Source organism: Escherichia sp. E10V5, from assembly GCF_004212315.1.
GTDB lineage: Bacteria > Pseudomonadota > Gammaproteobacteria > Enterobacterales > Enterobacteriaceae > Escherichia.
This window is the reverse complement of record NZ_RHJM01000034.1, coordinates 1-57,671: the sequence shown is the minus strand read 5'-3', so window position 1 is coordinate 57,671 and position 57,671 is coordinate 1. Positions and strand designations below refer to the sequence as shown.

The following is a 57,671-nucleotide window of genomic DNA, read 5'->3' as shown; positions in this document are numbered from 1 at the left end:
AAAGGACTGGAGCATGGCAAGTTCGGGCACATCATCGACACGTAAGCGCTTTACCGGCGCAGAATTTATCGTTCATTTCCTGGAACAGCAGGGTATTAAGATTGTGACGGGGATTCCGGGCGGTTCGATTCTCCCTGTTTACGACGCCTTAAGCCAAAGCACGCAAATCCGCCATATTCTGGCCCGTCATGAACAGGGCGCTGGCTTTATCGCCCAGGGAATGGCGCGCACCAACGGTAAACCGGCGGTTTGTATGGCCTGTAGCGGGCCGGGTGCGACTAACCTGGTGACCGCCATTGCCGATGCGCGGCTGGACTCCATTCCGCTGATTTGCATCACCGGCCAGGTTCCCGCCTCGATGATCGGCACCGACGCCTTCCAGGAAGTGGACACCTACGGCATATCTATCCCCATCACCAAACACAACTATCTGGTCAGGCATATCGAAGAACTCCCGCAGGTCATGAGCGATGCCTTCCGCATTGCGCAATCAGGCCGCCCTGGCCCGGTGTGGATAGACATTCCTAAGGATGTGCAAACGGCGGTTTTTGAAATTGAAGAACAGCCCGCGGCGGCAGAAAAAGCCGCCGCGCCCGCCTTTAGCGAAGAAAGTATTCGTGACGCTGCGGCAATGATTAACGCCGCCAAACGCCCGGTGCTTTATCTGGGGGGCGGTGTCATTAACGCGCCCGCGCGGGTGCGTGAACTGGCTGAGAAAGCGCAGCTGCCCACCACCATGACCTTAATGGCGCTGGGCATGTTGCCAAAAGCACATCCGCTGTCGCTGGGCATGCTGGGGATGCACGGCGTGCGCAGCACCAACTATATCTTGCAGGAGGCGGACCTGCTGATTGTTCTCGGTGCGCGTTTTGATGACCGGGCAATTGGCAAAACGGAAGAGTTCTGCCCGAACGCCAAAATTATTCATGTGGATATCGACCGCGCGGAGCTGGGTAAAGTTAAGCAACCGCACGTGGCGATTCAGGCGGATGTTGATGATGTGCTGGCGCAGCTGATCCCGCAGGTGGAAGCCCAGCCGCGTGCAGAGTGGCACCAGTTGGTGGCGGATTTACAGCGCGAGTTCCCGTGTCCTATCCCGAAAGCGTGCGATCCATTAACACATTACGGGCTGATTAATGCCGTTGCCGCCTGTGTCGATGACAACGCGATTATCACCACCGACGTGGGTCAGCATCAGATGTGGACGGCGCAGGCTTATCCGCTCAATCGACCACGTCAGTGGCTGACTTCTGGTGGGCTGGGAACGATGGGCTTCGGTTTACCCGCAGCGATAGGTGCGGCGCTGGCTAACCCAGATCGCAAAGTGTTGTGTTTCTCCGGCGACGGTAGCCTGATGATGAATATTCAGGAGATGGCGACCGCCAGTGAAAACCAGCTGGATGTCAAAATCATCCTGATGAATAACGAAGCACTGGGACTGGTGCATCAGCAACAGAGTCTGTTCTACACGCAGGGCGTTTTTGCGGCCACCTATCCGGGAAAAATCAATTTTATGCAAATCGCTGCCGGGTTCGGCCTCGAAACCTGTGATTTGAATAATGAAACCGATCCGCTGGCGGCATTACAGGAAATTATCAATCGCCCTGGTCCGGCGCTGATCCACGTACGCATTGATGCTGAAGAAAAAGTGTACCCAATGGTGCCGCCAGGCGCGGCAAATACTGAAATGGTGGGGGAATAAGCCATGCAAAACACAACTCATGACAACGTGATTCTGGAACTCACCGTTCGCAACCATCCCGGAGTAATGACCCACGTTTGTGGGCTTTTTGCCCGTCGTGCTTTTAACGTCGAAGGCATTCTTTGTCTGCCGATTCAGAACAGCGACAAAAGCCACATCTGGCTACTGGTCAATGACGATCAGCGACTGGAACAAATGATAAGCCAGATAGACAAACTGGAGGATGTGGTGAAAGTGCAGCGTAATCAGTCCGACCCGACAATGTTTAACAAGATAGCCGTATTTTTTCAGTAACCGCTCAAGGCTTGAACAGTGGCGCGCTTATCGTTAAGGTAAGCGCGTTTTTTTACCCGCCAGGACAAGACCATGATAACCGTTGCTCTTATAGACGATCACCTTATCGTCCGCTCCGGCTTTGCGCAGCTGCTGGGGCTGGAACCTGATTTGCAGGTAGTTGCCGAGTTTGGTTCCGGGCGTGAGGCGCTGACTGGCTTACCGGGGCGCGGTGTGCAGGTGTGTATTTGCGATATCTCCATGCCCGATATCTCCGGTCTGGAGCTGCTAAGCCAGTTACCGAAAGGTATGGCGACAATTATGCTCTCCGTTCACGACAGTCCGGCGCTGGTTGAACAGGCGCTTAACGCGGGGGCGCGCGGCTTTCTCTCTAAACGCTGTAGCCCGGACGAGCTGATCGCTGCCGTGCATACGGTTGCAACTGGCGGCTGTTATCTGACGCCGGATATCGCGATTAAACTGGCATCGGGCCGTCAGGACCCGCTAACCAAACGCGAACGCCAGGTGGCAGAAAAACTGGCGCAAGGGATGGCGGTGAAAGAGATTGCCGCCGAACTGGGGTTGTCGCCAAAAACTGTGCATGTACATCGTGCCAATCTGATGGAAAAACTGGGCGTCAGCAACGACGTTGAACTGGCGCGGCGCATGTTTGATGGCTGGTGATGAAGACATTTTTCTCCCGCTTGAATACTGTAGTTTCCTGCTTTTTTATCTTCTCTGCCGCATGGTTTTGCCTGTGGAGTATCAGCCTGCACCTGGTTGAACGACCGGATCTGGCGGTATTGCTGTTTCCGTTCGGTCTGCGACTGGGGCTGATGTTGCAATGCCCGCGCAGATACTGGCTGGTGCTGATGGGCGCAGAATGGCTGCTGATTTACTGGCTGACGCAGGCGGTTGGGTTAACGCATGATCCGTTATTGATGATCGGTAGTTTGCTGACGTTACTTCCTGTGGCGTTGATTTCCCGTTATCGCCACCAGCGCGACTGGCGCACGTTGCTGTTACAGGGCGCGGCACTGACGGCGGCGGCGTTATTACAGTCATCACCCTGGCTTTGGCATGGGTACGGAAACGAGCCCTGGAACGCCCTACTGATGACCTTAACCGGCGGCCTGACGCTGGCCCCCATTTGCCTGGTGTTCTGGCACTATCTGGCGAATAACACCTGGCTGCCGCTGGGGCCATCGCTGGTTTCCCAGCCGATCAACTGGCGTGGGCGGCATCTGGTCTGGTATTTGCTGTTGTTTGTTATCAGCCTGTGGTTGCAACTGGGGCTGCCGAACGAACTTTCGCGCTTTACCCCGTTTTGTCTGGCGCTGCCGATTATCGCCCTGGCCTGGCACTATGGCTGGCAAGGGGCGCTGATTGCGACGCTGATGAACGCCATCGCGCTGATCGCCAGTCAGACCTGGCGCGATCATCCGGTCGATTTATTGCTTTCGCTGCTGGTGCAAAGCCTCACTGGCCTGTTACTGGGCGCAGGCATCCAGCGGCTGCGTGAACTTAACCAGTCGCTGCAAAAGGAACTGGCGCGTAATCAACATCTTGCCGAGCGGTTGCTTGAAACCGAAGAGAGTGTGCGTCGCGACGTAGCGCGTGAACTGCACGATGATATCGGCCAGACCATCACTGCCATTCGTACTCAGGCTGGCATTGTCCAGCGGCTGGCGGCGGATAACGCCAGTGTGAAACAGAGCGGACAGCTCATCGAACAACTGTCGCTGGGCGTTTACGACGCGGTTCGCCGCTTGTTAGGGCGGTTACGTCCGCGCCAGTTGGATGATCTGACCCTGGAGCAGGCCATCCGTTCATTGATGCGGGAAATGGAGCTGGAAGGGCGCGGCATTGTCAGTCATCTCGAATGGCGGATAGATGAATCAGCGCTAAGTGAGAACCAGCGCGTAACCCTATTTCGTATCTGTCAGGAGGGGCTGAACAACATTGTGAAACATGCAGATGCCAGTGCGGTTATCCTGCAAGGCTGGCAGCAGGATGAGCGTTTAATGCTGGTGATTGAAGACGATGGTAGTGGTTTGCCGCCAGGTTCCGGACAGCAAGGTTTTGGCCTCACAGGAATGCGCGAGCGCGTAACGGCGCTGGGCGGCACCTTGACCATCTCCTGCCTGCACGGCACGCGTGTCAGTGTCTCGCTACCTCAACGTTATGTTTAAGGCTTGATGATGTTGCCGTTTCTGAAAGCACCTGCCGACGCACCGCTGATCAGCGATAAAAGTGAAATTGATGCTCGCTACCGCTACTGGCGTCGGCATATTTTGCTGACCATCTGGCTGGGCTATGCGCTGTTTTACTTCACGCGTAAAAGTTTTAACGCCGCCGTACCAGAAATCCTTGCCAACGGCGTGCTCAGCCGTAGCGATATCGGCCTGTTAGCAACGCTGTTTTACATTACCTACGGCGTATCGAAATTTGTCTCCGGCATTGTCAGTGACCGCTCTAATGCCCGCTATTTTATGGGGATTGGGCTTATCGCCACGGGCATCATCAACATTCTGTTTGGCTTCTCCACCTCGTTGTGGGCGTTTGCCGTGCTGTGGGTGCTGAACGCCTTTTTCCAGGGCTGGGGTTCGCCGGTTTGTGCGCGTCTGTTGACTGCCTGGTATTCTCGTACCGAGCGCGGCGGTTGGTGGGCGCTATGGAATACGGCGCATAACGTCGGCGGTGCGCTCATTCCCATTGTGATGGCAGCGAGCGCGCTGCATTACGGCTGGCGTGCCGGGATGATGATTGCCGGTTGTATGGCGATAGTCGTGGGGATTTTTCTTTGTTGGCGGCTGCGCGATCGCCCGCAGGCGTTAGGTTTACCGGCGGTCGGAGAATGGCGGCACGATGCGCTGGAAATCGCCCAACAACAAGAAGGGGCGGGGCTGACGCGTAAAGAGATCCTCACCAAATATGTGTTGTTGAATCCGTATATCTGGCTGCTTTCGTTCTGTTATGTGCTGGTCTATGTGGTTCGTGCGGCGATCAACGACTGGGGCAACCTGTATATGTCCGAGACGCTGGGCGTCGATCTGGTCACGGCGAATACAGCAGTAACGATGTTTGAACTGGGCGGGTTTATCGGTGCGCTGGTAGCCGGTTGGGGCTCGGACAAACTGTTTAACGGCAACCGTGGGCCGATGAATTTGATTTTTGCTGCGGGGATTTTGCTCTCCGTTGGCTCGCTGTGGTTGATGCCATTTGCCAGCTACGTGATGCAGGCAACCTGCTTCTTCACCATTGGTTTTTTTGTCTTTGGCCCGCAGATGTTAATTGGTATGGCGGCGGCAGAGTGTTCTCACAAAGAGGCGGCAGGTGCGGCGACGGGGTTTGTCGGCTTGTTTGCTTATCTGGGGGCGTCGCTTGCCGGTTGGCCGCTGGCGAAAGTGCTGGATACCTGGCACTGGAGTGGTTTTTTCGTGGTTATCGCCATTGCTGCCGGGGTTTCGGCACTGTTGTTACTGCCCTTTTTGAACGCCCAGGCACCACGCGAAGCGTGATGCATCTCACTTTTCTACCTCATATCCGGCAAAACTAAGAAATTTTCCTGGTTTTGCCTGGACGCTATCTCAAGCCTGATTTGCTGCAGGTTTTTACAATGCCATCATTCGTTAATTCTTTCCCAAAATAATTCAAGTTGCAGGAACGCGAGCAGCTAAGGCACCTGCGGCCTGAAGTATGAAGGGAAATCAGGAGTAACCCATGCTGGCTTTCTTAAACCAGGTTCGCAAGCCGACCCTGGATCTTCCGCTCGAAGTGCGGCGTAAAATGTGGTTCAAACCGTTCATGCAATCCTATCTGGTGGTCTTTATTGGCTACCTGACGATGTACCTGATTCGCAAGAACTTCAACATCGCACAGAACGACATGATCTCGACCTACGGGTTGAGCATGACGCAGCTGGGGATGATCGGCCTGGGCTTCTCCATCACTTACGGCGTGGGTAAAACGCTGGTTTCCTACTACGCCGACGGCAAAAATACCAAACAATTCCTGCCGTTCATGCTGATCTTGTCCGCTATTTGTATGCTGGGCTTCAGCGCCAGCATGGGCAGCGGCTCGGTTAGCCTGTTCCTGATGATTGCCTTCTACGCCTTAAGCGGTTTTTTCCAGAGCACTGGCGGTTCATGCAGTTACTCCACGATTACCAAATGGACGCCGCGTCGTAAGCGCGGGACCTTCCTCGGTTTCTGGAACATTTCCCACAACCTCGGCGGCGCGGGGGCGGCGGGTGTGGCGCTATTCGGCGCAAATTACCTGTTCGACGGTCACGTGATCGGCATGTTTATCTTCCCGTCGATTATCGCGTTGATTGTCGGTTTTATCGGTCTGCGTTACGGCAGCGACTCCCCTGAAGCGTATGGTCTTGGCAAAGCTGAAGAACTATTCGGTGAAGAGATCAGCGAAGAGGACAAAGAGACGGAATCCACCGACATGACCAAGTGGCAGATCTTTGTTGAATATGTTTTGAAAAACAAAGTGATCTGGCTGCTGTGCTTCGCCAACATCTTCCTGTACGTGGTACGCATTGGTATCGACCAGTGGTCAACCGTGTATGCTTTTCAGGAACTGAAACTTTCTAAATCGGTGGCGATTCAGGGCTTTACGCTATTTGAAGCCGGTGCTCTGGTTGGCACGCTGCTGTGGGGCTGGCTCTCTGACCTGGCGAATGGGCGCCGTGGCCTGGTGGCGTGTATTGCACTCGCGCTGATTATCGCCACGCTGGGTGTGTATCAACACGCCAGCAACCAATATATCTATCTGGCTTCTCTTTTTGCATTAGGTTTCCTGGTATTTGGTCCGCAACTGTTGATTGGCGTAGCGGCTGTTGGCTTCGTACCGAAAAAAGCGATCGGTGCTGCCGATGGGATTAAAGGCACTTTCGCCTACCTGATTGGTGACAGCTTTGCCAAATTAGGTCTGGGAATGATTGCCGATGGTACGCCAGTGTTCGGCCTCACCGGCTGGGCAGGCACCTTCGCCGCACTGGATATCGCCGCTATTGGCTGTATCTGCCTGATGGCGATAGTCGCGGTGATGGAAGAACGAAAAATCCGCCGCGAGAAAAAAATTCAGCAGTTGACAGTGGCATAAACGTAACTGGTGACTTTTGCCCGGCATGACGCCGGGCTTTTTTTTATTATTCCGTGACTTCCAGTGTGGTGAAGGCAAACTTCTCGCCATCAAACAGCCCCTGACTGGTCAGTTTCAATGCGGGGATCACCGGCAGGGAAAGAAACGCCATCTGAATAAACGGTTCATCCGGTAACGGGCCACATTCACGGGCGGCGACTTTTAACGCGTCAATTTGCTCCGCCAGTGACTGCGCCGTGTCGGTGCTCATCAGCCCGGCAATGGGCAACGGCAGATGACTCTGTACCTGGCCGTTACGGACCACGCACAGCCCGCCGCCATCCTGAATCACCTGGTTGACCGCCAGCGCCATCTCTTCTGCGCTACGACCGATCACCACAATATTATGGCTGTCATGGCTGACTGTCGCCGCCAGCGCGCCTTCATTCAGGCCAAAGCCGCCGAGCAAACCACAGGCCGGAGCCAGACGTTGCCCGTAACGCTCAAGTACGGCAATAAAGCACACATCATCGCGATCAAAACCATTTTCGCTGTAGACGCTGGAGCGGGAGTGCGTGATCAGTTCGTTATGGATGACATCAATGACGCGATAGCGTTTTCCGGGGGTAAATTGCAGGGCAAAGTCGCTGGCGGAAACTGGCTGGCGGGCAATGGTATTGCCATATGGCGGGGCGGATTGTGCCAGTCTCGCCGACTCTTCTGCCTGCAAGGTTTGTGCGTCAATCGGTTCGCCTTTCACCAGTACCTGTTGCACAGTGACTTTACGGGCGTCACTTAACAGGACAATGTCGGCCTGCTTGCCGGGAGCCAGTAAACCGAGATGATTCAGACCAAAATGGCGCGCCGTCGACCAGCTGGCTACGCGATATGCCACATGCAACGGCACATTGTGTTGTTCAATCAGGCGGCGAATTAAGGCGTCGATATGCCCTTCGTGAGCGATTTCCCACGGGTTACGGTCATCAGTACAAAGCATGCATTGTGGGCTGTTAAATTCGTTGATCAACGGAGCCAGCGCGTTGAGATTGCGGGCAGCGGACCCTTCGCGGATCATCAACGACATGCCGAGTTGTAATTTTCGGCGTCCTTCTTCCAGCTGATAACTTTCGTGGCAGTTTTCAATACCCGCGGCAATATAGGCGTTAAGTTCTTTACCGCTTAGACCGGGGCAGTGACCATCCAGAGTCAGATGGCGAAAGGCGTCCAGTTTATCGAGCAGCGCATTTTGTCCGCTAATTACGCCAGGATAGTCCATCATTTCGGCCAGACCAGTAACCTGCGGATGGTCGCGCCAGGCGAGCATCTGTTCGAGCGTAAAACTGGCACCATTAACATCGCAGCCTTCCAGAGCGGGTACGCAAGAGCTGACCTGCAAATATTGGTTTTGCTTTGCCTGTTCGGCACAGCGGGCAAACCAGGAGAATCCGGCTTCGCCCATCACGTTGACGATTTCATGAGGGTCGCAAATTACAGTTGTGAGGCCGCGTGGCAGGGTAGCGGTTTCAAAAGTGACCGGCGTCATCATGCTGGATTCAATATGCAGGTGAGCATCAATAAACCCCGGCACCGCCGTTGCGCCGCGGGCATCAATCCGCCGCAAAGCCTGAGCGTCGGCATATTCTTCTCCAACACCGGCAATGTAACGTCCTTTAATCACAATCGGGCCGGGAATTTCTCCGCCATTGATCAGATCCAGAATAACGACATTATCAATAATATAATCGGCAACAGCGTCGCCACGGGAAACAGCCAGCAAATCCTGGTATTCAGCTCGACTAATGTGATGAAATTTATGGTTAATAGGATTATTCATATTTTTCTCATTTTGATTTTATCAATTTGATTATTATTTATCATAAAGAAACATCGCGTGATTATTAAAGAATATCCATTAATGTGCAATTGAAATGTGATAATTATCACTGAACCGTTGTTGTCATTTGTTTTACAAAAGCAAAGGATTAAATCTCCTCCAATGGACAAAAAAATGAATAATGACAATACCGATTACGTGAGTAATGAATCAGGGACGCTTTCTCGATTATTTAAACTGCCACAACATGGGACTACCGTCCGCACAGAATTGATTGCGGGGATGACCACTTTTTTAACTATGGTGTACATCGTTTTTGTTAACCCACAAATACTCGGTGCGGCACAAATGGACCCGAAAGTGGTGTTTGTCACCACTTGTTTGGTTGCCGGCATCGGTAGTATTGCGATGGGGATATTTGCTAACTTGCCCGTGGCGCTGGCGCCGGCAATGGGGCTGAACGCCTTCTTTGCGTTCGTGGTTGTAGGGGCGATGGGCATCTCCTGGCAGACCGGAATGGGGGCGATATTCTGGGGGGCAATAGGGCTATTTTTGCTGACTCTTTTTCGTATCCGTTACTGGATGATCTCTAACATTCCGTTAAGTTTACGTATTGGTATCACCAGTGGTATCGGGCTATTTATTGCCTTAATGGGATTAAAAAATACCGGTGTTATTGTCGCCAATAAAGACACGCTGGTGATGATTGGTGATTTAAGTTCCCACGGCGTGTTGTTAGGTATTTTAGGGTTTTTTATTATAACCGTGTTGTCATCGCGTAATTTTCATGCGGCGGTGTTGGTTTCTATCGTCGTTACTTCCTGTTGTGGATTATTTTTCGGAGATGTTCATTTCAGCGGAATCTATTCTATTCCACCTGATATTAGCGGTGTTATTGGCGAGGTTGATTTGAGCGGGGCATTATCGCTTGAGCTTGCCGGTATCATTTTCTCCTTTATGTTGATCAACCTATTTGATTCATCAGGAACATTAATTGGTGTAACTGATAAAGCTGGCTTAATAGATAGTAACGGTAAATTCCCTAACATGAATAAGGCGCTATATGTTGATAGCGTGAGTTCGGTGGCTGGCGCGTTTATCGGAACTTCCTCTGTTACCGCCTATATTGAAAGTACTTCTGGCGTGGCGGTCGGCGGTCGCACAGGGCTGACTGCGGTTGTTGTTGGCGTTATGTTCCTGCTGGTTATGTTCTTCTCACCGCTGGTGGCGATGGTTCCACCTTACGCCACCGCCGGGGCCTTAATCTTCGTTGGCGTATTGATGACATCGAGCCTGGCACGCGTTAACTGGGATGATTTTACCGAATCGGTACCCGCATTTATCACCACAGTGATGATGCCCTTTACGTTCTCGATCACTGAAGGGATTGCGCTTGGCTTTATGTCGTACTGCATCATGAAAGTGTGTACGGGTCGCTGGCGCGATCTGAATCTGTGTGTGGTGGTTGTAGCGGCATTGTTTGCGCTGAAAATCATCCTGGTGGATTAGTATCTGATAAGCGTTTCCAGATATCATGAGTGCCGGTTACGCAGGAGAACTCATGATCTGGATAATGCTCGCTACGCTGGTGGTGGTGTTTGTGGTTGGTTTTCGGGTGCTGACATCCGGGGCCAGAAAAGCGATTCGCCGCCTCAGCGATCGGCTGAATATTGATGTTGTACCCGTTGAGTCAATGGTCGATCAAATGGGAAAGTCAGCCGGTGACGAATTTTTACGTTATCTGCATCGCCCGGATGAGTCGCACCTGCAAAATGCCGCGCAGGTGTTGCTTATCTGGCAGGTTGTCATTGTCGATGGCAGCGAACAGAACCTGCTGCAATGGCATCGGATTTTACAAAAAGCCCGCCTTGCCGCGCCGATTACCGATGCTCAGGTCAGGCTGGCACTGGGTTTTCTGCGCGAAATAGAGCCTGAAATGCAGGAGATTAATGCATTCCAGATGCGCTACAACGCGTTTTTTCAGCCTGCTGAGGGCGTTTACTGGCTGCATTAAAACCGCTTTGCCTGATGCGACGCTGGCGCGTCTTATCAGGCCTACAGACCGAGTACGGATAAGGCGTTCACGCCGCATCCGCTATCGGATCTGACAGTAGACGGACGCATTCTCTACGTTCTATTTACAGCAGCACCTCTAGCCCGTGTTTTTGCACAATACTAAGTAGTTTTAATGACATGCCGCTGGGGCGTTTAGCGCCACTTTCCCATTTTTGTACAGTTGAAACGCTGGTATTGAGATAGTGAGCGAAGACGGGTTGACTCACTTTTAATTTTTCCCGTAGTGCTTTTATCTCAACAGGTTGTAAGTCTGGTACGCTGGTCAGGCAGGCTTTGTCAAAAGTACGCATTGTTTCTGCAGAAATGGCATCAACGCTGGACAATCCAGCAGCCGCGCTGTGAATGGCCTCAAATGCAGGGCTTTTGAATTTAGTTTTTGCAGTCATAGCAGATCTCTGTCAGTTCTTTACTGTTAATCATTGCTGTCAGTTGGGCTTTCGTCAGGAAGGCATAATGCTTTGCGAGTTCACGAAATCCAGACAGTTCCTGACTATTGATGTTCGACATATCCTGTTTTGCATATCAAAACGTGTAAAACCAATTGCTACCCCTTTCGCCAGAATAATTGCACGCTCACGATTTTGGTGAAGGCGCTTTTTAAAAACGCCACCACCAAGTGCATCAGCTTTACCTTGCTCTGTTTCTAAAATGGCCCGGCACAACTCTTCATCTGTTATTGCATGAGACCTGGCTTCCCTTGCAAACCATTTGGTTTTAAACACGCGCATATCGTTGAGGTCCTGTTATTAAAGTATATCACTAAGTGCAATACTTTATCCCTTGTTCCCAACCCAATCGCGAAAATGCATATCACCTTGCCCTATGATTTTTATTTCTTCGAGCAGCCTCGAATTTTTCCCACAACACTGTAAAAGTTGCAAAAACGTTAAATGCATCACACATTTCAATGTTAAACTGATCGGCTTTTCCCCTGAAACATGCCACGGGTAACACCATGAGTGAATTTATTGCAGAAAACCGCGGCGCGGACGCCATTACCCGACCGAACTGGTCAGCCGTTTTCTCGGTGGCGTTTTGCGTCGCCTGTCTGATTATCGTTGAGTTTTTGCCCGTCAGCTTGTTGACGCCGATGGCGCACGATTTAGGCATTTCGGAAGGGGTTGCCGGGCAATCGGTGACCGTAACCGCTTTTGTGGCGATGTTTGCCAGTTTGTTTATTACCCAGACTATTCAGGCCACTGACCGCCGCTACGTTGTCATTCTGTTCGCTGTTTTGCTGACGCTTTCCTGCTTACTGGTTTCCTTTGCCAACTCATTCAGTCTGCTGTTAATCGGTCGCGCCTGTCTGGGGCTGGCACTGGGTGGATTCTGGGCGATGTCGGCGTCGCTGACCATGCGCCTGGTACCGCCTCGTACGGTGCCGAAGGCGCTGTCGGTGATCTTCGGCGCGGTGTCCATTGCGCTGGTAATTGCCGCGCCATTGGGCAGTTTTTTAGGCGAGCTTATCGGTTGGCGCAATGTCTTTAATGCGGCGGCGGTGATGGGCGTGCTGTGTATTATCTGGATTATCAAATCATTGCCTTCGCTGCCTGGCGAACCGTCACATCAGAAACAAAATACCTTTCGCCTGTTGCAGCGTCCGGGGGTGATGGCCGGGATGATCGCCATCTTTATGTCCTTTGCCGGGCAGTTTGCTTTTTTCACTTATATTCGCCCAGTGTATATGAATCTGGCGGGATTCGGCGTTGATGGCTTAACGCTGGTGCTGTTGAGTTTTGGTATCGCCAGTTTTGTTGGGACATCGCTTTCGTCGTTCATTCTCAAACGTTCGGTGAAACTGGCCTTAGCGGGCGCACCGTTTGTGCTCGCCCTGAGCGCGCTGGTACTGACGCTGTGGGGAAGCGATAAAATTGTTGCTACCGGTGTGGCGATTATCTGGGGGCTGACCTTTGCTTTAATTCCCGTTGGCTGGTCAACGTGGATCACTCGCTCATTGGCCGATCAGGCAGAAAAGGCTGGGTCTATTCAGGTGGCCGTTATTCAGCTTGCCAATACCTGCGGTGCGGCAATCGGCGGTTATGCGTTGGATAACATTGGTCTGACTTCGCCGCTGATGTTGTCCGGCACATTGATGTTACTGACTGCATTGTTGGTTACGGCAAAGGTGAAAATGAAGAAATCCTGATATCAGGTAAAGAAGCGTTGGTCAGTGGTTGTTGCCGTACTTACATATCCGGGCATTCTACCTTACCCAACGCTTCCCAATAATTGCTCTGATTATTACGTTCCATCGCCACGATGGCCTCGCGTATGTGTTGTTTATTGTTTTCATCTGACAACATTAACTTTTCCCACGCTTCATCTGACAACGATGCCTTCGGGGTGCAAATTTTCCGCAAATCCTCTAATACCGTATTTTTCTCTTTTGCGGACTGCAGTGAGCTAAAAGGCGACTCGGCGTATACGATGCCTGGCATAGCGAAAAAAGTGAAAATAAGCAGTAGCGTCGTTGGTTTCATGGATTCAACCTTTTACAAATGTGTATCGAATGAAGCATAAGTGTAGTTTGCTTTTATCGCTCTCATCATGCTGTACGAAACGCGCTTACGCGGTCAGTAAGAAGTGCCAGACCTTATATTCCACTTTTATTCCTTTTTATTCTTATCGATAGCGTTTCGTTTTTTAAACCGCAGCGACCTTACCGCTATAGTCAGGTAATCATTAATAAAAGGATAAAAAAATGAAACTGACAACACATCATCTACGGACAGGGGCAGCATTATTTCTGGCGGGGATCCTGCTGGCAGGCTGCGACCAGCAAAACAGCGATGCAAAACACATTAAAGTTGGCGTCATTAACGGTGCCGAACAGGATGTGGCAGAAGTCGCTAAAAAAGTGGCCAAAGAGAAGTATGGTCTTGAAGTTGAATTGGTTGGATTTAGTGGTTCGTTGTTGCCGAACGATGCAACTAATCAGGGTGAACTGGATGCCAATGTCTTCCAGCATCGTCCTTTCCTTGAACAGGATAATCAGGCGCATGGTTACAAACTGGTGGCGGTAGGAAATACCTTTGTCTTCCCCATGGCTGGCTATTCGAAAAAAATTAAAACAGTCGATCAGCTAAAAGAAGGAGCGACTGTAGCGATTCCGAATGATCCGACCAATCTGGGGCGTGCGCTGTTACTGTTGCAAAAAGAGAAACTTATTACCTTAAAAGAGGGGAAAGGTTTACTGCCAACGGCGTTGGATATTACTGAGAATCCACGCCATTTGCAGATAATGGAGCTGGAAGGGGCACAGTTGCCACGTGTACTGGACGACCCGAAAGTGGATGTAGCGATTATCAGCACCACTTACATCCAGCAAACAGGACTTTCTCCGGTTAACGACAGCGTATTTATTGAAGATAAAAATTCACCATATGTGAACATTCTGGTGGCGCGGGAAGATAATAAGGATGCAGAAAACGTGAAGGAGTTTCTGCAATCTTATCAGTCACCAGAAGTTGCTAAAGCGGCAGAAACCCTCTTTAACGGTGGCGCGGTGCCTGGCTGGTAATGATCAACCGTACCGCGCCGGACGATTACATTTTTCTGGCGCGGCGGCGGGAATCCATTGAAATCAAAATCACCGATGACAGAATCAGTAGCGTTCCCAGCCAATCTGGTAATGTGAAGGTGATCCCCAGCAACAGCAAAGAGAGCAGCGCGCTACTTAATGGTTCTGCGCAACTCAAAATACTGGCTTTCGGCCCGCCAATTAACTGTGCACCTTTCAGATACAGACTAAAGGTCAGCGAAGTTCCAATTACCACCAGATAGAAAAAAGCCAGGATCAGGCTGCCATTAACCACAAAATTTGTTCCTTGCCCGGCATAAAAGGGCAGCAGGACCATCCCACCAATGAGCATACTCCAGCCGACGACGGGCAGCGTGCCGTAACGGGCAATGAGCGTTGAGGGGTATGTCGTATAGAATGCGGCAGCAAAGGCTGAAGCAACTCCCCAGAACAGCGCAGCAGGAGAGATCGACAACGATGTTGGATTACCGTGGGTGACCAGCAAAAATGTGCCTATCAGGGAGGTCAAAATCGCGGTAAATACCAGAATACCGGGGCGCGATTTTCGTACCAGTGAGAACCAGGCCACAATAATCGTTGGTGATAAAAATTGCAGCACCGTTGCTGTAGCTGCATTTGATTTTTCAATCGTCAGTAAGAAAGTTAGCTGGACGGTCAGAGCGCCAACAATGGAAAAAATAAGCAGGCTGTTGGCATCTTTATGATTCTTAATGATTGAGAAGACTTTATCGCCGTGGACAAAAGAGAGCGTCAGCAGAATAAATCCGGCAAATATCAGCCGCGTCATGGTCAGAAACTGCGATGACATCTGACTTTGTTCCATGATGTATTGCGCGCAAACGCCTGAACTTCCCCATAATACGGCGGCAATCAGAACGTTCATCATCCCCTTTCTGGTGGAACCCATTTTTCCCTCTGCATACTGTTTTGTCGTTTATGTATGCAGGCATGATAGCAAAAATGGTGAGAATGACCCCTTCAGGTAAACCATTCATTTGATGGGGCGAGCATTTATGAAACGAGTGAAATACTTGTTAAACCGTCAGGTTATGACGTTATCATTTTGTTCTGACAGCGTGCTACTGTTCGCTTTTTAAACGCGAAGAATGTTATGCAAATCCATAAAGTAGTAACCCCCGAGTTTGTGAAGAAGTTTGCCTGCGTCGGCCCCAACTGCCTGATTTCCTGCTGTCAGGGATGGAAGATACACATCGACAAGAAAACCCATCATACTTACCTCAACGAACAACACCCGAAAATTGCCCAGTTGGCGAAAGAGAATTTATTACGGGTGCGAAATGGTAAAAGCCGCTATTCGATAATCAAACTGGACGCGCAGGGTCAGTGTCCGTTTCTCGATGAAAATAAACTCTGCCTGGTCCATCGCGATCTGGGAGAAAAAGCACTTTCAGAAACCTGTTCTACTTATCCACGTAGCAAAAAACACTACGCGGATACAACTCGCCATTCGATGGTGCTCTCATGTCCAGAAGTAGCCCGACTGGTATTGTTTGATGCCGACAGCATGTTAGTGCACGAACAGGATGATCTGTTGGCGAAGGCGAAAAACACCTGCACCGCCAGCCAGCCGGTTAATCAGATCCACCAGATTGTGCATCTCTTTGCCTGGCACCTTCTACAGGCGCCATCGTTGAACGTTGAAGAAAACCTAATGGCGCTGGCACAGTTTATGGTTTATCTGCAGCGCATTGAGTTCGATCTGCACAACCATTTTGCGCAGGCTGAACAGTACCATCAGGAGCTATTAAGCGAGCTGGCGGCAGGTATTAGCCTGATGAGTCAATCAACGCCTACGGAGTCGGTGGGATTGAAGGTGCGTGCGCTGACGGTATTGGGGTCGCTTGTCGCGAATAAGAGCAGCAGGGATCGTATTATTACTGACTTGCATCGTAAGATGGCGGTGTATTTAGACGTGGCAAACAGCCCGGATAAGCAGGCTCTGGCTGATAAGTTTGCTGTCCTGAATAAACAGTGGCAGCAGCTTTGCCAGGATTCTATCCTTAGCGCCCCGCATGTATTGCGCAATTTACTGACCTACAAAATTTACCACTGCCATTTTCCGGATGCTGATTTCTCAACGGTCATGCGCCAGGTTTACCGTTTAATTCTCGACTATTTCTATATTAAGCATTTGTTGAGTCTGACATCGCTGGAAGCAACTCTGGATGAGGCAACGGTACTGAAAATTGTGGCGAGCCTTGCCGAGTCAACCTTGCATTCGTCAACGATAAACCAGCGAATGAATGAAGCGATCGACATGATCAATGCCGGGGACGATCTCTCCTGCCTGCTGTTGATTCGTTAAATTCGCCTGTCGGGGACTGGGTTAAGCGTTTGTCTGGCATGTCGCTTCCGCTGTAATAAATATTAAGAACAACTTCGGTAAAGCAGGTTGAATCATGAACAGAAGAAATTATCTGCTTTAAACGGTATTACAAGGGATTGGTGAACGTCAGAAGAGGCATTTTGGCGGAGATCACAGGAGTCGTATTTGATGGTTAACTGTATTGTTATAAATGGATTTTATCCTACTGATTTTTCTAGATGCCCCCTGTTATGCCCCCAAATGATTTTGCTTGTGGAGAAGGAGGGATCCTGTGCCACTTTGAGATTCCTGTCCCTATAGTAAAGCAGCAATATTCCGTCTACTGAACTTGTAAGTTAGCCTTACAGGTTGTGAGGGGGCTGCTGCAATGATTATGTCAGAAATTAAGCTATCTTGTAGGCAGCATTTCTGGATAGTGTTTTGCAATAATATCATTCAGTCCGTCAACCAGCTTTGGTTTCCTGAGCGTGATGTGCGCACGACCTTTCTTATGCTATTACGTATAACCAGAACGTTGCTGATACAGATAGAACCGATGATTTCTGCATGCCAGGTTAACACCACTGGATGGTGAAGGGGACGTATATCTTTCCATATGTTGCAGTGGGAAGCATTCAGCCAAACGAATAACGTTTTTTCCGTGGACGTCATTATTGCGGTTTCAGCTCAGGAATGATTTCATCTGTCGTAATGTTGATAAATGTAGTAGGTATGTTAAAAGCATACATAACAGGTTATGTCTCAGATAAGATGCAGCCATCCGTGGCCTGCTCCTGTCTGTCAGATATTCACCGTACTCAGAAAGTGTACTTCACACCCAGCATGGCTGAGGTGTCGCTGTACCCCTTGTCACCAGCCTGAACACCCACATTACCCCACAGATTCAGACGGTCATTTATCTGCCCTTCAACACCGGCTTTCACTTCCCCGATATTGCGGGCACCGTCCTGATGTACCGTCACGCCGTTCATGCGGGTACCAAATTCACGGGTGTTGTGCAGCCAGTTCACCTCTACGAACGGACGGAACTCACGGGATTTACCGTCGTCCATTCTGTTGTGTCCTTTAATCCAGGTTTTCACACCCAGACGGGTACGGACGTTACCGTCACCGGTGTTCTCAACACGGGTACCGTTGCTTTCACGGTGTTCATCTGCTTTTACACCCATCCAGACAACCTGTGCCTGAGGCTGAACATACCATTCATTCAGGCTGCCATGGCTGCCGCTGAACTCACCCGCTTTCCAGGTATAACCGGCCTCCAGTGAAGCCGTCAGACCTTTTGATTTCCAGGACTCGCCCGGCAATCCATCGCCTTTCACACGGTTGTCAAACCAGCCGTACTGTGCCCACGTATCCAGATAAGCCCCATTATGTGTTTCATCATTGGCAAACCAAGTGGCATACAGACCTGTGCTGTATCCGTTCACACTGCCTTTTGAGCGGTATCCGGTGCGCACAGAGTCCGTATTGTTATGCTCGTTACCGTAACCGGCCATAACACCAAGGTGCCAGCGGTCAGTTTCTCCCCAGCCCCATTGTGCAATGTCTCCCCCCAGTTGAACAACATAACGGTTACCCTGTGTTTTCAGCTGGCCTGTACCATCATGCCAGCGGTTATGTCCCCCTTCGTGGCGCATCCACATGCTGGTATTTTTCGTCTCACCGGTCATGACATCGGTGTACTGCATCGGCCCCAGACGTTCATGAAGACGGGTCACGAACATGGTGTTTACTGCAGCCATATTGGCCGTATAGGAACCGGCTTCCGGACGAAGATCATTATCATAACCACCCGGTGCAGGTTCAGGTCTGGTGTCCGGGTCAGGCGTCGGTGTTGGTTCCGGCGTATTTTTACCGCTGGTCAGATACCAGTTACCACTGTTGCTTCCCTGACCACGCCCCAGCGTGTAGTCATAAGCACCGGCAGCTATACGGTTGCTCTGGATAAACTCTCCGTTTGATTGACCATCAACATGGATAATCTCAATACCATTAAGTGTCTGTGCACCAACGCCTCCGATATCTTTTACAGTGACAAAGGTTTTACCATCTGTATTCCCTTTAACAATTAATTTATCTACTGATGAGTCATCATCGCCGAGAATGCCTGAAAAATAGATGTGACCATTCTTACTGGTATAATCACCATTTATTGTTAGCGTGTTTTGGGCGTTTTGCCCCAGGTATACAGAACCATTGTTGCTAAGTTGAGCAATATCTGAATTACCTGCCATCTTCCAGATACTGTTCTCGTCTAAATTAACAGTACCACCATTTGATGCGCTTCCCGTCCAGCGTGAATTCTCTAAAGAAAGGTTGGCAGAGCTCTTTTCATCTGCTCTGATATCGCCATTAAATGAAACATTCTTGGTTGTAACGGAAATGTTTCCACCGGAGCCAGTATTATTACTGGCTGACAAAATGAAAGTACCGCTGTTGATGATTTGACTGCCGTCTAATGTGGCAACAATAGTACCCCCGGATGCACTAAAGTTGGCTCCTTTTTCACTAATTATTACCCCATCTTTCTGGCTGAATTCAGCTTTACCATTGTCGGTCGCAACTACTGAATCTGCACCGTTGCCCGATGTGTGTACAGATATGTTTTCACCCTGAATAACTGTATTACTATCACTTGCCCACAACCCATGAGAGTAATCACCACTTGTTGTAATCGAGCTTCCGGAACCAAGCGTGATTTTTCCACCATCATTTGCTACCACACCATATGACCTGCTTCCACCAGTGGTAATCTGAGCTGTACTGGCATTTACAGTAGCATTATTTTGTGCATTTATACCGTATGCATAATTACCAATGGTGTTAATGGCAACCTTTTCAACGTCAATATGGGCGGTTTTTCCATGCCCCCATATGGCAATTGAATCGTCACCCGATGTATAGATCGTTGATGATCCTGTTAGAACTGCATGTGAGTCAGGGGATGAATCAGAAGGAGAGATGGCTGCAACGTATATCCCTTTCGCAGCATAGCCAGTGGTTTGGATTGAAACACTATCACCAGTTAATGTTCCACCGTTATTTCCGGTGATTTGGATTGCGTCAGCTTGCTCTCCCTTAGTTTCAATGGAAGCGCCTGTTCCAAGATTTATATGTCCATTATTCAAAGAAGATACTGCATGGGCCTGGTTGCCGGAAGTAACAATCTGAAGCCCTTTTGAGGCAGTGATTGTAGAATTCACTCCATCTGAACGTAATCCATAGGCATTTTTACCAGATGTAGTGATTTTTGTATCCGTTAGCTCAACTGAAGCACCAGATGATGTAAATACGCCAAAAGCCCCTGAACCTTCAGTTTTAATTTGGGTGTTATTTACAGAAACAGAGCCTTTGTTTTCGGCTGAGATACCGCGAGCTCCCCACAGAAACGCATTGCTGTTCTCTCCTTGAGTTGTAATGATTGAATTATTAATTGAGAACTGACTATTTTCACCAGAAATAACAACGCCTCTGGCATTATCACCAGAGGTTACAATATTGCCCCCTTCGATTAAGCCGTTTGAGTTTTCAATATTGATACCAGTAGCATTTTTACCGCTTGTTGCAATAGATGCACCATTATTAATGGTCAGGGATGAGTTATTTGAAACGGAGATGGCAAACGCATTTTTTCCAGCTGTAGATAGTTTAACATTCCCTTCAGTAGTTAATTTCCCTGAGTTTTGAACGGATACGGCATATCCATTTTTGCCAATTTTTACTCCTGTATCAATATCTATATCAGATGTCTCGATTTGTTCTTTTCCATCAAGGTCGATTTTCTCAGAAGAGGTCGAGGCATAAGCATTTGATAATAAAGCGCCAATTATGGTTGATAAAAGCGTTAAACGGGAGGGGGAACTTCCGAAGTGTTTCTTGTTTTTCTTTTTGTAAACAGAAGGTAACATAGATAACCTCAGTAATTATAACTGGCTGGATGTGTAAATATAAAAATAGTTTACTACGTTAGTAGATGTTTATAAGCGTTGTTATATACTGGACAGTATTAAACGCCGGGATAATACTGTGTTTTGTTAAAAAATACAAATTTCAGTAAATGTAATAATGTTTGGGTGAGTATTTTTAGAAATGGCGTATTGATATTCAGTATGCGTCCTATGTTGTGAATAGTTATTCGCTGCGCAAAACTGGTTTGCGAGCTATTTATTTCTGGCTGTGTTATTTTTTTGTTGCTCGTGTTGATGCTTGGTTTTTCTTTTGTTAATAATGCTTCCGCGAAGACATTCTTCGCATACTGGTGCTTGTTTTGTCTTTCGGTATCTCCATGTTTTCTTATTCAGGTGTTAAAGACACTAATGTTTTAACTTTTAATATAAATAGTGAAAAGGTTGTGGGGGCTTATAGGTTTGAGATGTTTGTTTTATGTGGTCATTTTAATTGTTTTTGTTTGTTTTGAAATGCCTGGTAAGGATGAACCGGTCATTCCGAATGATATGGCGGGTAATAACTGCGCCAGTATCCCGGTTTCATGCTCTGTTTAATAGTGCTTTTATTTATAATTTTTTGTTAGCGCTAAGGTTTTAGTTAGTTGTCAGTCGTTTTTTCCTGTAATGCGGGGATTTATTCGGTCTCAATATGTCTGATACTGGTAGAGCAAATAACATCAATATACCCGGAATCCACTTCCGGGCAGGAGACATTTATATCTGGCATAATGGTTTTCCTTTTTGTTTATAAACGAAAATGCCAGCCGTGTTCAGGCTGGCGTCAGGGGAATGAAGTGCGGTGAGTGAGACTCACCGGCTCTTGTGCAGAAGTTGCATATGGCGCAGGGTACGGACATCCTGTCGCGCCTGCTTAATACAGGGTAACAGTGTAACTGAATCCGTTTTATTCTCGTCGTTGTCGAAAATAATTCCGGACTCGCAGTCGATATTGTCCTGCAGCCACGCAATGAGGATATCCAGCGCTGTTTCAGTGGTTAATGGCATCACGCTCTGTATCACTGTATTGTCTTCCGGCAACTGATGAGGGCTGGCAGAAGTCGCCGGTGTTTCGGTAGCGTCACGTTCATCCACCACGCGGAGTGAATAACCGTTTTCAGCGACTTTGTTAATCAGTTCAGCGAGCTCAATACCATCGACGTCAACGACGATTCGCCCCATGTTCAGTGCCTGTACGTTAACGCTGTCGGCTTCCAGCGTCAGGGCCAGTTTCATCGTTTCGCCTCCGGATGCTTACCCAGGGTAATGTTATTTACCGTTCTGTAATTGTCGCGGGTCATCAGGTCGGTCGCCCGACGAGCCAGGAGGATATCGATACTGTTTATTAACTGAGAGTGGGTACAGGCGCTGAATCCCGGCTGGTCGGTACGTACCAGCGCGTATTTTTCAACGAGAAAGTTCACCGCATCACACAGTGAAATGCCAGCTTCAATATGCTGCTCAATCACACGTTCATCAGCGAACTGTGTGTCATTCAGCGTGAGGCCGTAGTGCTGGTCCAGCAGTCGGGTGAGCAGTGTCTGCCAGATGGTTACGGGAGACGGGCAGCTCGATGCCTCCCGTATGTGTGTGTCGGGTAATGTTTTCATACTGAAGATTTTCCTGATATGCAGAGATGAAAAATGGGAAAGTGGCGTGATGAAAGCACTTGGCCGGAGCAGAGGGTTATCCTGGTGGTTTACGTTTTCGTTTCGGGCGTCGGATAAACAGCCATATAAACGTAACCACAGGAGCCCAGGGTATCGGCTTCGCAGGTCAGTCCTTTCGCATACAACGTGACGGTATGCTGATAGCGGGGGCTGAGTTCACCACTGGTGAGCATGAGCTCCAGTTGTTTCATCAGCAGCGGAAAGGTCTGGTCCAGGTGGTACGAATCCGCATCGCTGAACCGGCCTCTGATACCGGCGCGGTCTGCAAGGTAATGCAACCGGTTACCCTCCTGCACCAGACGTGCCCCGAAACAGGGCGTCACGGTGCAGGGCAGCCCCCACCAGAGGCGGTTGTTGTTATCGGGATGAGTTGTCTCATGGTGCGTGTCTGACACGATAAAATCCTCACAGAAAATCGGTTAAGAATGGTCCGGTGGTGGCGATAATTCTGCTCATCAGAATGCCCTGACTCAGTTCAGGGTGACGCTCATCAGTCGGACATACGGGCCAAAACTGTCCTTACGGCGTTCAGCAAACACGGCCAGCACACCGGGAATATCCTGCACTTCACGACCGGTATAGGTCTCAGCACTGCCGTGCCAGCGGTATTTACCGGTACAGAACGGAAAAAGACGGGATGCAGGATGCTGTTGGTGAATACGCATGGCTTCACCACGGGTGATAATTTTCATGATGGGATACCTCTGAAGACAGAAGATAAAAGTGAAAACAAGTGTGATGTGGTTGTGATGGTGACGGGTTAAAGCAGACCGTGTTCCGCAAAGGAGAAAACCTGGCTGCCACCGATTATCAGATGGTCCGGCACCCGGATATCCACCAGGGCCAGTGCCTGTACCAGACGTTCCGTAATAAGGCGGTCAGCCTTACTGGGTGTGACTTCACCTGACGGATGATTGTGCGCCAGCACCACGGCAGCGGCATTGTGGTACAGGGCGCGTTTAATCACCTCCCGGGGATGAACTTCCGTGCGGTTGATGGTGCCGGTGAAGAGGGTTTCACCGGCAATCAGCTGATTCTGGTTGTTCAGATACAGCACCCGGAACTCTTCACGCTCCAGTCCCGCCATGTTCAGAATCAGCCATTCCCGTGCCGCACGGGTGGAGGTGAAGGCCACGCCGGGTTCATGAAGATGGCGGTCCAGGGTTTTCAGGGCCCGCTGAATGAGGCTGCGCTCACCGGGCGTCATCTCTCCGGGCAGAAAGGAAAGCTGTTGCATTGTTCCGGCCCCTTTCAGTCAATGATGCGCATAATGGCGTTGCATTCCGGATGCTGCAGGGCGTAGTCCCGCAGACGGTAATAATGAACCGTCATGGCATAACACTCCGTACGACAGGCATGATGACTGTACGTCATCAGACAGGCGGCAATGCCGGCGGCTTCCGGGCTCATTTCAGCGCGGTTACCGTTCATGGCATTGAGCAGTACCCAGTTTTCGTCATCATCGTCATCCGGTTCGGGCGCCATAAATGCGCCACCGTTGTTCAGGGTGTACAGATTCCAGATACCACCGCAGTAGTCTTCACACAGACGGTCCATCCAGCCGAAGATACGGGGCTCCAGGGTCACCCACTGTGGGATGAGGCCAAAATGCTGCGGCCAGAAGCTGATACGTTGTTCATCAGGGACGAGGCTGGCAACCAGCCGAGGCTGGTTATTCCCTGATGCAGCGGTTACGGAAACAGAAGGTGTGATGGAGTTATGCGAAAAGGTTGTCATGAGATTATTCCTTATAAAAAGTAAATGAATGGAAGAATGCCCGGGGGAAGGGACAGACGTGAGTCAGGGCTGCACTTTCAGGGAAACGGCATCAGCGCATGCTCTCCAGCAGTGTTTCTGCCATCACCCACAATGCCCGGTTGAGCTTAATGTCGGTATCGATGCTGTGAATGGCCCGGGTATGGATACGTTTTCCTCTGGCACTGCGACCGGAAATCCCACCTTTCAGCATATTCTCCTGGATGGTCTGATAAGCACTCCACAGGTCCTTGCCGTAATCCTCCCTGCGTCGCGGTGTCAGAATGTCAGCGGTGGTGACCGGCTGATGCTCATCACCATAACGGTAAGTCAGGGCTGCCTGTGCCAGCGCCTGACGTGCCTGCGGCGGCAGAATCAGCGACTGCATGGCATCACGCTTTTCCTCAATCCGGTCAAAAACGCCCACTACTTCGTAAGCCCCTTCAATAACTTTCTCCACCACGTCTCCCCGGTGTGGAACACGCACTTCCCCCAGAGACTGACCACAGACGCAGCCGTTCTGGCAGACGAAGCGGAAGTAACCCGGCAGCATCTGGTAACTGGAGGTACCGTCATGAGAGTTGAGCAGAATAATTTCAGGCACATGCTGTCCGTTTATCTCTCCGGCCCGCCGCAGACGCAGCATGTGTTTGGTGTATCCCCGGCGGCCCGGATCACGTACGCGGGTCTGGCAGGCGAAGAATGGCTGAAAGCCTTCCCGCTGCAGGCTTTCCAGCACGGTGATGGTGGGAATGTACGCATACCGTTCGCTGCGGGAGGTATGCCGGTCTTCACCGAAAATACTCGGTACATGGTGCATCAGTTCTTCGTGTGTCAGCGGACGGTCACGGCGTATCTGGTTCGCATAACCAAAACGACTGGCTAATCGCATAATTGCTCCTTGTGAATGATCAATCGCTATAAATGAAAAAGCCGCGTCTCCCGGAGAAGACGCGGCCTGATGGGTGAAATGAATGACGTTTATTGTCTGAGAAGCCCTTCACTGGCGAGCCACACATTAAGTTGTTTGCCGGCATCGGGCTCAAAATTCCAGCAGCGCCAGCGTAGCTGACCTTCAGCATTGCGGATAACCAGCCGGAAATGCGTTCCCTGGTCATCTTCAATAAGCACATTGCGGTAAGCTGTTGTGACAGCCACCGCCTGTTCGCGTGAGAAAGGGCCTCCGGGCAATAAATGTGATGTACAGCCCGGCATATCTGTTGCTCCCTGAAAGTAAAAGGCCCCGGTCATTATGACCGGGGCCTGAAGGGGAGTGACCTGATTATCAGAAGGTCACATTCAGCGTGGCCTGACCGTTATAGCCTTCAGCGCTGCTGCCGCTGACGCTGTGGGCATAACCGGCCTGTACCCCCAGGGTGATATTTCCCCGGATGCGGGCTTCCAGTCCGGCCTGCAGGTCCAGTGATGTGCCATTCTGTGAGGGTGAGAACGTCATGTTACTGCCGGCTGCAGCTGTCCCCATGCTCATGCCGCCCCGGGAGCTGAAAGTGCGGATAACAGAAGGCTGTACCCACCAGTTCACAGGCAGTTCACTCACACTGTGTTTTGCACTGTCGTGCAGAGTGTCACGGGATGAGGTGCCTTCACCAAAGGTCATATCGTTGTGGCTGCCCAGATGGAAACCGGCACGCACATGTTGTGCACTGCCATGCCCGAACTTCACATAACCGGCGTTATCCTGGCCGTCATCCAGGGAGAGCCCCTGCCAGGTGTACTGCAGTTGTGGCTCCAGCATCAGATTGTCAGTGATACTGAAGGGCAGACCGGTTTCCAGTGAGCCCAGCCAGCCCCAGCCCCGGGCGCGGAAGTCGTTATTGTCCGATGACGCTTTCATGCTGTGGCGGGTTCCCTGTGCCACAATGTCAGCCCACAGGCCGGAAGACGTGTGTACCAGATTCAGATACCCGCCCAGACTGCCGGCATCATCCCGCACCGTGCCGACGCGGGAGCCACCATCATCCTTAACATCAACGGAAGAATGGCCTGCAGCACCATATACCCCTGTCGTCAGAGACATACCGGCAACCTCTGTTCTGAGCAAGTCACTCTCCAGACGGACGAAGCCATAGCTGCCGCTGCTTTCCGGCGTGGCCCCACGGGCAATACCACCGTTGTTATCGTGACCAAGATGACCGCCCTGAATGCTGAGGCGGACGCTGTTATTTTCACCATTTGCACCGGTCTGATGGCTGCGGGAGCCTGCCAGTATCCGGTCATAGTCCATTGCCTGTGTCAGCATGGAGGCATACAGGGGGACTTCAGCACGATAAGCATTTTCACTGCGCAGGTACCAGTCTTCATCGCTGTCACGGTTCAGGGTATAGTTAAAGGCGCCGGCCTGAAGCGGACGACTCAGGGCAAACGCACCTTCTTCTGTGGTGGCACCATTCTGTGCATCCACAACCCGGATACCCTGTCCGGTGGTTGCCACCCCGAGGTTGCTGTTTTCGACATTTGTGAACGCAAGCCAGGTTTTGCCGGTTGCCTGACCACCATTAATTACCAGCTGGTCTGAGGCATTACTGCCATCAAGGCGAACACGCATATTGATGGTGCCGCCCTGACCGGTGAGATTCGTGGTGGTCAGTTTATGGAACGTTACCGGGGAGTTGCTTTCTGCAACAGCACGACTCAGCACTGCATCCGGTGTCGTCTGATTATCAAAGCGAATCTCCCCTGCGTTAACAATATCGCCGGCACTGACCACATCACCATTCAGTACCATACTGGCGCCTTTACTGAGTTGTGTTCTGCCACTCAGACTTCCCCCGGCAGCCAGCGTCAGTGTTCCATGATGTCCGACAGTGGTGTTGCTGGCCTGTCCCCCGGCATTGACCGTAAAGCTGCCGCCATTTTCCAGCAGCAGTCCACTGGCCTGACCGGATATGCCATCAATACTGAACTTACCGCTGGCATTGGTCCCCTCAACAGTGGCACCACTGTCTGCAATCAGGGCACCACCAGATGTCATGGTGACACCTGTCGCCTTACCACCGGCAGACACTGCCAGGGTACCGCCGTCATCCACCAGGGTTTTCCAGGCTGAATGGCCCTCCAGTACATCCAGGCGACCACCGGACTCCAGAACAACACCGTCAGCCTTACCGTTTTCCACCGCGAAATTGCCCAGACGGTTGCTACCGGTGACGGTTGCCGCCGTACTGGTGACCAGTGCGCCCCCCTGCTTCAGGGTGACATTCGTGGCTGTACCACCGGCGTTCACCTGCAGTTTGCCTTTCTGGTTAACGGTGGTGAAATCCGCCAGACCACCTTCCTTGACAATCTGCCAGCCGTCACTGTTCACAACAGTGTCAGACGCTGTACCGCCGTTGTGTACATACTGATTACCACCATTCAGCGTGGTATCCAGCGCGTGGCCATGTACAGTCTGGTCGCCGCCGGCATAAACCACCGTGGTATTTGCCACTCCGGTGGCTACCACAATCTGACGACCATTTTTATTGATGGTGGTACGTACAGCATTTCCGCGAACAAACTGCCCGGTATCACCATTTTCAGCATCTGGTCCCCCTTCCGCGCCGGTATTCACAATTGTGTCGGTTGCCATTGCGCCGGATTTGACGGCCTGCCAGCCCTTCTCATTAATGACGGTACCAGTTGCAATTCCGCCTTCATGTACCCACTGCTCACCGCCGTTCAGAGTGGTGTTCACTGCCAGCCCCTGAAGGCTCTGTCCGCCTCCGGCACTGATAACCGTATCTGAAACGCTTCCTCCGGCATTCACCCTCTGTAGACCACCATCGGTGACAGTAGTGTTGTTGGCGATACCGCCATTTTGTATCCATTGCCCGCCTGTATTGGCCTCGTTATCCGGCCCATACTCCAGCCCGGTACTGATGGTCATTTCGTTGGTCGTACCGAAGACAATCTGGTTGTCATGATTTGCCAGTGTTCCGCCGCTCACGGTTTCTCCCGCCTGTACAACTGTGTCAGCAGCCAGTGCCGGGACTGACGTGACAGCAGCAAAAGACAGAGCAACCGCCACACCGGCGCGTTTTCCCCGTGAGCGGGCCAGTTCGGAAGCCACCACCAGGGTGCCCGTAATGTGATTCCATACCAGCCTGTAGCTGGTGTTCAGATGTCGTTTCATCAGCTTTTCCTTACAGAGGATGAATAAAAAAGCCGGTACCCACAAAAGTGGATACCGGCAGGTACAAAACAGCATGGTCAGATAAAGTGGTTTTTCCTGGACATAAATGTTTCCCCTCTCTCATCCGCCAGAGAAGTATCAGTCCGTTGTGTGCAATTCCGTTCTGCATGATGAAGAGATTCAACTGCCTTTTCGCAGGCTATTAACCACTATAAACGATCGATGATAACGATCGATACCTGTTTTATCGATCGTTTTATTCTATTAACAGCAGGGCGATCACGCAAGAGAAAGAGGAGGGGGGAGAGGCGTTTGTGTCATGTTTTCAGTTGGTTAACTTCATGTAATCATGCATTTACACCTGAACAGACTGTTCAGAAGAAAATCCAGTTCCATACAGCGCGGGCAACAGAAACCACCGTGTCACGGACGGCACGCAGAACCGTGCGTGCAACAGAGGCAATACAGACGCTCTCCGCCGTGTCAAATATCCGGTCCACCGCACCGGTGAACTGTTCACGGGCCTGAGAGCGGACAGATTCCGTGCGCAGCTCGTCCTGCAGGCGGGTCATCAGGGGACTGGCGGCATGGTCAGGAAGCGCTGTCATGAGCGCACTGACCAGCGTATCTAGTTCCCAGCCGGTGCGGGCCGATACGGCAACAACCGGATGTACGGGCCGGAACAGACGGAATACCGCCTCCGTTTTTTCGCGAATATTCTGTGCCTGTGCGGGAGAAGGCTGAATACCGGCCATATCCCATTCATGGCAGGGCTCCGTTTTGTCGGCCTGCGTCACCACAAACAGTACCCGCTGATGTCCCCGGTGCAGTATGTGTCGCCAGAAATACTCATCCACAGACAGGGCACGGTCATCGGCTTTAATCAGCCACAATACCAGGTCCAGTTCAGGCAGAATGTCACGGTACAGGGCTTCGTACTCTGCATCCCTGTTCCGGTTCTCGCCCACCCCGGGCAGGTCAGTGATAACCATGCTGTGACCGTGGCCACTCAGACGGAAACGCTGCATTTCCCGGGTACCGGCGTGAACATCGCTGACCGGGGTGACCTCTCCCTGAAACAGCGCATTACAGAGTGAGGATTTACCGGCCCCGCTTTTACCCATAATGCCAATCACGGGTTCGTGGTGAGTGAGTTTACGCAGATGTTCCAGGATGTGACGGGAAAGCGAATAAGGCAGGGAAGAAAGTGGTTTTTCAATCGCCTCAATGGCATCAGACGGATTCATACATGTATTCCCGGTGAAAAAAGACAAAACCCCGCACACCGGAAAGGAGGCGGGGGACTCACAACGATAATATCTGTCTGAAATTATTTTGAATCGATTTGATCATTGTTCAACGGCAGGCTGACTATCCCGTAAAAGGGAAAAATCATTCATCTGACAGCCTGATTATCAGGTGTGTTCATGTTTACTGATGTGAGTATTTTTCAGCATTTTGCGGAGGTTATACATGGTTGTCTGAGAGAGTTAATGAAAATTGCGTTTATAATGATTTTACTTCTGTTGTGTATTTTCATCGGAGGAGTGCGCGCAATAATACCCATTAATGCCGGGTTGTTCAGTACATCCCTTCATGGTAATACGTAACTGTTAAATGTATTTATTATTTCGCTTCTCAGGATGAGATATTTACCCTGTGTCCGTTTTTTTCTTGTGGTGATGATGCATGAAGGATATTCAGTGATGTATGATGTCCTGTTAAATATTTTGATGAATATTTTGTGTTGGTGCAGATAATGCCTGTTGATGTTTTATTGTCTGCGTGAGTGTTTTATAATGCAATAATTGTTTTTATTTCTGGTCTTGAAATGTCATCGTGTGTTTGCGCCTTATTAAGGCAGGATGCTGATGTGAAAAATTGAAGGTGTGTTTTTATTTTTGTCAAAAAAACTGTTATGATTCATTTTTATCACTGTCTGGCGATAATGCGGGGATGTCCATGGAAAACAGGTTATGTTTTATCTGTATTGGTATGTGTGTCATTTTTTTATTTCTCTGAGTGTGTTAGGTGTAAATATTTTTCGTTTTTTATAAGGATGGATTTATATATATTCATAGAGTACCGTATACAGGGGGAATATCTGTCGTCTTCTTTATTTTATTATCCTTCAGGGCGGTTGTTGCTTCCTTAAGGTGTTATTCTGGTTTTTTTGTTTATGGTGTTCCCTGGCAGGAAACAGATATCCGCAACACCCGAAACGATGCTTTTTCGTATGCGCTTTGTTATGTGAATTTTAATCAGCAAGTGTGATCCGGGGGGAACCAGACGGAGCAATGGGGGCGCACAGATTCATTTTCCCTTCCCGTGGCGGCAAAACACGCTCTGGTTATAATTTAATCAAAAATCAATAAAAATTTTAGCTGATATTGAACTGGCTGCTATTTTTGCTATTAATAGCAAAAATAGCAGCGTTTTCATGTTTTGCCTGTTTTGTGAGGTTATTATGTTACTCTTTCAGCCTGTTGATGAATTCCCTCTGCGCTCACTTCCTCCACTTATTCGTGATGCCGTTATTGAAGCCCAGCAAATCACACAGGCTCCCATGGGCCTTGTGGCATCGTCTGCATTGGGTGCGGTTTCGCTTGTCTGTCAGCATCAGATTGATGTCTGCAGGTTGAATAATCTGCGGGGGCCGGTTTCTCTTTTCTTACTGACGCTTGCAGAGTCCGGAGAACGAAAAACCGCAGTGGACAAGTTATTAATGGAGCCCCTGTACCAGCAGGAGATATTGTTATATTCCAGATACCAAAATGAACTGAATACCTGGAAAAACAAGGAAGAGCTTTTAAAGGTTCAAAAAAAAGCATTGTTGTCAAAACTGAACAAAGAGCTCCGCAAGGGGGCTGATGAGTCAGAAACCCTCAGGCAACTGGAGGCACTTCAGAAAAGCTGTGCGGAAAAACCTGTAAGGTATAAATTCATTTTTAATGATGCTACGACTGCAGCAATTAAGGAGCAGCTTTGTGGTGAATGGCGTTCGGTTGGCATTATGTCAGATGAAGCCGGTATGATATTTGATGGGTATACTTTGTCTGAGCTGCCTTTTATTAACAAAATGTGGGATGGCTCAGTATTGTCTGTGGACAGAAAGAATGAACCCGAGTTTTTGATTGAAAATGCCAGAATGACGTTATCCCTCATGGTGCAACCAGGTCTTTTTGACCGATATATGGAGCGAAAAGGTTCTGTTGCCAGAGACAGTGGTTTTCTTGCACGCTGTCTTATCAGTAAACCGGCAACCACTCAGGGGACACGTTTTATTAACGGGGCAGTGACCCCGGGGGAATCATTAACAGCTTTTCATGAAAGATTAATGGAAATAGCCAGGGACAGCATTGATAAAACAAGTAAGGATGAACGGTATTGCCTGCATTTTTCTCCTGAAGCGCAAAAAATATTTATTGAGCACTATAATGCACTGGAGCGGGATTTATCCCCCTCCGGGCCGTTAAGTGCATTTCGGGGACATGTTTCAAAAAAAACAGAAAACATTGCGAGAATTGCAGCGTTATTTCAGTATTTTAGCCATGGTGAAGGGAAAGTAACTGCTGATATCATGACGTCTGCTATAGAAATAAGCTCGTGGTATACAGATGAATATAAAAAATTATTTGCGCTACCTGATGAATCTGAACTGCAGCGGCAGGACGCGCAGGAGTTGCTTGACTGGCTCATTGAGGAATGCCGTGGAGAATGCCCACCTCGTGTCAAAAAAAATTATATTCTCCAGTGTGGCCCAGGGCGTTTCAGAAACAGAAAAAAACTGAACGCACTGTTGAACATTCTTGCGTCTCAGTTAAAGCTTTCTATTGAGAGAGAAGGTAAAACAACCTATGTCCTGCTTTCCGAGGTAAACAATATCACGTTGTCTGAGTTGAAGGCGTGTTACGATCAGGGCTATCACAGTCACAAACTGAGAGAATGGAAAGAGCAACTCTTTCGGCCATAATGTCTCGTATTGCTGAGATTGATTATTCAGTGATTGTATCGCGGTATGTCCGTCACCACTTGCTTCTGTATGATGGTGACGGAGGAAAAGAGAATGCGCGGAGCCCCGGGAGCGTTATGAATCAACAGGCGTATAACAGGTACTCGTCAATCATCAGTTCAAGCTCGCGCTTTTCCCGTTTGCGCGACACAGCCCAGCTTTCAAGCTCTGCGTGTGACTTATACTTTAACTCGTCAGTCCAGGGTTGCATGGAGCCAGCACACATCAGATCATACCAGCACAGCCATATCAGCGTGTGGTAGAGATCACGATCGTCGAAACGCCGGAGCAGGCTGTTCAGCCTGTTTGCCAGGCGTTTTTCACCCAGACGATGTAGTTCACTGAGTAAAACGCCGCCCAGGTTAAAATGTGTAAGCAGCATGATTTCATGAGTCTGAATGCTGGTCATTAACCCTTCCTGAATGGCAGGAAGAAACGGTGGCGTTCCCGGGTTGACCACCTGATAGAGTCCCTGTGGTGCCACTGAGATGATGGCACCTTTTTCCGGCAGAAAAAAGCGGGCCAGGGTCAGGCGGTGATAGCCATGAAGATGCGGAGAACCCATTCCATGAGCGACGATAAGCCGGGTCACATTTGTCATCCATTTCTGATGCTGGATGAGCAGCAGGTCACACCGGTTTTCAAGTTTTTGCATAATATTCTCTCCTTTAGCGCGCAGCAGAATGCCTCCGGAGGCCGGATAATGCATTCGCTGCGGTTGAACGGATAACGGTCAGGAATTACGGGCGGGACTGTGCAATACGCGCCTGCAGCCAGGCTTCCACTTCACTTTTCAGCCAGCGGGAACTGCGGCCCAGTTTGATGGGAGCCGGAAAGGCTCCGTCCTTGATGAGCTTGTAAAACCACTTATCGGTTAAGCCGGTCAGTTGAGTGATAAATGCCATGTCGACCATCTGGTCATCCATCAGCGAAACGGGGGTATTCATGAAAATGTTCCTCCGGATGTTGTTAATCTCACCCGGCGTTGGTGATGAAAACGACGCACCACCTTCACCGGCATAACAACCAGGGAGAAACGTAAAAAATTAGTAGGGGAATGTTCCCGCCGGGAGATTAACCGGGGGGCATGATGCTGAGCGTATCCGTAATACACGGTGGCTGTTGTGAAAGGATGTTTTTTGCACGTACGCACGATAAAGAAGGGATGACTTTCGAGAGGATGAGGGGAAAAGCAAACGTTCTGATAATTGCAGAGTTGTTTTCAAAGGCGGTTACGGTGCGTCAGCCCGTGCCCGGTGGGCAGGCGACAGGTATCACCGATGGGATAAGGCTGTCTGATTGGTATTATAAATATAAGAAGTGATAAGAGATCTGTGCAAGAAGAGAGTTGAGCAGTGTAAGTATTAGAACTCAAATACATGAACGCTGATATGTAAAATCAATCAGCAGTGAAAGCTTGTAGTACAGGCTCTGAGTTATATTTCCTGATGTCCCTGTATATAAAACATGAACTGAGCGTATTAATAATCCCGTCTGAGCAACGTATCTGCTCTGGTGAGTGAGAGTCTGAGAAATGCCTCTCCCTTATACCGCTCTCAACCAGAAAGGCTTCCGGGGTTATTGCGATGCGTCCGGATAACCGGAAGTCGCATTAATGCAATATTACTGAGAGGCTGCAATGGAGTCACTCGCTTGGGTAAGGGCACCTGCGAGCTGTATACTGACGGCATCCCTGCGGAGCTGGAAGCCTTCAACTCTGCGGTTGATCACCGACTGGCGGAGCTGACCATGAACAAACTTTACGATCGCGTTCCGGCTTCCGTCTGGAAATATGTTACCTGAGCGTTCGGTAATCACAGCTGTACCGCGCCGGGTGTTATTTGCTCTGTGATTCTTTCTGGCTCTTCTCAGGTTGTTAAAAGCTGAATATGTTCCTGTTGTCGGGAACCAGGATAATACTGGGAACGTTAAACGATAAAGTCGCAATGAATAATTCGACATCAAAGGGGAATGGTATCTGGCGGGGGAGGATTCAGACGTTCCGGGGGAGCCTGTTCACTGGTGTCAGCGACTTATGGCATGTTGTCTGACGCTGTTGCTGGTTCCGGAACACGTATTTGCCAGAAATCACTGTTCGGGTAATTGCCGCCATCGTTACCGCAGCTCATACACGATGACAACAGCAATAACCAGCCAGTACCAGCAGGCCATCAGTACAGAGAGCAGGCGATCCGTGTGCGGTAATCGCTGAATGGGTCAACGGCTCCACAGTACGGGCAATGCTGTATCATGAACGCCTGCTTCACCATCGTTCCGCTCCGTCTTTTTTCGTATCACTTCAGCAGCATCACCAGTCGGAACGAAAGAACCGTATAACGGTACCTGTGGCTGATGCTGATGATACTGGCTGTACTGGTCAGGGCATTTCGTCAGTAGTTCTGGCGGTGGATTTGTATGTCACTTTAAAGGCGCTGCGCATTTTTTACGGTGTGGTTATTCCGTATGAACGAAATCATACGGAGACAGTAAACCATGGCCCACACTTATAACCCCTTCTGGCAGCAACGGATCCATGAGACGGTGCTGCACGCGCTTCATACCCATCCCCGTCTGATGGCATTGCGGGTTGACCTGCGTCTCCCGGATGTACCGGCAGCAACTGACGCAGCTGTGATATCCCGCTTCATCAATGCCCTGAAAGCCAGAATTGATGCTTACCAGAAACGTAAGCACCGTGAAGGTAAACGCGTACATGCCACAAGGCTGCATTATGTCTGGTCCCGGGAGTTTGGGGAGTGTAAAGGTAAAAAACATTATCACCTGATGCTGTTACTTAACCGTGATACCTGGTGTGGTGCGGGCGATTACCGCGATCCGGGGTCACTGGCCGGGATGATTAAACAGGCGTGGTGCAGTGCCCTGGGGGTGGATGCCGGATGCTATGCCACACTGGCGAATTTTCCTGCCAGGCCAGTGGTGTGGCTGGAGCGTGGCGATGATGCCAGTCTCCAGGATGCACTGGATCGTGCTGCTTATCTCGCGAAAGAGTACAGCAAAGTGAACGGCACCGGTGAGCGCAATTTTGGCTGTAGCCGGGGTTGAGTACGACTGGCGCACCAGTATCTCCAGTAAAACCAAAAGTATGGGCTGTTGCTTGGCTGCAACGATAAATTTTTTCTCCCACTGGCTGTTTTTTACGCCAGAGTTCCATTGTGTGACAACCACTGTGCTGTAACAACAACCAGCCTGCTTTACCCAACCCCCTGTCCAGATTTTAACTGAGCCGCCATTCACACTCTGACCACGCTGCCCGTACCGGGACGGATGACGTCTGCGTGTCGTCTGGTGGTTGAGGAGTATGACTATGTACGCAAAATCCTTTATTGCATTCGATGGCAACGGACGTCTGACCGGAGGCCGTACCGCACAGGCTGCGCCATACGATCGTTACACCTGCCACCTGTGTGGCAGTTCACTCAGATACCATCCGCAATACAACACTGAACGTCCCTGGTTTGAACACACTGACGAAGGGCTGACAGAGCACGCGCAGCAATGTCCTTACGTACAACCGGAGCGCAGAGAAGTACTGTTGATTAATCGTTTACAACAATGGGTACCGGATGCTTTACCCGTAGTGCGTAAAGCCAGCTGGCACTGCAGACAATGCCAGCACGATTATTATGGGGAATGCTATTGTACACACTGTCATACAGGGAGTTTCAGTGAGGAGGCAGTGGCAGGATGAACGGTCTAAAAACGGGGCTGGGGATCACGACGGGTGATCACATTATCAGTGCTACCTCAGCCCTTAGCAGAAATATCAGGTATTGTTTCTGCCTTTCCTGTCGTGGTCGGTTGATTTTGCGGACAGATGCTCAGGGGGCGTGGTTTGAACACGATTTACATGCCCTGACCGCACAGCAGAAGGCGGTCTGCGTGGTGTTGAATCAGGAAAAGTCCCACCCTTACATTGAGGTAATGGCGATAAAAACATCGCCATTACCTGTCGTGCTGATATGGCATTGTGTGATGTGCGGGCAGCCTTTTCATGGGAAGAAGTTCTGTGAAGCCTGTGGTACGGGAATTTATTGCCGAGCGGTATGTACAAAGTATGTTTACAGGTACCAGCCAGATTTGCTCCGGGACCTGGAGTGAGGAGGACGCAACATAATGACTTTATCATGATAGGAACGCTTATGCCGGATCCGTGCGGTCCGGCGTTTTGTTCCGCAAACGGTGGATCACTGGCTGCGTCTGCTGGCGATCTGTTTTACGCACCACTCAGACAGGAGAGACATCGACGAACATCATCACCTGTGGGCAAATGTTTTGTGTATTTAACGAAGTTACGCAGAATGACCATAGCTACTGGTTATGGCTGCAATTGTTCGGTGATGACCGGGTGAATCATTTGTGCTTCCGTTGATTTTTATGGACTGATGGCATTTTGTCAGCTGAATATTTATACGGAATTATCTTCAGTATGCTTACACGAATTGACTATCTTTTTTTCGGTGGTTGTTTATCTGGACATCGCAGCTAATGAGGCCGAAGAGGTCAGCAGTCAGAAAAATGCGGCGTTGTCATAGGATACTGCATCAGTAATCTGTATCTGAGAGTCGTATAAAAAGACACCCGATTCTGCAACATTTCAGATAACGCCGTAAAGTAACAATATAAGTTTTTGTTTGTTAAATCATGGTTATATGCCAGAAGGGAAGTGAGTTGATTTTATGCTTAATAAATGCATATTTTTTTATTAATACTTTTCCGTTTCCCTTGCTACCTCCCATAAAGTACGGGCACCACGACGAAGAGGTGTACGCCTTATTTTTCCCTCTTTTTCAAGACACATAAGGTAATGGCGGGCCTGATAAGCACTCATTTCAAAACGCGAGGCAATATCAGTCGTTCTGCATGGTGTCTTTATTTTCTGAACAAAATCCAGTATCTGCTTTTTCTTCATCTTCTGTTAACATCCTTAGCTGTAATCCCTTTTATTATACATCCTTACTTACGTTGAATCCCATTGCCATCCTTTCTCCTTTTAACCACATGAAAATAAATAGTATTAGTGATGGTTGTGCTCTGTTTTGACTGTTTGTCGCTTTATTGAGTGGTTAATGATTGGGCATATTTTTGTTTCTGTATTTTTAATTTCCCTGTTTAATATTTTTTATTGTCATAAATTCATGTTTTTTATGAAAATGGGGATCTGTTTTTTGATGAATATCTAAATAAGAACAAAAAAACTGTCCGGGAGGCAATATTGGTGTTTACAAAAACAACGATCTTTTTATCTATTTTTTGTTTTGTTTTTGGTTTTTTATCCTAATTTATCGGGGTTTTAACAGAGTTTTGTGCTATTAAATTGTTTTTGTTTGGTTATAAAGATCGTTAAATTAGTGTTTTTCGCTATAAAACACCGTGATAGTCTTCTCCGCAGAAAACAGGACGGCAGCAGTGTGAATACATTTTTGTTATCCGGATTTATGTCGTCTTTTGTCTGGTTATATTTCTGGAAAGATATAAATGAACAGCAGTGACCTGTATCTGAGCAAGAAGCACGGGCGTACTTTGTCGCCCGGAAAAATGTCAGAGAGCCAGTTCTGGTTATTAGCTGAAATATCTCCGGTTCACAGTGAAAAGGTTCTTAATGCGCTGAGGGATTTTCTGGTTCTGGGTTATACCCGAAGGGAGGCCTGTGAACGACATGAGGTTTCTCAGGGATATTTCTCTGGTGCTCTCGGGCGTATTCAGCGTACCCATCAGGCGGTAAACAGGCTGGTTCCTTTTTATATATCAGAAGCCGGTATTCCATATACGGGATAACAGTTGCATGAAAAATTTATCGCTTTCAGTACTTCTGCTTCTGGCAGGGGGCGGGGTTTCTCACGCCGCTGTTCAGAAAACCGTATTCAGTGCTGACGTGGTGGCTTCGGCCTGTCATGTGGTGGTGGATGCGGACAGCACCGGCAACAGTGGTCGGCTGACATTCGGGACTTACCGCAAGTCCACGGGGGCGTCTGTGCCTCCGCGTGACTTTACTGTGCGTCTGTATGAGTCCGGTGCCACGGTTCAGGGCTGCTCAGCCTTTCAGGCAGGGCAGGTCGCCGCCTTGGATTTTGGTAACCCGGGACAGCTGGATGCAAGGGGCGTGGTCACCCGCGGTGCCGGTGATGGTATTCGCGTGGATGTGCGGGCGGTGGATACACAGGCTGATTATCGCGGACGTCTGACTCAGGACAGTCATTCGGTGAATTATCCGGTGGAGTTTGCTGCTAAAGGACAGTTTCGTTTTCGTGCGCAGCCGGTGTTTCCGGCGAACGTGAAGGCGGGGGAATACACGGGTGCACTGACCTTTGTGGTCACGTATCAGTAATGGAGAAAAGGGTTGTGTGTGCAGGAAAGAAGGCAGTCGCAGAGCCGGTTTCGTCCGTGTTTTTCCGTCGGGCCGCACTTGCGCTTGCCGTATCAGCTGCTTTTGCCAGTGCCACAGGTATTGCAGGTGAAAAACTGGATATGTCCTTTATCCAGGGGGGGGGCGGGGTTAATCCGGAAGTCTGGGCAGCCCTGAACGGCAGTTATGCGCCAGGGCGTTATCTGGTTGACCTGTCCCTGAACGGGAAGGAGGCCGGGAAACAGATACTGGATGTGACGCCACAGGACAGTAATGAACTGTGTCTGACAGAGGCATGGCTGACGAAGGCCGGGATTTACGTCAGTGCAGATTACTTTCGTGAGGGATATGACGCCACACGACAGTGCTATGTGCTGACAAAAGCGCCGTCAGTGAAGGTGGATTTTGATGTTTCCACCCAGAGTCTGGCGCTGTCCATTCCCCAGAAGGGGCTTGTGAAGATGCCTGAGAACGTGGACTGGGATTACGGGACCAGTGCATTTCGCGTGAACTATAACGCGAACGCCAACACCGGTCGCAATAACACCTCGGCCTTTGGTTCTGCGGACCTGAAAGCCAATATCGGGCACTGGGTGGTGAGCTCTTCTGCCACGGCCAGCGGCGGTGACAGCGGGGATAACTCCACCACGATAAACATGTTCACGGCCACCCGGGCCATCCGTGCACTGAGTGCGGACCTGGCGGTCGGGAAAACATCCACCGGGGACAGTCTGCTGGGCAGTACGGGAACGTACGGAGTGTCGCTGAGCCGGAACAACAGCATGAAGCCGGGCAATCTGGGGTATACCCCGGTGTTCAGCGGCATTGCGAACGGGCCGTCGAGGGTGACACTGATGCAGAACGGGCGGTTGCTGTATTCAGAGATGGTACCGGCAGGGCCGTTTTCCATCACGGATGTGCCGCTGTACACCAGTGGTGATGTAACCATGAAGGTGACCGGAGAGGACGGGCGTGAGCAGGTACAGAACTTCCCGTTGTCGGTGATGGCCGGGCAGTTAAGTCCGGGGCAACACGAGTTCAGTGTGGCAGCCGGTTTGCCTGACGACGACAGTGATATGGAAGGTGCCGTGTTTGCGGCGTCATACGGTTACGGTCTGGATGGACTGACGCTGCGAGCTGGCGGGGTGTTTAACCAGGACTGGCAGGGTGCCAGCGCCGGTGTGGTTGCCGGTCTGAGTTACCTGGGTGCGGTATCTGCTGACGGGGCTTATGCCACGGCGAAATACCGTGACGGCGGCCACAGTGGGAATAAGGTGCAGTTGTCCTGGAGTAAACAACTGGAGACGACGAGGACCGGGCTGCGGGTGAGCTGGTCACGGCAGAGTGAGGAATATGAGGACATGTCCTCCTTTGACCCGACAGCGCTGTGGTCGCAGTCAAATCATGGTCGCCGGACGAAGGATGAATGGAATGCCGGTATCAGTCAGCCGGTGGGTGGACTGTTCAGTCTGTCGGTATCCGGCTGGCAGCGGAGCTATTACCCCGCATCCACGACCGGGAGTTACCGGTACAGCGATGACAACGGTAAGGATACAGGTATTACCGGCACCCTGAGCACACAGATTAAGGGCGTCAGTCTTAACCTGGGCTGGTCCGGTTCACGGAACACCCGGGGAGAAAACAACTGGTCTGCATCGGCGTCAGTATCGGTACCGTTCACACTGTTTGACCGTCGCTACAGCAGCAGTACGTCGGTGAGTACGAGTAAAGACGGTGGCACAGGCTTCAGCACCGGCGTGTCAGGCTCGCTGAATGACCGCTTCAGTTATGGTTTTGGCGGTGGTCGTGACGGTGATGGTGGTGCCAGCAGTTATCTGAACGCATCGTACAGCGGTGACCGGGCTTATCTGAGTGGGGCTCTGAACCAGTCATCATCCGGAGGTACCAGTGGCTCTGTGTCAGCGAGTGGCTCTGTACTGGCAGTGCCGGCGGCGAAAGACATTATGTTCAGCCGCACGACCGGGGATACCGTGGCCGTGGTGAACGTGAAGGATACACCCGGAGTGAAGGTGACGTCCGGTGACGGGCTGACTGACAGTGATGGCAACCTGGTGGTGCCGCTGAACAGCTATGACTGGAACACGGTGACGATTAATGCGGGCACGCTGCCGCTGAGTACCGAACTGACGAATACCAGTCAGAAGGTGGTGCCGACGGACAAGGCGGTGGTCTGGATGCCATTTGATGCCCTGAAAGTTAAGCGTTACCTGCTGCAGGTGAAGCAGCGTGACGGTGAGTTTGTGCCGGGGGGAACCTGGGCACGTGACAGTAAGAACACACCGCTGGGCTTTGTAGCTAACAATGGTGTGCTGATGATTAACACGGTGGATGCGCCGGGTGATATCACCCTGGGGCAGTGCCGGATACCTGCGGCGAAACTGCAGGATACTGAGAAACTACAGGAGATTACGTGTGAGTAAGCGTAACGCAGTAACGACGTTTTTCACCAACCGGGTGACGAAAGCGCTGGGAATGACGCTGGCGCTGATGATGACCTGTCAGAGTGCTATGGCTTCCCTGGCAGCAGACCAGACCCGCTATATCTTTCGCGGGGACAAGGATGCACTGACCATCACGGTCACCAACAATGACAAGGAACGTACCTTTGGGGGGCAGGCCTGGGTGGACAATATCGTGGAGAAGGACACCCGTCCGACCTTTGTGGTGACGCCGTCCTTCTTCAAGGTGAAGCCGAATGGTCAGCAGACACTGCGTATCATCATGGCCTCGGACTATCTGCCGAAAGACAAGGAGTCGGTGTACTGGCTGAACCTGCAGGATATTCCGCCGGCTCTGGAGGGCAGCGGTATTGCAGTGGCGCTGCGCACGAAGCTGAAACTGTTCTACCGACCGAAGGCACTGCTTGAAGGCCGCAAGGGGGCAGAGGAAGGGCTCAGCCTGCAGAGCCGCCCGGATGGCAGGACCATGCTGGTGAACACTACGCCGTACATTTTTGCGATTGGCAGCCTGCTGGACGGAAACGGGAAGAAAATTGCCACGGATAATGAGACGGCACAGAAACTGCTGATGTTCATGCCGGGTGATGAAGTACAGGTGAAGGGAAATGTGGTGAAAGTGGACTCCCTGAATGACTGGGGAAGCCTGCAGACCTGGACAATTAACCAGAAAAAGGCTGCGGCCCCTTCCGGGCAGAAGGTATCTGATTCGCCGGTTAATCCGTCTGATAAGGCAGATAAAAAATAACCGCCCTCCGGAACACGGAACAGAGGGGTAATAAATGAAGAAAACAATGATGGCAGCCACCTTGGTCCTGAGTGCACTCAGTATTCAGTCAGCACAGGCCGCTGAATACAGCGAGAAAACGCAGTATCTGGGGGTGGTGAACGGTCAGGTGTCAGGTAACAGCGTGGTGAAGGTGACCCGTACACCGACAGACCCGGTGCTGTACCGCTCAGGCAGTAACAGCCCGTTGCCTGCAGAGCTGATAATCCGGCATGCAGAAAGCCGCCCGGCTTCCGGCGGACTGGCAAACATCACGGTGAAACAGACTCTGCCGGATAACGGGGAAGCCCGCATCACCCTGAAGACGGCTCTGATGGTTGACGGAAAGAGAGTGGCACTCAGTGCCAGACAGCAGGGGGAGGATGTGGTGATAACCGTACCTGAGGCACAGAAGCTGGTTGAGTTAAGAACGGATGCACCGGCAGAGCTGGAAGTCCCGGTCAGTTACCGGGGAAATCTGCAGATAGCGCTGCAGGTGGAAGACTGAGAATTCATCTCCGACAACAGATGCAATACATCCGTGACTCCGGAACGGGTCATATTGGTAAAGGGATTTACCGTATTTTTAAACGGGAATAACGTAAAGCTATTCTGAGTTAAACACAGTGTTTAATGAAATGCGGTTAATTAAATGAATCCGCAGGGGATAGTTTTGCGGTAATTCCGGAAAAATAAGGATTGCCGATTTCAGTTTATTATTTATGAAATGTCAAGGTGATTATTTTATGAAAAAGACTCTGATTGCACTGGCTGTGGCTGCATCTGCTGCAGTATCCGGTTCTGCAATGGCGTGGACTCAGAACGGCATTGGCGGCTCTGTTGATTTCAGCGGTACGCTGAATCCGAAAGATCTTGTTACACCGTGGGAAGTCAAGGTTGGTGATGGCGTAAATGATCTGAATGCACTTATCAAAAAAGGTCAGTCCAGTGTTGACGTTGCTGTGAATAAATCAATTCTTGCTCTGGGTATTCGTACCGCGAGTAATAGAGCATTTTTTGGGCAGACTGGTATTGCACCACAGATTGATTTTAAAAATGCAATTGACTTAAACGCCTTTGAAGGCGGGGTCACCACCCTGACTCTGGACGTTAAAGATAGTACCAGCAACGATAAAATCGGAACGCTTACCGCGCCTTTCAATACAGGAGCCGTTGGTTCTATTACTGGTGCTTCTGATTTTGCTAATGTATATACCTATATGTCGGCTAATAGCGCATCTGGTGCTGTTCGTGGATTTAGTGGTGGCCTTGCTACTGACTGGGGCAAAGCAAACAAAGCACCACAAAACGTTCTTAATGCACTTTCCACCGAGATTATGGCTAATTTTGACGCGCAGGGGATGTCATTTGCTGATAGCGGTTTGTCATCAAATTTCTCTACCAGTGGTGCGAAATATAGTGCAGCTTACGGTGCAGGTATTCTGGCCAACGACACCATCAAGATTGCTCTCGATAATCCTGTAACAGGCGATGCGGAAATTGCCTGGAAAGCTGAGTTGCCGGTGACGGTTTCTTATCAGTAATGCTGTTATATACAGACAGCAATTATTAAATAATTTTTTGTAATGCGTTTTTCTCTTCTTGACGGAAGAAGAGAGTAATTATCAGGAATTATGAATATGAAAAAAACTCTGATTGCACTGGCGGTTGCTGCTTCTGCAGCAGTATCCGGTTCTGCTATGGCGTGGGAAGCGAATGGCACCGGAGGCTCTGTAAATATTGGTGGTTCGCTGACTCCAGCAGAAAATGTTACTCCATGGGAAGTAAAGACTGGTGCAGCAGTAACTGGTCTAGATGCTGATATTACCAAGGGACAGTCTGTGGTTAATATTGCAGTTGAACAGGCCATTCCTGTTCTGGGTATTCGTACTCAGACTAATCAGCCATTCCAGGGAGCAGAGGGTATTTCTCCGCAAGTTAACTTCAATGGTGCGATTGACCCTTCTCAGTTTAAGGAAGGCAAAACCACACTGACACTTGATGTTAAGGATAATGGTTCCAATAAAATTGGTTCACTGACGACAAAAGTTACAGCAGGTGCTCTTCTTTCTTGGACGAACGATGCGGGCAAAGGGAACTACTTTAGTCTTGGTTCTATTAACAAGGCTGGAGAAGTGTTTAATGGTGGGCTGTCAACAAATTATGATGGGGCGTTGGATGTAGATCAGGTTAAGAGTATCGCTCCTGTAATTTTCCCGGGCTCTATGGATAACTTTACCGACCAGGGAACTGAAAGCCAAGGCAAATATTTCTCGGGTATTGGCAATGATGCAAAATATTCAGCTTTCTATGCGTCCGGCATCGAACAAGGCGGCCTGATCAATATCACTCTTGATCAGGCTGCTACCGGCGATGCTCCTATCCAGTGGAAAGCATCTCTTCCGGTTACTGTTTCTTACCAGTAATTAAGCTTGTAACCAGTTGATAAAAATACATCACGCTGGGAATGGCGTGATGTATATACGGAGCAGCTATGTCGGAACAGATATTTTCCTATCGGTATGCGCTGTGACGCATGTTGGCTCTGTATTGTTTTCAGTGGGAAGACTTTTGAATGAACTGGTTTTTATTTTTATGTACTCCGGAACAGAGCAGAGTAAATAACAATGAAAATAGCGCATCATTATAAATCCCTTCTTTCAGCCATTATTTCAGTGGTCCTGTTTTATTCGGCAGCGCCACATGCAGATATTCTTGATGGTGGCGAAATTCAGTTTAATGGTTTTGTCACTGACGAAGCTCCCAAATGGACCTGGCAAATAAGTTCACCGGACCAGACCTGGGCAGTGGATACTGCTGATGCGCGTGCAGAGAACGGGCAACTGGTTTTTAATTTGCGTGATAAAGGGGCTCTGCCGTTTTTGGAGGGACATCTGCATGAGGTGGCTGAGCGTGGTGGTCCCGGATTCACACCATTTATTACCTTCAGCAGTAACGGACAGCCTTTCGCCGTAAAGGAAGGCAGTGGCACTACGGCGCAACGCTTTCGCGCCTCTGTCCCGGTGCGTGACCCGGAGACGGGAAACGTGTCGGGACAGCTTTCTTTCACCCTGAATCAGGGAATGGCCGTCAGTGCCGGTGCACAGGAAGAGGGGGCGACAGTGCCGGCAGGGATGTCGCTGGTCGGCGGACAGAGCGTGACGGATGTACAGTCAGGAACGCTGCCACAGTGGCTTAAAACCCGCCTTTCCACATTACTTCTGATGAACCAGGGTTTTGGCAATGGCATGAGTGCCGCAGACAATGGTCAGGTCATCTCTCAGGGGGTACTGGCTGACGGTCGGGTGATGAATCTGGCTGCGGCATATGCCTCTGTCGTGTCGGATTTTGAACTGCGGTTGCCGGCGGAGGGTACACCTGCAGCATGGCAGGCGGGGATGAATGTGACGGTTACAGTACAGTGATGGTTGCAGGGATATAAGGAGAGAAGAGAAATGAAAAAGATGACGTTGTTTCTGTTTGCTGCCAGCCTCCTGCCTTCCTGCGTACTGGCCTGGAACACGCCGGGAGAAGATTTCAGCGGAGAGCTTAAGCTGGAAGGGGCCGTGACCAGCACCCGTAACCCGTGGGTGTGGAAAGTCGGACAGGGAAATGAAGGCCTGGAGGTTAAACAGAGCCGCGGTGTTCGTGACGGTGAGCAGGCAATTCCGGTCGCGCTGCCGGCGATGACCGTTTTACTGGGAAAAACCACCCTGACCATGCCGGCAGGACGTGAGGGGCTTTCTCCCCGGGTCAGTTATGGAAAGGGTACTGAGGGATTTTCGCTTGAATGGACAGCACCAGGCATGGCGGAGGTGACGCTGCCTGTCACCGGAGATAATAACGCCCGGGCAGGCACATTTGTTTTCAGAATGCAGGCTGCGGGGGTGTTGCGCCATGTGAAGGACGGGCAGTCGGTGTATGCCGGCGTGTATGACGACCTGAATGTGAATGGCCTGCCTGGTGAAAGCGCAGCCATGAAGACTTCTGATATTCCGGGTGTTCTGCAGAAGATGTTCAGTGGCGAAGCCCCCGGCTGGCTGCAGACAATGACCGTCAGTGGTTATTCAGGTGTGAGTCATTTCAGTGATGCCTCCCTGCGTCAGGTTGAAGGTGCGTATGGTGCACAGACTGTGGCAGGCAGTGGTGAATTACGTCTGAACGGCATGATGCCGGAACGCTGGCGGGCGTCACTGCCGGTAAGTATTGAGTACCAGTAAGCAGGAGGACGGTCCGGTGCTGAATATTATTCATCGTCTGAAGTCCGGTATGTTTCCGGCTCTGTTTTTTCTGACTTCAGCCAGTGTGCTGGCGCAACCCCTGACTATTCCGCCGGGCCACTGGCAGGAGGGAATGACTGTGGGCGTGACGGAATTCAGCGGCACGCTGTATGTTCCTGAAGTTTCCTGGCAGTGGCAGCCCCGCGCTGTGCGGATGAGCTCTCCTGATGCAGTGCAGGCTGGCCTGGCAGCGGGTAAAGGTGGCATGGTCAGTGAAAGCCGGGCAGGGCAGGATTTTTATATTCTTGGCGGGCATACCACATCGCTGACAACTGCTCGTCCGGGGCTGCAGCCGTCAGTGACATTGCTTCAGGTGGCGCCATCATCTCCCCGTATTGCGGCCCGGGGAGAGCTTGCCCGGGGGCAGGTGCGATACGGGGAAATCACGTTCACGATGCGCCATCTTCTGGCATGGCAGGACAATGTCACTGCCGGTCAGGGCTGGAGCGTGGTCAGCGGAGAGGTGACGCCGGAGGCCGAAAAACAGGTGAAACGTCAGTTATGGCAGGTGAACGGCTATGAATGGACCCCGGACTATGCCGGGTTAACCGCGCGTCCTGATGCGTTTATTTCAGGAGCTGAGTCGCTGTTGTCACAGGAGAATGGCAGACAGCATATTGCCGGTGTCTGGGTGACATCCCTGAGTGATGTGCGGGTGAATTTCCCCGGCGCTGAGGAGCCGGTAAAACGCTGGCAGGGTAATCTGACGCCGGTGGTGGTGTACTTCTGATGGCCCGGCAACGAAAAGTGTTAATACCGATGTGGTGGGTGGTTGGTGTCTGTGTGGCAGCAGCCTGTATGACATGTCTGGTACTGACACTGGTGATGTTCTGTGCGGTACTGATATGGTGAAGGTCGTAAGTGTGAGACAAAAAATCCTTCTGACCGGAACCTGCTGGTATGAGCTGACAGGGTTGTGGCATCGGTTATCAGCACAGGGACACAACGTTTACCGTGTACCTCCTGGGTATCCCTGCACCCGGCATGGCTGGGACCTGATAATTGTGGCGCTGAGTGCAGAGCCTGTTGCGGGCTGGGGGCGTCATCTGTCCTGGATACGTGAACTGAGGGCAGAAATGTCCGGTGAAATGCTGGTTCTGGTACCGGAGAGGCTGGAAATGCTGAAGGTGTTGCGAAATATCTGCCCGGTGTACAGCGGATGCATGCCGCTGTCGTGCCTGGAAAGAACTGTCCGCATGGCACTGAACAGAAAGACAGCCCGTACCGGTAAATTCCGCCTGACGTCCGGACAACGACAGGCACTGAAGCGCCTTTCGGAGAGAGGAAGAGACCGTCCCCTGAATCTGAAACAGAGTGAACGGGGGTTGTACTGGCATTATGCTCGGCTGGCAGAGAATGTGGGCGTCAGGGATTTCAGGATGCTGTTGATGACCGGGCTGGACCGGGAGGTTCATAAAATGGAAGACCGACAGTATGGACAGTGATTTTGTATCCGCAGACAGGCTGATGCGTGCGCTCATTAACGGGGAGTTTGAACCGTATCTCCAGCCGGTGGTTTCTGCATCAGACTTTACTGTGTCCGGTGCAGAGCTTCTGGTTCGCTGGCACATGCCTGCAGGCGAAATCATTCCGCCGGCATATTTCATTAACCGGGTGGAATCTGCCGGTCTGTTGTTGCCTCTGACGGAAAAAATTCTGAACCGTGCGGTGGCCGGACTTTCTGAGATTAAAGCCATGCTGCCGCGTGACTTCCGGCTTGCCGTGAACGTGACGCCGGCCCTGCTGGCTGAGCGTGAGTTCACTCAGATGTGTCTGGCGCTGGCAGGGCATGACAGCATACATCTGGTTCTGGAGCTGACGGAGCAGCGGCCGTTTAACATGGACAGACAGACCGAAGAGAAACTGAGCCGGCTGAGTGATGCCGGAGTGGCATTTGCGCTGGATGATTTCGGAACCGGATGTTCCGTACTGTCGTACCTGAAGCACTTCCCGGTCAGTTATATAAAAATGGACAAGAGCTTCACACAGGACATTCTGAGTGAAAAGACATCCCGGCATATCGTGGAAAGTGTTGTCGGGCTGGCAGGAAAGCTGGGTATTGATACGGTGGCAGAAGGTGTGGAAACACAGGCGCAGGTGAACTGTCTGTGCTCTCTGGGAGTGGATTATCTGCAGGGGTTTTATTTCGGCAGGCCGGAAAAGATGGACATATTTTGTTGTGGAAATAATGTAAAGCTACTCTGAAGCATAAAATTTCTAACAAATAATATTAATGTGACTGTATATGTCAGATAGCAGAGGGTAGCTTTGCGGTAATTCTATATGAACCAGAGTTACTACTTTCAGTTTAATGTTTATGAAATATTATGGTTTTTTTTATGAAAAAGACGCTGATCGTACTAGCTGTAACTGCTTCTTTTATGACATCCGGGTCTGCAATGGCGTGGACTCCGAACGGTAGTGGTGGTTCTGTTGAACTTGGAGGTACCCTGACTCCAGCGGAGAAAGTTACCCTATGGGAGGTGAAAACGGGGGATACAGTAACCAATCTGGATGCTCAAATTCAGAAAGGTCAGCAGAATGTAGATATCGTTGTTAAGAAAGCCATTCCTGTACTGGGTATCCGTAATGCGGATGAAAACGGTTTTGCAGGTATTGCAAGCGGTAATATTATTCCTCAAATTACTTATGAGAATAATGCTGTTGATGTAAATTCATTTTCAAATGGTATCACAACACTGACTCTGGACGTTCATAATGAATCCGGAGATAAAATTGGTATCATGACAACATTGTTTAGTGCCGCTGCTTATTCGTCCTGGGATGATGGTAATAACACAGGGTCCGTTCAGCTTATGTCATCTGCGACAGGAGCCTATTTTGGCGGACTGGGAAAAACAACAAACGCTGTTCGTTCAAGTGTGGAGTCTGCCTACAATCTAATCAAGTCCCTTGATGATGAATACACAGCCAAAACACCTCTTGGAAAGATATTGGCTGGAAATATCTCTGATAATGAGTATTTCGTGGACGAAGCTGATATGTTCAAATCAGCTTATGGTGCAGGTATTGAGGCAGGTAAGACTATCAGTATTGCTCTTAATACTCCGGCAGAAGGAAACTCTTCTGTTACGTGGAAGGCATCCCTCCCGATTACTGTAACCTATCAGTAAGTTATTATTCATGAATACATGTCAGTAAGTTTTATTACTGACTGAAAGTATTGTGTTGTGGTTGTGCGTGAAATATCGGACAACCACAATAGACTATAGTGTGCAACATTTAATATCAGGGCTCTGTGGTTTTGCTGTGTACGGTGTTTTTTCAGTGGATTTTATGTCTGATAGGCGGCGATGTTTATTCATTTTGTCAGCAGGCAGGGGGAAAATCTTCTGATGAATATAAAAGACATCACCTTCGTTCTTCAGAAAGGCATTTTATGTGAGATTCATATCAGTGGCGTTGAGGGACATGTGATGGTGGAAGATGATTTCAGAGAGGTTTACAGAAAAATAAAAGAAATTTCACCACGAGTGAATAATGCAGGTGAAGGTGTCTCAGAGGGGAGTGGACGTGCGTCAGAATGCTGTAATTGATATTTTACTTATTATTGTCTTTTCTCTTTCTTTATTAATTTGCGGAAAAGTCTCTGCTGATACCGGATGGCAGTCCGGTGGGGGCTTTCAGGGAGTCGTGGAGTTCGGAGGCACTATCACGCCTTATGATGCCCCCTTCTTCCCTGGCTGTGGAAAACCGGTGGATATACCGGGTTCAGCAACAAAATCAGTGGGCTGACCGGTGTTTTGGTTTTGTGATCATTGTCAGAATAATAAGCAGTATGCTGCTGTTGTATTGTTCGATATATCTGTAATATTAATGTTTTGTTGATCATTATTCCATAATGATCAAATTTAAATCAGTCGAAAATGGTTGATTTTTTGCTCAGGACTCTGGTGCCTGGTGACGCAGGTAAATTCCGGGAGGGCGGTAGCGTGCTATTGCAAAAATGGTGGGAGGCATCGACAGGAGGTTGCTGGACAATTGTTGACATATAATGAATAAAGTTTTTTGTTTTGCTAAAAATTATGTTGCAGGCGTGTGATCTCTGAAGCGCAAAACTCATTCTGGAACCATCGGTCTTTTACATCTCGGGTGCTGATTTCTGCATTATTATTGACTTTATCTCTTCAGATTGCTGAGCGGAGACAATACTTATGAAAACAAATAGCCTGATCCGGGTAAGGAACTGGCTGGTACAACGAACAAGGAGAAAGTTGAGCCAGGTGGTGAAGATGCAGGAATTGACCGAAACTCTGTAAATTTAATAATTAAAAATGCTAAATGATTATTCGGGGATATTCGATTGAATAAATTTATATATCTTCTATTAGCAGGTATTTTATTTTCTGTTCAGGCAGATGCAGCACGGGGAAGAAAGCCCTGCTCGGGTGCTAAAGGTGGTATTTCACACTGCACGTCAGACGGACGTTTTGTCTGCAATGACGGAAGTTTGAGTCAGTCGAAGCGCTTTTGTTCCGGTTATGGCGTGGCACCCGCCAAACGTCAGGTGAAATCACCGGTCACCACGAAGCCGGTTCAGAAGAAAAAATCAGCGGCTGTCCGGAAGGTGTCACAACCGTCGGTGGCTGAGAAAAATGAGGCTGTGCCGGTCACTGAACCCCGCAACCCTACCTGTGCGCCGCTTTATATGGCCAGCAAACCCGGATTTACGCATCTGCCCATTTGTTCCGGTAATCAGTATTAATCTGACACTGAAATAGCAGAGGAATCTGTGCTCAGCCTGCAGTTAATTCTGTAGTGGCGGGCATCATAAAGCCGGACAACCTTCCGGGTATAAATATTTCCGGAGGGCGTTAATCATAAATATTCAGTTACTGAGAAGGAAAATAAAGGAAAGTCATGGCAAGAAAAAAAAGATGATAATGCAGCGGGATTTGTACTGATTTTAATTTGCGTTATTTTCTGGGGGATTTATGTGGCGGTCAGGGCGCTGATAAATCTTAATGGCGGTTTATTGATGCAGTATCGAATCCGGCAGGTGTTATTGGTTTGTTTTTTGGTTTGCTTACTGTATTTGCAATTTTACTTCGTTTTTTTATTTACCGGAGACTCAGAAAGAAAACAGCAGCATTTGAACAGGCCGTTTCAGAGCTGGTTCAGAGAGAGCGGGGTTTTAATGAAACTGTCAATGCCGCGATAGCCCGGGGAATACGACAGGAAAAGGAGCAACTAGCCAGACGTCGTGAGGAATTTCATACCGCCAGACAGAAGGCCAGCCGTGCAATGCAACGGATTGTTGATTCCGCCTGGAAATTTAAGGCGAAGACTCTGTTGGCCGGTGTAACGATTAATAACTGGCAAAGCAAATATGACTAGCTTCGTAAGGAAAGAGAGGCTTACGTTGCTGTCAGTGAGAAAATTGCTTTTCTTAACCTGGAAGATAATTCTGACTGGGATAGTGTCAGGCAACAGTTTTTGGATAAAGTGGCATTGCTGGAAAAAGCGCAGGAAGAGAAGGAATATCAGGCAGAGCTTAAGCGTCAGATGCGTGAAGAAAAAGAGCGTCAGGATGAACTTGATCGGCGCCAGCGGGAAGCGGAAGAGGAGGAACGGCGTCTTGCCGAACAGCAGAAACTGATTGAAGAGGCGCTGCGTGCCGCAGAAGGGGCTCACAGGGAGGAGCTGGAGAAACAACGCCTGGCGCTGGAACAGAAAATTCAGGAAGCGCATGCTCAATATGAACGTGCTAAATCCATGGCTCAGCTTACGAAACAGGGGCATGTTTATATCATTTCGAATATTGGTTCGTTTGGTGAGAATGTCTTTAAAATTGGCATGACCCGACGGCTGGAACCCATGGACAGGGTAAAAGAGTTAAGTGATGCTTCTGTTCCGTTTGATTTTGATGTTCACGCCATGATTTCCTGTGATGATGCGCCTGCGCTGGAAAAAACACTTCATGACAGTCTGGAAAAATACCGCATCAACAAGATTAACCTGCGTAAAGAATTTTTCCGCGTAAAGCTTGAGAAAATCATTAATGAAGTGGAGCGTCACCACGGGCAGGTGGAATATGTGGCTGACCCGGCGGCGCTGCAGTATCTGCAGAGTCTGGAGTACGCGGAAAATGAAGCTGCCTGACAATCAGTGTTCTGATTTTATCCCGGCCGGATATAACAGAAGGGATATCTGCAGATATCCTGCAGCATGGTTCACAGTATTCCAGTCATGTTAATGATTCTGTTTTTTATTTCTGAATAAAGCGACACCCACGATATAACGCCGTGGGTGTCGGTGGTGATTATTTTTTCGCAGATTAAGGTGCGTTTATGGCGAAACTGATAAATGTATCGGCGTCCACTGAGGAGAGAATGACGCCCGGGGAGAGGAGGGTGGCTTCACGACTGGAGAGCTTTCTGAATGATGACTGCCTTGTCTGGTACGATATTCCGGTGGGACGGAAAAACCGACATCCTGATTTTGTCATTATTGACCCGGAGAACGGGCTGGTATTTCTGGAGGTCAAGGACTGGAGTGTATCCACATTACGTAAGGCAAATCAGGAGCAGGTCACCCTTGAAACTGATGGTCTTCTGAAATCAGAAATAAATCCGCTGGTACAGGTTCGTCGTTATGCCTGTGATACTGTTAATGCCTTACCCTCAGACCCGTGCTTACGGCAGAATGACGGTCAGTATAAGGGACGGCTGAACCTGGCCTGGGCGTATGGTGTGGTGTTTACCCGCATTACCCGTCAGCAATTGAAGACACTGGCAGGGAATGATGAGAATGCGGTGGAAAAGATTTTTCCTTCAGCACAGACAATCTGTCAGGATGAGATGACGCAGTCTGTTTTACCTGAGGTATTCCGGCAAAAAATTGCCGGGATGTTTACCACGGGATTTAGAACCCGGGTGACACCCCGGATGAGAGATATTCTGCGCGCCCATCTGTTTCCTGAAGTGACCGTGAAACAGAACTCACAAATCAAAATCATGGATATTCAGCAGGAGATTCTGGCCAGAAATATTGGTGACGGGCATCGTGTCATTCATGGTGTGGCCGGCTCCGGAAAAACCATGATTCTTTTATTCCGTTGTCTTTACCTGGCTGAAACCACGCCCGGAAAGATTCTGGTGCTGTGCTACAACATTACTCTGGCCAGTTATCTGCGGGAATGCATTGATGTCAGAGGGCTGACGTCACGGGTTACGGTATCTCATTTTCATAGCTGGTGTGCCTCAATGATAAAACGCCACGGTATTCAGGTGACGGCTGACAGAAAGGATTACCCGGAGAAATGCTTCAGCACACTGGAAGAGGCTGTGAACAGCGGGAAAATCACCGACACCGGATATGATGCTGTACTGGTGGATGAAGGGCATGATTTTGACAGTCGCTGGCTGGCCCTGATTGCCCGTCTGTTTGATAACGCATCCCGTTCACTGCTCCTGATGTACGATGATGCCCAGTCCATTTATCGGCGGGAGCGGGCTCTGAACTTTTCTCTGGCCAGTGTGGGGATTCAGGCACAGGGACGCACTTCTGTCCTGCCGGTCAATTATCGTAATCCGAAACGCATTCTGCACTTTGCTTATGCATTCTCCCGCGAGTATTTTGAAAAACATCAGAACCGTGAAATACCGCTCGTTCAGCCACAGGCAGGCGGTGAAGAAGGCACAGAGCCGGAAATCCTGCGTTGTGCTTCTGAACGTGATGAAGCCAGACAGGTTGCAGACTGGCTGGAGAAGCGCCATGCCCTGTGCGGTCACTGGAGTGATATGGCTGTGCTGTGTCCGGCAGAGTTTTCAGTGAAACAACTGACAGAGGTTATGACACAGCGTGGGATACCTTTTGCCACCTGCTTTGACAAGGAAGGCAAGAAGACATACTCGCGACGCAAGGATGTGGTGCATTTACTGACGTACCAGAGCAGTAAGGGGCTGGAGTTTCCGTATGTGGCGGTTATCAATGCTTCTTTCGTTCATTCTGGTGCTGCGGATGAGTCTGAAGTGATTCCGGTGCTTTATGTGGCATTCACCCGGGCAACCCGTGAATTACTGGTGACCTGTTACCGTGAAAACAGTATCAGTCGCCACCTTGAGGATTTTGCATAATACCGGACCATTTCTTTATTCCGGGATTTCACCATACTGTTATTATCAGGTTTATTTAATTCGCCATGAACCCGTTATTTAACGATATTCAGATGCGTCTTTTTTATCTGAACCATTCGCCGTACTCCTGGCACTGGAATGTCAGATTCAGACATCTGGAAGCCGTATATATTGGCAACGATACCTGTCATATCACCATTACCTGTAATCAGTCAGGTTTTCATTTAATCAGGGACGGACAACGGCTATCCACTGAGCGTTATATCAGAAACCTTCATGAACTGTTATCGGTTCTGAAACGGCGGTGGGATGTCACGTCGGTAATCATCCGTGCAGTGGAATATCTTTCCCGAGTCCCGGTATCACACTAACGTTCTTTCCGTAACTATTAATCATGATTTAATACAGCAATACTGAATCTGCCGATGACTTCTGAAGTGAAACTGAAAACAGGTGGTGACCCCCGGTCATTACCGGATTATGCTGCCCTGCGCGATGAAATCAGCAAACTGACACACCCGGCACGCCCGGATGCATACAACAGGATTAAGTGGCCTGAATGAAGGGCTGGCTGCTTGTAGCCTGTATTAATCCGGAGAGAAAGGGACAGGCTACACGTATGGCGGTCACCATACGGCATAACCGGGCTAGGGGTAACCATCAAATAACCTCAATGTCTGATATTGTCAGGGACCTTTCGCGTCTGGGGTGGACAGATGAGCATATTGGCACAGAACTGGGGATGGACCAGGATGAAGTGCTGAGACTGAAACCGATTAGCGAACTGACAGAGCTGTTTCAGGAAGAGGCTTTCAGTACGGCATGAACGGTTCGCTGAGGCCGTCAGATATGAGTATTATTTCAGTGAGTTGATGTTTTGAGCAGGAAAAAGAATAGCCCGAAAGTTGTGGAAGACACGATTGCACTGAAACTGGAGGCTGCAGGTTACTGGCGCAGAGCTTCCATCCGCTGGCTTTTTATTGTGGGTAATTTTGAATGTACAGAAGCACAACGGGAGTGGTGGTTGTTGCGACGGGAGTATTGTCTGACGCAGATATCATCGCCGACATTACCAGTGAAGCTGGATATCAGCAAATTGGCGAAAGCTGCAGATAAGATACTGCGTTGAAATAAATGAGGGTTAAAAAATCAAAACCTAAGATGCAATAAAAAAATTCTTCTGAAGTGCTGTTTTATATTTAGTTGTGGGAATTCGTTGTTCATTTTTTTGTAATCGAGGAGCTTTATGAAGATATCATTTTTTAGCGTGAATAACTTCAGGGCTATTTCAGGTGGCCTTGATAATAATAAAATCATTTTTAAAGATACGAACACGCTTTTTATATATGGGGCAAATAATGCCGGGAAATCCACTTTTTTAAAGGCTTATTTGTTTTTCTATTATGATGAAAAACCTGATATTAATGATTTCTTTAAACGTAACGATAATTTACCTATTGAATTTGAACTAGAAGTTCAGCTTGATGATTTAGATAAAGGTAAAATTGAAATAAAAGCACCCAAACAAAAAGATAGTTATAAGAAGTATTTGCATAATGGGTATATAAAAATTAAAAAGGTTTGGAGTAAGAATAACTCAAAAATAGAATGTAGAAATTATACTTATAATTACTCTAACGAGCAATATGATGAAGTTGGTTATGCAACAATTGGGTTGCACTCGGTATTTCAATCATGTTTGCCGAAGCCTGTATTTATTAAAGCAATGCCAACAGAAGAAGAGGCAAAAAAGATTCTTAATGAAATACTTAAGATGATGGCAGAAAGTACGCTAAAATCATCAGATCTTGAGGAGTTAAGAATAGCACAAGCTAAGATAAAAGAACTGCAAGATAAAATGTATGACTCCGGAGTGATAGAAGCATATCAAAACTCTGTTAATGGATATTTCAATAAAATATTTTTTGATACATCAATATGTTTTAAAGATAAAAAGGACAGAGTGGTTTGGACTGAAAATAAACTCGGTAGGGATTTTGAAATTGAGTTTATGAAAAAGAACGAATACGGTGAGTATGATGACGCAATTCCATCAAATTATAGTAGTGTAGGGCATGGAACGATTAGAACAGCTATATTTACTTTGCTACTCATGAGAGACGTAGCCGAAAGATTCGAGAGAAAAAAAGGAAGAAAAGACTATATGGTGCTATTTGAAGAACCAGAGTTGTTTCTTTATCCAAGAATAGTTAAAGAGTTACGAGAATTAATATATCAGGTCAGCGTTGAGGAGTTGCCATATCAGGTACTTTGTGCATCACATTCTTCAGCCATGATAGATCTTTCTAAACCTAAATCATCAATAATACGGTTGGTTAACAATTCTAAAGGTACAAAAATTTACCAAATCAATGATTCTTTTTTAAAGGATGCTAAAGGGATAATTACTAATGATGAGCTCAAACAAGAAATGTATGAGGTGCTGAGATTTAATCCTTATATATGTGAGTCATTTTATGCAGATGAGGTCTTATTAATTGAAGGCCCAACAGAGGAAATAATTTGTAGGGCTTATTTCCAAGAGTTTTCATCAAATAAAAATATTTTTGTTCTGAACTGCGGTACAGTCAATAACATTCCATTTTATCAGAAAATATTTTCCCAGTTTAATATTAAATATCATATTATCTGTGATACAGATAAATCAAAGATAATCTCTCTTGATAAAAATGGAAATCCTTATTTCGATTCGGGAATTCAGAAAAAAATTTCTGAGCAATACAAAGAGGATATAATTAAAATGAATGGGTGTATTGGATTGTTCAGGACTCACAATATAACTTTTGAACCAGCTCACCAGGATGATAGTATTCCCGAACATTTACGATTTGTTGATTGTGGGGATAGAAGTAAACCTTTTAATGCGAATATGTATTGGAAAACGATACTAAAGCCAAATATGTCCGACCGTGAAATAAATAAAGTCCCTATTATAAGACATTTACAGGAAATACTTGCACATTAGTTATAGTTTTTAAGAGAAAGAGTCCGAACACTCGCTCGGACTCTTTTCCCATTATTTTAGAGGATTGTTACCTTTGGCGTAATCGAAAGGGGAGATATTTATTTCTTTGTTTGTGTCCAGACAATCTGCTCACCACTGTAGCATCAGTCGATGTTCTTCCAGATGTTCTGCTTTATGGATATACGCAGCACGTACGCCATTACGATCCTGATGGCTCATCTGACGTTCCACTGCATCGCGGGGCCACAAACCTGATTCAATCAATGTACTGCACGCCATCGCCCGGAATCCATGACCACTGTAGTGGATCACAAAA

The 57,671-nt window shown here is 49.3% G+C and carries 53 protein-coding genes and 8 pseudogenes; 39 read left to right on the top strand and 22 right to left on the bottom strand.

Features of this window, described 5'->3' with window-relative positions:
- Positions 1-13 precede the first annotated feature (13 nt).
- From ilvB to uhpT, 6 genes are all read left to right on the top strand, one after another.
- Positions 14-1,702 (top strand): acetolactate synthase large subunit, encoded by a 1,689-nt coding sequence (gene ilvB, locus D9738_RS21065; protein WP_130261102.1) that lies wholly within the window; start codon positions 14-16, stop codon positions 1,700-1,702.
- A gap of 3 nt (positions 1,703-1,705) precedes the next feature.
- On the top strand, positions 1,706-1,996 hold the full coding sequence (gene ilvN / locus D9738_RS21060; RefSeq protein WP_104920000.1) for an acetolactate synthase small subunit: 291 nt from the start codon (positions 1,706-1,708) through the stop codon (positions 1,994-1,996).
- A gap of 72 nt (positions 1,997-2,068) precedes the next feature.
- Complete coding sequence (gene uhpA, locus D9738_RS21055) at positions 2,069-2,659, top strand: transcriptional regulator UhpA (protein ID WP_047612689.1); 591 nt, start codon at positions 2,069-2,071, stop codon at positions 2,657-2,659.
- Positions 2,659-4,167, top strand: a complete 1,509-nt coding sequence (gene uhpB / locus D9738_RS21050; protein WP_130261101.1) for a signal transduction histidine-protein kinase/phosphatase UhpB — start codon at positions 2,659-2,661, stop codon at positions 4,165-4,167. The genes uhpA and uhpB overlap by 1 nt, the downstream gene beginning before the upstream one ends.
- 9 nt (positions 4,168-4,176) lie before the next feature.
- Positions 4,177-5,496, top strand: coding sequence for an MFS transporter family glucose-6-phosphate receptor UhpC (uhpC, locus tag D9738_RS21045; RefSeq protein WP_130206854.1), 1,320 nt, complete (start codon positions 4,177-4,179; stop codon positions 5,494-5,496).
- A gap of 202 nt (positions 5,497-5,698) precedes the next feature.
- A complete protein-coding gene (uhpT, locus tag D9738_RS21040) occupies positions 5,699-7,090 on the top strand; it encodes a hexose-6-phosphate:phosphate antiporter (protein ID WP_130261100.1) in 1,392 nt (463 codons plus the stop codon).
- Between the two features lie 46 nt (positions 7,091-7,136).
- Here uhpT and adeD read toward each other — a convergent pair whose 3' ends face one another.
- Positions 7,137-8,903, bottom strand: a complete 1,767-nt coding sequence (adeD, locus tag D9738_RS21035) for an adenine deaminase (RefSeq protein ID WP_130261099.1) — start codon at positions 8,901-8,903, stop codon at positions 7,137-7,139.
- A 174-nt stretch (positions 8,904-9,077) separates the two neighbouring features.
- Between adeD and adeQ the strand changes: the two genes are divergently transcribed.
- The gene (adeQ, locus tag D9738_RS21030; protein WP_130261098.1) at positions 9,078-10,412 is read left to right on the top strand and encodes an adenine permease AdeQ; all 1,335 of its coding nucleotides are present in this window, start codon (positions 9,078-9,080) and stop codon (positions 10,410-10,412) included.
- 52 nt (positions 10,413-10,464) lie between these two features.
- Positions 10,465-10,917, top strand: a complete 453-nt coding sequence (locus D9738_RS21025) for a DUF1198 family protein (protein WP_130206763.1) — start codon at positions 10,465-10,467, stop codon at positions 10,915-10,917.
- 124 nt (positions 10,918-11,041) lie between these two features.
- Here D9738_RS21025 and D9738_RS21020 read toward each other — a convergent pair whose 3' ends face one another.
- Both D9738_RS21020 and D9738_RS21015 read right to left on the bottom strand, forming a co-directional pair.
- Positions 11,042-11,365 (bottom strand): DNA-binding transcriptional regulator, encoded by a 324-nt coding sequence (locus D9738_RS21020; protein ID WP_130206761.1) that lies wholly within the window; start codon positions 11,363-11,365, stop codon positions 11,042-11,044.
- A pseudogene (locus D9738_RS21015) lies at positions 11,349-11,701 on the bottom strand (type II toxin-antitoxin system RelE/ParE family toxin). The gene D9738_RS21020 and the pseudogene D9738_RS21015 overlap by 17 nt, the downstream one beginning before the upstream one ends.
- A 233-nt stretch (positions 11,702-11,934) precedes the next feature.
- Between D9738_RS21015 and nepI the strand changes: the two are divergent.
- The gene (gene nepI, locus D9738_RS21005; protein WP_130206755.1) at positions 11,935-13,125 is read left to right on the top strand and encodes a purine ribonucleoside efflux pump NepI; all 1,191 of its coding nucleotides are present in this window, start codon (positions 11,935-11,937) and stop codon (positions 13,123-13,125) included.
- Between the two features lie 40 nt (positions 13,126-13,165).
- Here nepI and yicS read toward each other — a convergent pair whose 3' ends face one another.
- Positions 13,166-13,459 (bottom strand): protein YicS, encoded by a 294-nt coding sequence (gene yicS / locus D9738_RS21000; protein ID WP_064526021.1) that lies wholly within the window; start codon positions 13,457-13,459, stop codon positions 13,166-13,168.
- Positions 13,460-13,680: 221 nt separating this feature from the next.
- On the opposite strand from yicS, the gene nlpA reads away from it, so the two are divergent.
- On the top strand, positions 13,681-14,499 hold the full coding sequence (gene nlpA, locus D9738_RS20995) for a lipoprotein NlpA (protein WP_130261096.1): 819 nt from the start codon (positions 13,681-13,683) through the stop codon (positions 14,497-14,499).
- 3 nt (positions 14,500-14,502) lie between these two features.
- Here the strand turns inward: nlpA and D9738_RS20990 are convergent.
- Positions 14,503-15,427, bottom strand: a pseudogene (locus D9738_RS20990) (carboxylate/amino acid/amine transporter).
- A gap of 204 nt (positions 15,428-15,631) precedes the next feature.
- Here D9738_RS20990 and fliB point away from each other — a divergent pair.
- On the top strand, positions 15,632-16,846 hold the full coding sequence (fliB, locus tag D9738_RS20985; RefSeq protein WP_130261094.1) for a flagellin lysine-N-methylase: 1,215 nt from the start codon (positions 15,632-15,634) through the stop codon (positions 16,844-16,846).
- 409 nt (positions 16,847-17,255) lie between these two features.
- Here fliB and D9738_RS20980 read toward each other — a convergent pair.
- The 13 genes and pseudogenes from D9738_RS20980 to D9738_RS20915 all read right to left on the bottom strand — a co-directional run.
- A pseudogene (locus D9738_RS20980) lies at positions 17,256-17,357 on the bottom strand (DUF4942 domain-containing protein); the annotation flags it as partial.
- Positions 17,358-17,664: 307 nt separating this feature from the next.
- Positions 17,665-20,778, bottom strand: coding sequence for an autotransporter outer membrane beta-barrel domain-containing protein (locus tag D9738_RS25275; protein WP_240780607.1), 3,114 nt, complete (start codon positions 20,776-20,778; stop codon positions 17,665-17,667).
- Positions 20,779-21,627: 849 nt separating this feature from the next.
- The gene (locus D9738_RS20970) at positions 21,628-21,825 is read right to left on the bottom strand and encodes a DUF957 domain-containing protein (protein ID WP_109550907.1); all 198 of its coding nucleotides are present in this window, start codon (positions 21,823-21,825) and stop codon (positions 21,628-21,630) included.
- Positions 21,826-21,900: 75 nt separating this feature from the next.
- Positions 21,901-22,050: pseudogene (locus tag D9738_RS20965) on the bottom strand (DUF5983 family protein); the annotation flags it as partial.
- Entirely contained in the window at positions 22,047-22,424 is a 378-nt protein-coding gene (locus tag D9738_RS20960) for a TA system toxin CbtA family protein (protein ID WP_130261093.1), read from the bottom strand. The gene D9738_RS20960 and the pseudogene D9738_RS20965, both read right to left, overlap by 4 nt.
- A gap of 89 nt (positions 22,425-22,513) precedes the next feature.
- A complete protein-coding gene (locus D9738_RS20955) occupies positions 22,514-22,879 on the bottom strand; it encodes a type IV toxin-antitoxin system YeeU family antitoxin (protein ID WP_130261092.1) in 366 nt (121 codons plus the stop codon).
- Between the two features lie 75 nt (positions 22,880-22,954).
- Complete coding sequence (locus D9738_RS20950) at positions 22,955-23,176, bottom strand: DUF987 domain-containing protein (protein WP_000692303.1); 222 nt, start codon at positions 23,174-23,176, stop codon at positions 22,955-22,957.
- A gap of 68 nt (positions 23,177-23,244) precedes the next feature.
- Positions 23,245-23,721: a RadC family protein gene (locus tag D9738_RS20945; RefSeq protein ID WP_001186768.1), complete on the bottom strand. Its 477-nt coding sequence runs from the start codon at positions 23,719-23,721 to the stop codon at positions 23,245-23,247.
- A gap of 14 nt (positions 23,722-23,735) precedes the next feature.
- Positions 23,736-24,221, bottom strand: coding sequence for an antirestriction protein (locus tag D9738_RS20940; RefSeq protein WP_130261091.1), 486 nt, complete (start codon positions 24,219-24,221; stop codon positions 23,736-23,738).
- 91 nt (positions 24,222-24,312) lie between these two features.
- On the bottom strand, positions 24,313-25,131 hold the full coding sequence (locus tag D9738_RS20935; RefSeq protein ID WP_130261090.1) for a DUF932 domain-containing protein: 819 nt from the start codon (positions 25,129-25,131) through the stop codon (positions 24,313-24,315).
- An 89-nt stretch (positions 25,132-25,220) separates the two neighbouring features.
- Positions 25,221-25,454 carry a DUF905 family protein gene (locus D9738_RS20925; protein ID WP_130261089.1) on the bottom strand — a complete coding sequence of 78 codons (234 nt, stop codon included), beginning with the start codon at positions 25,452-25,454 and terminating at the stop codon, positions 25,221-25,223.
- A gap of 70 nt (positions 25,455-25,524) precedes the next feature.
- The gene (locus D9738_RS20920; protein ID WP_130261088.1) at positions 25,525-28,371 is read right to left on the bottom strand and encodes an Ag43/Cah family autotransporter adhesin; all 2,847 of its coding nucleotides are present in this window, start codon (positions 28,369-28,371) and stop codon (positions 25,525-25,527) included.
- Between the two features lie 374 nt (positions 28,372-28,745).
- The gene (locus tag D9738_RS20915) at positions 28,746-29,618 is read right to left on the bottom strand and encodes a GTPase family protein (RefSeq protein ID WP_130261087.1); all 873 of its coding nucleotides are present in this window, start codon (positions 29,616-29,618) and stop codon (positions 28,746-28,748) included.
- A 1,220-nt stretch (positions 29,619-30,838) separates the two neighbouring features.
- On the opposite strand from D9738_RS20915, the gene D9738_RS20910 reads away from it, so the two are divergent.
- Positions 30,839-32,344, top strand: coding sequence for a YfjI family protein (locus D9738_RS20910; protein WP_130261086.1), 1,506 nt, complete (start codon positions 30,839-30,841; stop codon positions 32,342-32,344).
- A 121-nt stretch (positions 32,345-32,465) separates the two neighbouring features.
- Here the strand turns inward: D9738_RS20910 and D9738_RS20905 are convergent, their stop codons facing one another.
- Positions 32,466-33,038 (bottom strand): hypothetical protein, encoded by a 573-nt coding sequence (locus D9738_RS20905; protein ID WP_130261085.1) that lies wholly within the window; start codon positions 33,036-33,038, stop codon positions 32,466-32,468.
- 85 nt (positions 33,039-33,123) lie between these two features.
- On the bottom strand, positions 33,124-33,330 hold the full coding sequence (locus D9738_RS20900; RefSeq protein WP_001095912.1) for an AlpA family transcriptional regulator: 207 nt from the start codon (positions 33,328-33,330) through the stop codon (positions 33,124-33,126).
- Between the two features lie 185 nt (positions 33,331-33,515).
- Between D9738_RS20900 and D9738_RS25520 the strand changes: the two genes are divergently transcribed.
- The 5 genes and pseudogenes from D9738_RS25520 (at position 33,516) to D9738_RS20870 (ending at position 36,502) form a co-directional block, all read left to right on the top strand.
- Positions 33,516-33,707, top strand: a complete 192-nt coding sequence (locus D9738_RS25520; RefSeq protein ID WP_130261083.1) for a hypothetical protein — start codon at positions 33,516-33,518, stop codon at positions 33,705-33,707.
- A 374-nt stretch (positions 33,708-34,081) separates the two neighbouring features.
- Positions 34,082-34,186 (top strand): annotated as a pseudogene (locus D9738_RS25270) (Hha/YmoA family nucleoid-associated regulatory protein); the annotation flags it as partial.
- Between the two features lie 690 nt (positions 34,187-34,876).
- Positions 34,877-35,446, top strand: coding sequence for an inovirus Gp2 family protein (locus D9738_RS20880; protein WP_130261082.1), 570 nt, complete (start codon positions 34,877-34,879; stop codon positions 35,444-35,446).
- Positions 35,447-35,708: 262 nt separating this feature from the next.
- The gene (locus D9738_RS20875; protein WP_130261081.1) at positions 35,709-36,092 is read left to right on the top strand and encodes a putative zinc ribbon protein; all 384 of its coding nucleotides are present in this window, start codon (positions 35,709-35,711) and stop codon (positions 36,090-36,092) included.
- Complete coding sequence (locus tag D9738_RS20870) at positions 36,089-36,502, top strand: putative zinc ribbon protein (protein ID WP_130261080.1); 414 nt, start codon at positions 36,089-36,091, stop codon at positions 36,500-36,502. The genes D9738_RS20875 and D9738_RS20870 overlap by 4 nt, the downstream gene beginning before the upstream one ends.
- Positions 36,503-37,106: 604 nt before the next feature.
- Here D9738_RS20870 and D9738_RS20865 read toward each other — a convergent pair.
- A complete protein-coding gene (locus D9738_RS20865; RefSeq protein WP_130261079.1) occupies positions 37,107-37,313 on the bottom strand; it encodes a FaeA/PapI family transcriptional regulator in 207 nt (68 codons plus the stop codon).
- A gap of 566 nt (positions 37,314-37,879) precedes the next feature.
- Here D9738_RS20865 and daaA point away from each other — a divergent pair.
- From daaA to D9738_RS20750, 22 genes and pseudogenes are all read left to right on the top strand, one after another.
- The gene (daaA, locus tag D9738_RS20860; RefSeq protein ID WP_001088797.1) at positions 37,880-38,179 is read left to right on the top strand and encodes a F1845 fimbrial adhesin operon transcriptional regulator DaaA; all 300 of its coding nucleotides are present in this window, start codon (positions 37,880-37,882) and stop codon (positions 38,177-38,179) included.
- Positions 38,180-38,186: 7 nt separating this feature from the next.
- Positions 38,187-38,729 carry a type 1 fimbrial protein gene (locus tag D9738_RS20855; RefSeq protein ID WP_130261078.1) on the top strand — a complete coding sequence of 181 codons (543 nt, stop codon included), beginning with the start codon at positions 38,187-38,189 and terminating at the stop codon, positions 38,727-38,729.
- Positions 38,729-41,188 (top strand): F4 (K88) fimbrial usher FaeD, encoded by a 2,460-nt coding sequence (faeD, locus tag D9738_RS20850; RefSeq protein WP_130261077.1) that lies wholly within the window; start codon positions 38,729-38,731, stop codon positions 41,186-41,188. The genes D9738_RS20855 and faeD overlap by 1 nt, the downstream gene beginning before the upstream one ends.
- On the top strand, positions 41,181-41,972 hold the full coding sequence (gene faeE, locus D9738_RS20845) for a F4 (K88) fimbrial chaperone FaeE (protein WP_130261076.1): 792 nt from the start codon (positions 41,181-41,183) through the stop codon (positions 41,970-41,972). The genes faeD and faeE overlap by 8 nt, the downstream gene beginning before the upstream one ends.
- A gap of 34 nt (positions 41,973-42,006) precedes the next feature.
- Entirely contained in the window at positions 42,007-42,498 is a 492-nt protein-coding gene (faeF, locus tag D9738_RS20840; RefSeq protein WP_130261075.1) for a F4 (K88) fimbria minor subunit FaeF, read from the top strand.
- Between the two features lie 238 nt (positions 42,499-42,736).
- A complete protein-coding gene (locus D9738_RS20835) occupies positions 42,737-43,534 on the top strand; it encodes a hypothetical protein (protein WP_130261074.1) in 798 nt (265 codons plus the stop codon).
- 96 nt (positions 43,535-43,630) lie between these two features.
- Positions 43,631-44,416 (top strand): hypothetical protein, encoded by a 786-nt coding sequence (locus D9738_RS20830; RefSeq protein ID WP_130261073.1) that lies wholly within the window; start codon positions 43,631-43,633, stop codon positions 44,414-44,416.
- Positions 44,417-44,617: 201 nt separating this feature from the next.
- The gene (gene faeH, locus D9738_RS20825; RefSeq protein WP_130261072.1) at positions 44,618-45,415 is read left to right on the top strand and encodes a F4 (K88) fimbria minor subunit FaeH; all 798 of its coding nucleotides are present in this window, start codon (positions 44,618-44,620) and stop codon (positions 45,413-45,415) included.
- Positions 45,416-45,445: 30 nt separating this feature from the next.
- Positions 45,446-46,210 (top strand): F4 (K88) fimbria minor subunit FaeI, encoded by a 765-nt coding sequence (faeI, locus tag D9738_RS20820; protein ID WP_130261071.1) that lies wholly within the window; start codon positions 45,446-45,448, stop codon positions 46,208-46,210.
- A 16-nt stretch (positions 46,211-46,226) separates the two neighbouring features.
- Positions 46,227-47,000 carry a F4 (K88) fimbria accessory protein FaeJ gene (faeJ, locus tag D9738_RS20815; RefSeq protein WP_130261130.1) on the top strand — a complete coding sequence of 258 codons (774 nt, stop codon included), beginning with the start codon at positions 46,227-46,229 and terminating at the stop codon, positions 46,998-47,000.
- Between the two features lie 73 nt (positions 47,001-47,073).
- The gene (locus D9738_RS20810) at positions 47,074-47,715 is read left to right on the top strand and encodes a hypothetical protein (RefSeq protein ID WP_130261070.1); all 642 of its coding nucleotides are present in this window, start codon (positions 47,074-47,076) and stop codon (positions 47,713-47,715) included.
- The gene (locus D9738_RS20805) at positions 47,705-48,475 is read left to right on the top strand and encodes an EAL domain-containing protein (RefSeq protein ID WP_130261069.1); all 771 of its coding nucleotides are present in this window, start codon (positions 47,705-47,707) and stop codon (positions 48,473-48,475) included. Before D9738_RS20810 ends, D9738_RS20805 begins: the two co-directional genes overlap by 11 nt.
- Before the next feature lie 134 nt (positions 48,476-48,609).
- Positions 48,610-49,404, top strand: a complete 795-nt coding sequence (locus tag D9738_RS20800; protein WP_130261068.1) for a hypothetical protein — start codon at positions 48,610-48,612, stop codon at positions 49,402-49,404.
- A gap of 180 nt (positions 49,405-49,584) precedes the next feature.
- Entirely contained in the window at positions 49,585-49,827 is a 243-nt protein-coding gene (locus tag D9738_RS20795; protein WP_130261067.1) for a hypothetical protein, read from the top strand.
- On the top strand, positions 49,805-50,026 hold the full coding sequence (locus D9738_RS20790; protein WP_240780605.1) for a hypothetical protein: 222 nt from the start codon (positions 49,805-49,807) through the stop codon (positions 50,024-50,026). Before D9738_RS20795 ends, D9738_RS20790 begins: the two co-directional genes overlap by 23 nt.
- A 568-nt stretch (positions 50,027-50,594) precedes the next feature.
- The gene (locus tag D9738_RS20785; RefSeq protein ID WP_130261066.1) at positions 50,595-50,996 is read left to right on the top strand and encodes a hypothetical protein; all 402 of its coding nucleotides are present in this window, start codon (positions 50,595-50,597) and stop codon (positions 50,994-50,996) included.
- 195 nt (positions 50,997-51,191) lie between these two features.
- A pseudogene (locus tag D9738_RS20780) lies at positions 51,192-52,393 on the top strand (GIY-YIG nuclease family protein).
- Positions 52,394-52,623: 230 nt separating this feature from the next.
- Positions 52,624-54,369, top strand: coding sequence for a nuclease-related domain-containing DEAD/DEAH box helicase (locus D9738_RS20775; RefSeq protein WP_130261129.1), 1,746 nt, complete (start codon positions 52,624-52,626; stop codon positions 54,367-54,369).
- 65 nt (positions 54,370-54,434) lie between these two features.
- Positions 54,435-54,740, top strand: coding sequence for a hypothetical protein (locus tag D9738_RS25265; protein ID WP_130261065.1), 306 nt, complete (start codon positions 54,435-54,437; stop codon positions 54,738-54,740).
- 188 nt (positions 54,741-54,928) lie between these two features.
- Positions 54,929-55,195, top strand: a pseudogene (locus tag D9738_RS20760) (ParB/RepB/Spo0J family partition protein); the annotation flags it as partial.
- Between the two features lie 81 nt (positions 55,196-55,276).
- Positions 55,277-55,498 (top strand): PerC family transcriptional regulator, encoded by a 222-nt coding sequence (locus D9738_RS20755; RefSeq protein WP_130261128.1) that lies wholly within the window; start codon positions 55,277-55,279, stop codon positions 55,496-55,498.
- A gap of 117 nt (positions 55,499-55,615) precedes the next feature.
- The gene (locus D9738_RS20750; protein WP_130261064.1) at positions 55,616-57,355 is read left to right on the top strand and encodes an AAA family ATPase; all 1,740 of its coding nucleotides are present in this window, start codon (positions 55,616-55,618) and stop codon (positions 57,353-57,355) included.
- 51 nt (positions 57,356-57,406) lie between these two features.
- Here the strand turns inward: D9738_RS20750 and D9738_RS20745 are convergent.
- Positions 57,407-57,671 (bottom strand): annotated as a pseudogene (locus tag D9738_RS20745) (integrase); the annotation flags it as partial.

What these genes read in the sequence shown, in the direction of transcription:
- uhpC (WP_130206854.1), top strand. Translation starts at nt 4,177, where the DNA reads ATGTTGCCGTTTCTGAAAGCACCTGCCGACGCACCGCTGATCAGCGAT.
- fliB (WP_130261094.1), top strand. Translation starts at nt 15,632, where the DNA reads ATGCAAATCCATAAAGTAGTAACCCCCGAGTTTGTGAAGAAGTTTGCC.
- faeI (WP_130261071.1), top strand. Translation starts at nt 45,446, where the DNA reads ATGAAAAAGATGACGTTGTTTCTGTTTGCTGCCAGCCTCCTGCCTTCC.
- D9738_RS20805 (WP_130261069.1), top strand. Translation starts at nt 47,705, where the DNA reads ATGGACAGTGATTTTGTATCCGCAGACAGGCTGATGCGTGCGCTCATT.
- D9738_RS20910 (WP_130261086.1), top strand. Translation starts at nt 30,839, where the DNA reads ATGTTACTCTTTCAGCCTGTTGATGAATTCCCTCTGCGCTCACTTCCT.
- D9738_RS25265 (WP_130261065.1), top strand. Translation starts at nt 54,435, where the DNA reads ATGAACCCGTTATTTAACGATATTCAGATGCGTCTTTTTTATCTGAAC.
- D9738_RS20945 (WP_001186768.1), bottom strand. Translation starts at nt 23,721, where the DNA reads ATGCAACAGCTTTCCTTTCTGCCCGGAGAGATGACGCCCGGTGAGCGC.
- D9738_RS25520 (WP_130261083.1), top strand. Translation starts at nt 33,516, where the DNA reads ATGTTTTTTGCACGTACGCACGATAAAGAAGGGATGACTTTCGAGAGG.
- D9738_RS20830 (WP_130261073.1), top strand. Translation starts at nt 43,631, where the DNA reads ATGAAAAAAACTCTGATTGCACTGGCGGTTGCTGCTTCTGCAGCAGTA.
- uhpA (WP_047612689.1), top strand. Translation starts at nt 2,069, where the DNA reads ATGATAACCGTTGCTCTTATAGACGATCACCTTATCGTCCGCTCCGGC.
- faeH (WP_130261072.1), top strand. Translation starts at nt 44,618, where the DNA reads ATGAAAATAGCGCATCATTATAAATCCCTTCTTTCAGCCATTATTTCA.
- D9738_RS20855 (WP_130261078.1), top strand. Translation starts at nt 38,187, where the DNA reads ATGAAAAATTTATCGCTTTCAGTACTTCTGCTTCTGGCAGGGGGCGGG.
- D9738_RS20875 (WP_130261081.1), top strand. Translation starts at nt 35,709, where the DNA reads ATGTACGCAAAATCCTTTATTGCATTCGATGGCAACGGACGTCTGACC.
- uhpB (WP_130261101.1), top strand. Translation starts at nt 2,659, where the DNA reads ATGAAGACATTTTTCTCCCGCTTGAATACTGTAGTTTCCTGCTTTTTT.
- yicS (WP_064526021.1), bottom strand. Translation starts at nt 13,459, where the DNA reads ATGAAACCAACGACGCTACTGCTTATTTTCACTTTTTTCGCTATGCCA.
- D9738_RS20865 (WP_130261079.1), bottom strand. Translation starts at nt 37,313, where the DNA reads ATGAAGAAAAAGCAGATACTGGATTTTGTTCAGAAAATAAAGACACCA.
- D9738_RS20915 (WP_130261087.1), bottom strand. Translation starts at nt 29,618, where the DNA reads ATGAATCCGTCTGATGCCATTGAGGCGATTGAAAAACCACTTTCTTCC.
- uhpT (WP_130261100.1), top strand. Translation starts at nt 5,699, where the DNA reads ATGCTGGCTTTCTTAAACCAGGTTCGCAAGCCGACCCTGGATCTTCCG.
- D9738_RS20900 (WP_001095912.1), bottom strand. Translation starts at nt 33,330, where the DNA reads ATGAATACCCCCGTTTCGCTGATGGATGACCAGATGGTCGACATGGCA.
- D9738_RS25275 (WP_240780607.1), bottom strand. Translation starts at nt 20,778, where the DNA reads ATGTTACCTTCTGTTTACAAAAAGAAAAACAAGAAACACTTCGGAAGT.
- D9738_RS21020 (WP_130206761.1), bottom strand. Translation starts at nt 11,365, where the DNA reads ATGACTGCAAAAACTAAATTCAAAAGCCCTGCATTTGAGGCCATTCAC.
- adeD (WP_130261099.1), bottom strand. Translation starts at nt 8,903, where the DNA reads ATGAATAATCCTATTAACCATAAATTTCATCACATTAGTCGAGCTGAA.
- D9738_RS20870 (WP_130261080.1), top strand. Translation starts at nt 36,089, where the DNA reads ATGAACGGTCTAAAAACGGGGCTGGGGATCACGACGGGTGATCACATT.
- daaA (WP_001088797.1), top strand. Translation starts at nt 37,880, where the DNA reads ATGAACAGCAGTGACCTGTATCTGAGCAAGAAGCACGGGCGTACTTTG.
- adeQ (WP_130261098.1), top strand. Translation starts at nt 9,078, where the DNA reads ATGAATAATGACAATACCGATTACGTGAGTAATGAATCAGGGACGCTT.
- D9738_RS20925 (WP_130261089.1), bottom strand. Translation starts at nt 25,454, where the DNA reads ATGCCGGGCTGTACATCACATTTATTGCCCGGAGGCCCTTTCTCACGC.
- nlpA (WP_130261096.1), top strand. Translation starts at nt 13,681, where the DNA reads ATGAAACTGACAACACATCATCTACGGACAGGGGCAGCATTATTTCTG.
- ilvB (WP_130261102.1), top strand. Translation starts at nt 14, where the DNA reads ATGGCAAGTTCGGGCACATCATCGACACGTAAGCGCTTTACCGGCGCA.
- D9738_RS20750 (WP_130261064.1), top strand. Translation starts at nt 55,616, where the DNA reads ATGAAGATATCATTTTTTAGCGTGAATAACTTCAGGGCTATTTCAGGT.
- D9738_RS20940 (WP_130261091.1), bottom strand. Translation starts at nt 24,221, where the DNA reads ATGACAACCTTTTCGCATAACTCCATCACACCTTCTGTTTCCGTAACC.
- nepI (WP_130206755.1), top strand. Translation starts at nt 11,935, where the DNA reads ATGAGTGAATTTATTGCAGAAAACCGCGGCGCGGACGCCATTACCCGA.
- D9738_RS20880 (WP_130261082.1), top strand. Translation starts at nt 34,877, where the DNA reads ATGGCCCACACTTATAACCCCTTCTGGCAGCAACGGATCCATGAGACG.
- D9738_RS20950 (WP_000692303.1), bottom strand. Translation starts at nt 23,176, where the DNA reads ATGAAAATTATCACCCGTGGTGAAGCCATGCGTATTCACCAACAGCAT.
- D9738_RS20835 (WP_130261074.1), top strand. Translation starts at nt 42,737, where the DNA reads ATGAAAAAGACTCTGATTGCACTGGCTGTGGCTGCATCTGCTGCAGTA.
- D9738_RS20810 (WP_130261070.1), top strand. Translation starts at nt 47,074, where the DNA reads ATGTCTGGTACTGACACTGGTGATGTTCTGTGCGGTACTGATATGGTG.
- D9738_RS20935 (WP_130261090.1), bottom strand. Translation starts at nt 25,131, where the DNA reads ATGCGATTAGCCAGTCGTTTTGGTTATGCGAACCAGATACGCCGTGAC.
- faeD (WP_130261077.1), top strand. Translation starts at nt 38,729, where the DNA reads ATGGAGAAAAGGGTTGTGTGTGCAGGAAAGAAGGCAGTCGCAGAGCCG.
- D9738_RS20905 (WP_130261085.1), bottom strand. Translation starts at nt 33,038, where the DNA reads ATGCAAAAACTTGAAAACCGGTGTGACCTGCTGCTCATCCAGCATCAG.
- D9738_RS21025 (WP_130206763.1), top strand. Translation starts at nt 10,465, where the DNA reads ATGATCTGGATAATGCTCGCTACGCTGGTGGTGGTGTTTGTGGTTGGT.
- faeF (WP_130261075.1), top strand. Translation starts at nt 42,007, where the DNA reads ATGAAGAAAACAATGATGGCAGCCACCTTGGTCCTGAGTGCACTCAGT.
- D9738_RS20800 (WP_130261068.1), top strand. Translation starts at nt 48,610, where the DNA reads ATGAAAAAGACGCTGATCGTACTAGCTGTAACTGCTTCTTTTATGACA.
- D9738_RS20960 (WP_130261093.1), bottom strand. Translation starts at nt 22,424, where the DNA reads ATGAAAACATTACCCGACACACACATACGGGAGGCATCGAGCTGCCCG.
- D9738_RS20775 (WP_130261129.1), top strand. Translation starts at nt 52,624, where the DNA reads ATGACGCCCGGGGAGAGGAGGGTGGCTTCACGACTGGAGAGCTTTCTG.
- D9738_RS20920 (WP_130261088.1), bottom strand. Translation starts at nt 28,371, where the DNA reads ATGAAACGACATCTGAACACCAGCTACAGGCTGGTATGGAATCACATT.
- ilvN (WP_104920000.1), top strand. Translation starts at nt 1,706, where the DNA reads ATGCAAAACACAACTCATGACAACGTGATTCTGGAACTCACCGTTCGC.
- D9738_RS20795 (WP_130261067.1), top strand. Translation starts at nt 49,585, where the DNA reads ATGTTTATTCATTTTGTCAGCAGGCAGGGGGAAAATCTTCTGATGAAT.